The 57671-nt window shown below is 66.4% G+C and carries 41 protein-coding genes (1 of these 41 running past the window's edge); 12 read left to right on the top strand and 29 right to left on the bottom strand.

Annotation, left to right across the window (positions count from 1 at the left end):
• The 6 genes from VGR67_09305 to boxC all read right to left on the bottom strand — a co-directional run.
• Window positions 1–665 carry the 5' portion of an amidohydrolase family protein gene (locus VGR67_09305; GenBank protein ID HEV8336600.1) on the bottom strand. The gene continues 364 nt to the left of window position 1, outside the view, so the window shows 665 of its 1029 coding nt (coding positions 1–665); the start codon lies at window positions 663–665; its stop codon lies off the left edge, out of view.
• Window positions 666–687: 22 nt separating this feature from the next.
• Window positions 688–1209 carry a 3-hydroxyanthranilate 3,4-dioxygenase gene (locus tag VGR67_09300; GenBank protein HEV8336599.1) on the bottom strand — a complete coding sequence of 174 codons (522 nt, stop codon included), beginning with the start codon at window positions 1207–1209 and terminating at the stop codon, window positions 688–690.
• Window positions 1210–1330: 121 nt separating this feature from the next.
• On the bottom strand, window positions 1331–2146 hold the full coding sequence (locus tag VGR67_09295; protein HEV8336598.1) for a hypothetical protein: 816 nt from the start codon (window positions 2144–2146) through the stop codon (window positions 1331–1333).
• On the bottom strand, window positions 2143–3042 hold the full coding sequence (locus VGR67_09290) for a hypothetical protein (GenBank protein HEV8336597.1): 900 nt from the start codon (window positions 3040–3042) through the stop codon (window positions 2143–2145). The genes VGR67_09295 and VGR67_09290 overlap by 4 nt, the downstream gene beginning before the upstream one ends.
• A 30-nt stretch (window positions 3043–3072) precedes the next feature.
• The gene (gene boxB / locus VGR67_09285) at window positions 3073–4479 is read right to left on the bottom strand and encodes a benzoyl-CoA 2,3-epoxidase subunit BoxB (GenBank protein HEV8336596.1); all 1407 of its coding nucleotides are present in this window, start codon (window positions 4477–4479) and stop codon (window positions 3073–3075) included.
• Entirely contained in the window at window positions 4479–6134 is a 1656-nt protein-coding gene (gene boxC / locus VGR67_09280; protein ID HEV8336595.1) for a 2,3-epoxybenzoyl-CoA dihydrolase, read from the bottom strand. Before boxC ends, boxB begins: the two co-directional genes overlap by 1 nt.
• 486 nt (window positions 6135–6620) lie before the next feature.
• Between boxC and VGR67_09275 the strand changes: the two genes are divergently transcribed.
• Together VGR67_09275 and VGR67_09270 are read left to right on the top strand one after the other, a co-directional pair.
• Window positions 6621–8306 (top strand): trypsin-like peptidase domain-containing protein, encoded by a 1686-nt coding sequence (locus VGR67_09275; protein ID HEV8336594.1) that lies wholly within the window; start codon window positions 6621–6623, stop codon window positions 8304–8306.
• Window positions 8307–8313: 7 nt separating this feature from the next.
• Window positions 8314–9222, top strand: coding sequence for a DMT family transporter (locus VGR67_09270; GenBank protein HEV8336593.1), 909 nt, complete (start codon window positions 8314–8316; stop codon window positions 9220–9222).
• 65 nt (window positions 9223–9287) lie between these two features.
• Here VGR67_09270 and VGR67_09265 read toward each other — a convergent pair whose 3' ends face one another.
• The 9 genes from VGR67_09265 to VGR67_09225 all read right to left on the bottom strand — a co-directional run bounded on the left by VGR67_09265 (window position 9288) and on the right by VGR67_09225 (window position 22930).
• The gene (locus VGR67_09265; GenBank protein HEV8336592.1) at window positions 9288–11465 is read right to left on the bottom strand and encodes an EAL domain-containing protein; all 2178 of its coding nucleotides are present in this window, start codon (window positions 11463–11465) and stop codon (window positions 9288–9290) included.
• Window positions 11455–12615, bottom strand: a complete 1161-nt coding sequence (locus tag VGR67_09260) for a hypothetical protein (protein HEV8336591.1) — start codon at window positions 12613–12615, stop codon at window positions 11455–11457. Before VGR67_09260 ends, VGR67_09265 begins: the two co-directional genes overlap by 11 nt.
• Window positions 12599–13207: a hypothetical protein gene (locus VGR67_09255; protein ID HEV8336590.1), complete on the bottom strand. Its 609-nt coding sequence runs from the start codon at window positions 13205–13207 to the stop codon at window positions 12599–12601. Before VGR67_09255 ends, VGR67_09260 begins: the two co-directional genes overlap by 17 nt.
• A gap of 284 nt (window positions 13208–13491) precedes the next feature.
• Window positions 13492–16575, bottom strand: coding sequence for an efflux RND transporter permease subunit (locus VGR67_09250; protein HEV8336589.1), 3084 nt, complete (start codon window positions 16573–16575; stop codon window positions 13492–13494).
• Window positions 16575–17684, bottom strand: coding sequence for an efflux RND transporter periplasmic adaptor subunit (locus VGR67_09245; protein HEV8336588.1), 1110 nt, complete (start codon window positions 17682–17684; stop codon window positions 16575–16577). The genes VGR67_09250 and VGR67_09245 overlap by 1 nt, the downstream gene beginning before the upstream one ends.
• A 198-nt stretch (window positions 17685–17882) precedes the next feature.
• Window positions 17883–18383: a DUF2127 domain-containing protein gene (locus VGR67_09240; GenBank protein ID HEV8336587.1), complete on the bottom strand. Its 501-nt coding sequence runs from the start codon at window positions 18381–18383 to the stop codon at window positions 17883–17885.
• 168 nt (window positions 18384–18551) lie between these two features.
• Window positions 18552–21113, bottom strand: a complete 2562-nt coding sequence (locus tag VGR67_09235) for a TonB-dependent receptor (GenBank protein ID HEV8336586.1) — start codon at window positions 21111–21113, stop codon at window positions 18552–18554.
• 159 nt (window positions 21114–21272) lie between these two features.
• Window positions 21273–22304 carry a FecR family protein gene (locus VGR67_09230; protein HEV8336585.1) on the bottom strand — a complete coding sequence of 344 codons (1032 nt, stop codon included), beginning with the start codon at window positions 22302–22304 and terminating at the stop codon, window positions 21273–21275.
• A complete protein-coding gene (locus tag VGR67_09225) occupies window positions 22301–22930 on the bottom strand; it encodes a sigma-70 family RNA polymerase sigma factor (protein HEV8336584.1) in 630 nt (209 codons plus the stop codon). The genes VGR67_09230 and VGR67_09225 overlap by 4 nt, the downstream gene beginning before the upstream one ends.
• A gap of 117 nt (window positions 22931–23047) precedes the next feature.
• Between VGR67_09225 and VGR67_09220 the strand changes: the two genes are divergently transcribed.
• Window positions 23048–25762: a serine/threonine-protein kinase gene (locus tag VGR67_09220; GenBank protein ID HEV8336583.1), complete on the top strand. Its 2715-nt coding sequence runs from the start codon at window positions 23048–23050 to the stop codon at window positions 25760–25762.
• A gap of 37 nt (window positions 25763–25799) precedes the next feature.
• Window positions 25800–25964 carry a hypothetical protein gene (locus VGR67_09215; protein ID HEV8336582.1) on the top strand — a complete coding sequence of 55 codons (165 nt, stop codon included), beginning with the start codon at window positions 25800–25802 and terminating at the stop codon, window positions 25962–25964.
• Here VGR67_09215 and VGR67_09210 read toward each other — a convergent pair.
• Both VGR67_09210 and VGR67_09205 read right to left on the bottom strand, forming a co-directional pair.
• Window positions 25937–26671, bottom strand: coding sequence for a transporter (locus VGR67_09210; GenBank protein ID HEV8336581.1), 735 nt, complete (start codon window positions 26669–26671; stop codon window positions 25937–25939). The two genes, VGR67_09215 and VGR67_09210, sit on opposite strands and share 28 nt — an antisense overlap.
• A 123-nt stretch (window positions 26672–26794) precedes the next feature.
• Window positions 26795–27466, bottom strand: coding sequence for a hypothetical protein (locus VGR67_09205; GenBank protein HEV8336580.1), 672 nt, complete (start codon window positions 27464–27466; stop codon window positions 26795–26797).
• Between the two features lie 328 nt (window positions 27467–27794).
• Between VGR67_09205 and VGR67_09200 the strand changes: the two genes are divergently transcribed.
• Window positions 27795–28292 (top strand): hypothetical protein, encoded by a 498-nt coding sequence (locus tag VGR67_09200; protein ID HEV8336579.1) that lies wholly within the window; start codon window positions 27795–27797, stop codon window positions 28290–28292.
• Between the two features lie 275 nt (window positions 28293–28567).
• On the opposite strand, the gene VGR67_09195 is transcribed toward VGR67_09200, so the two are convergent.
• The 6 genes from VGR67_09195 to VGR67_09170 all read right to left on the bottom strand — a co-directional run bounded on the left by VGR67_09195 (window position 28568) and on the right by VGR67_09170 (window position 37079).
• Window positions 28568–28822, bottom strand: coding sequence for a peroxidase (locus VGR67_09195; GenBank protein ID HEV8336578.1), 255 nt, complete (start codon window positions 28820–28822; stop codon window positions 28568–28570).
• A 30-nt stretch (window positions 28823–28852) separates the two neighbouring features.
• Window positions 28853–29134, bottom strand: a complete 282-nt coding sequence (locus VGR67_09190; GenBank protein HEV8336577.1) for a hypothetical protein — start codon at window positions 29132–29134, stop codon at window positions 28853–28855.
• Between the two features lie 156 nt (window positions 29135–29290).
• Window positions 29291–33388, bottom strand: a complete 4098-nt coding sequence (locus VGR67_09185) for a hypothetical protein (protein HEV8336576.1) — start codon at window positions 33386–33388, stop codon at window positions 29291–29293.
• A 311-nt stretch (window positions 33389–33699) separates the two neighbouring features.
• Complete coding sequence (locus VGR67_09180) at window positions 33700–35529, bottom strand: S8 family peptidase (GenBank protein HEV8336575.1); 1830 nt, start codon at window positions 35527–35529, stop codon at window positions 33700–33702.
• 339 nt (window positions 35530–35868) lie between these two features.
• Entirely contained in the window at window positions 35869–36744 is an 876-nt protein-coding gene (locus tag VGR67_09175; GenBank protein ID HEV8336574.1) for a hypothetical protein, read from the bottom strand.
• Between the two features lie 11 nt (window positions 36745–36755).
• On the bottom strand, window positions 36756–37079 hold the full coding sequence (locus tag VGR67_09170) for a hypothetical protein (GenBank protein HEV8336573.1): 324 nt from the start codon (window positions 37077–37079) through the stop codon (window positions 36756–36758).
• Between the two features lie 252 nt (window positions 37080–37331).
• On the opposite strand from VGR67_09170, the gene VGR67_09165 reads away from it, so the two are divergent.
• Window positions 37332–38579: a glycosyltransferase 87 family protein gene (locus VGR67_09165; protein HEV8336572.1), complete on the top strand. Its 1248-nt coding sequence runs from the start codon at window positions 37332–37334 to the stop codon at window positions 38577–38579.
• Between the two features lie 51 nt (window positions 38580–38630).
• On the opposite strand, the gene VGR67_09160 is transcribed toward VGR67_09165, so the two are convergent.
• The 4 genes from VGR67_09160 to VGR67_09145 all read right to left on the bottom strand — a co-directional run bounded on the left by VGR67_09160 (window position 38631) and on the right by VGR67_09145 (window position 44591).
• Complete coding sequence (locus VGR67_09160; GenBank protein ID HEV8336571.1) at window positions 38631–39488, bottom strand: neutral zinc metallopeptidase; 858 nt, start codon at window positions 39486–39488, stop codon at window positions 38631–38633.
• Between the two features lie 350 nt (window positions 39489–39838).
• Window positions 39839–42262, bottom strand: a complete 2424-nt coding sequence (locus VGR67_09155) for an ABC transporter permease (GenBank protein HEV8336570.1) — start codon at window positions 42260–42262, stop codon at window positions 39839–39841.
• Between the two features lie 266 nt (window positions 42263–42528).
• Window positions 42529–43593, bottom strand: a complete 1065-nt coding sequence (locus VGR67_09150) for a saccharopine dehydrogenase NADP-binding domain-containing protein (protein ID HEV8336569.1) — start codon at window positions 43591–43593, stop codon at window positions 42529–42531.
• Entirely contained in the window at window positions 43590–44591 is a 1002-nt protein-coding gene (locus VGR67_09145; GenBank protein HEV8336568.1) for a hypothetical protein, read from the bottom strand. The genes VGR67_09150 and VGR67_09145 overlap by 4 nt, the downstream gene beginning before the upstream one ends.
• A 597-nt stretch (window positions 44592–45188) precedes the next feature.
• Here VGR67_09145 and kdpA point away from each other — a divergent pair.
• From kdpA to VGR67_09115, 6 genes are all read left to right on the top strand, one after another.
• Entirely contained in the window at window positions 45189–46934 is a 1746-nt protein-coding gene (kdpA, locus tag VGR67_09140; GenBank protein ID HEV8336567.1) for a potassium-transporting ATPase subunit KdpA, read from the top strand.
• Window positions 46935–46949: 15 nt separating this feature from the next.
• Window positions 46950–49028 (top strand): potassium-transporting ATPase subunit KdpB, encoded by a 2079-nt coding sequence (kdpB, locus tag VGR67_09135; protein HEV8336566.1) that lies wholly within the window; start codon window positions 46950–46952, stop codon window positions 49026–49028.
• A 2-nt stretch (window positions 49029–49030) separates the two neighbouring features.
• Window positions 49031–49642, top strand: a complete 612-nt coding sequence (gene kdpC / locus VGR67_09130) for a potassium-transporting ATPase subunit KdpC (GenBank protein ID HEV8336565.1) — start codon at window positions 49031–49033, stop codon at window positions 49640–49642.
• Window positions 49643–49747: 105 nt separating this feature from the next.
• A complete protein-coding gene (locus VGR67_09125) occupies window positions 49748–50485 on the top strand; it encodes a hypothetical protein (GenBank protein HEV8336564.1) in 738 nt (245 codons plus the stop codon).
• Window positions 50486–50607: 122 nt separating this feature from the next.
• Window positions 50608–53334 (top strand): sensor histidine kinase KdpD, encoded by a 2727-nt coding sequence (locus VGR67_09120; GenBank protein ID HEV8336563.1) that lies wholly within the window; start codon window positions 50608–50610, stop codon window positions 53332–53334.
• Window positions 53331–54032, top strand: a complete 702-nt coding sequence (locus tag VGR67_09115; GenBank protein ID HEV8336562.1) for a response regulator — start codon at window positions 53331–53333, stop codon at window positions 54030–54032. The genes VGR67_09120 and VGR67_09115 overlap by 4 nt, the downstream gene beginning before the upstream one ends.
• A gap of 90 nt (window positions 54033–54122) precedes the next feature.
• Here the strand turns inward: VGR67_09115 and VGR67_09110 are convergent, their stop codons facing one another.
• Both VGR67_09110 and VGR67_09105 read right to left on the bottom strand, forming a co-directional pair.
• Window positions 54123–55133 (bottom strand): hypothetical protein, encoded by a 1011-nt coding sequence (locus tag VGR67_09110; GenBank protein HEV8336561.1) that lies wholly within the window; start codon window positions 55131–55133, stop codon window positions 54123–54125.
• Window positions 55134–55417: 284 nt separating this feature from the next.
• On the bottom strand, window positions 55418–56779 hold the full coding sequence (locus VGR67_09105; protein HEV8336560.1) for a hypothetical protein: 1362 nt from the start codon (window positions 56777–56779) through the stop codon (window positions 55418–55420).
• Window positions 56780–57671: the final 892 nt, after the last annotated feature.

The raw sequence follows: 57671 nt of genomic DNA, 5'->3' as shown, positions 1-57671 counted from the left end.
TTCGGCAGGCGCTCCAGGACGCCGCCGAAGATCATCGAGCAGATGGCGAGCGAAACCTCCGCCGGCATCCCGACCAGCCAGGGAAGCCAGTAGCGAGGCATCCGCTCCTTCCCCATCATGTCCCAGGGGTGGACGAAGATCGCAGCGCCGAGCTCCTCCGCCCGGCGGAAGAACGGAAACAGCTCGGGCTGATCCAGATTCCAGTCGTTGACGTGGCTGCCGATCTCCACCCCGCACAGCCCCAGGTCGCGCACGCACCGCTCCATCTCCTCGGCGGCGAGATCGGGCGACTGCAGCGGGACGGTGCCGAGGCCGGCAAAGCGGCGCGGGTGTGCGGCCACGACCGAGGCGATGTGATCGTTCAACAAGCGGCTGACGTCCCGGGCGTCCTCCGCCTTGGCCCAGTAGGAGAACATCACCGGCACGGTGGAAAGGACCTGCACCGCCACCCCGTGGGCGTCGCAATCGGCGAGGCGCTCGGCGGGATCCCAGGCGTTCCGGCCGATCTCCCGGAAGCAGCGATCGCCGATCATCATCCGGGCACGGCCCGCATCCAGCCGCTCCAGGCGCGCGAAGCCCGAATAGCCGTAGCGGGCCGCGAAGTCCGGAAGACTCGCCGGCAGGATGTGGGTGTGAAGATCGATCTTCGGCGGAAGTTCCTTCACCGGGTCCGGTCCGTTCCGGCCGTCAGGCCGGGGCCGGCGGCATCATGATCGTCCCGCACTTGCGGCAGGTCCGGAGCTTCTCGTCGGCCCAGAAGCTCTCGATGACCGGCTTGAGCTGCGTCCCGAGGTCCACCAGCTGGAAGGAGGAGTCGTAGAGGATCTCGCCGCATTCCTCGCAATACCATCGCAGCGAGTCCTTCTCTCCTTCGGCACGATGGCGCTCGATGACCATGCCGACGGTGTTCGCGCCGCGCTGGGGCGAGTGGGGGACGTAAGGGGGCAGAAGAAAGATGTCGCCCTGATGGATCACGATGTCCTTGGGCGCGCCGTCTTCAATGATCCGGAGCGTCATGTCGCCTTCGATCTGGTAGAAGAATTCCTCGCCGGGGTCGACGTGGTAGTCCTTGCGGCGGTTCGGGCCGCCGACGATCATCACCTGGATCTCGGAATCCCGCCAAACCATCTTGTTTCCGACCGGCGGCTTGAGCAGATGGCGGTTCTCCTCGATCCAAGCCTTCAGGTTGTAGGGGGCGAGAGGGGGCATGGCGATTCCTCCATGGGGCCGAAAGCACCGGCTTGCTGCGAGTTTCCGCTGATTCCTACCATGACTGGCCCTCCGGGATCAACCCATCGCCCGAACGTCGCGCCGGGCGCGCCCGGGCGGGTCACCGGCCGCCGCGCAGCGCGTAGAGCCCCTTCTCCGCTTCTTCGATCCATTCCGGCGCGTCGGGATCCCCCGCGGCCCTCCCGGCCAGCTCCGCCGCCTTCGCGTATTCCTCCCGGGCGCCTTTCGCGTCCCCTGCCTTGGACAGGGCTTCCGCCAGGACGAGATGATTCGGAGGATATCCGGGCCGGAGGGCGGCGGCCCGGTGGGCCCGGTCCAGGCCCCGCTCCGGATCGCCCGGTCCGGAGGGCCAGGCAGGGGCCCGGAGGTAGAGGAGCGCCAGGGCGCGATCGGGTCCGGCTTCCTCCAGGCCCGGATCCTTGCCGGCGGCGGCAAGGAACGCTTGCTCGATCCGCGGGAGGGCGTCGAGCGCCGTGCTCCGCTTCTCGCGGGCCTGCACTCCCAGCGCCGCGCCGAGCCAGTAGTGACACGCGGCGCTCTCGGGGGAGAGCTCGAGGCACCATTGCGCCGAGCGCACGGCGGCCGTGGCGGCGTTCTCGCGCCCCGCCGGGTCGGGCTCGTGGCCGGCCAGCCATATCTGCGACCGCGCGGAGCCCTCCAGCGCCTCGAGCCGGGAAGCGCCGCTGCGTGCGGCGGCGAGGAAGAGAGCTGCCGCCTCGCGGACGCTCTCGAGATTGCGGCGGGCGTCGAGGGCGCGGGCGCGCTCCAGGAGACTTCGCGTCTCCTCCGGCGACGGTGAGGGCCCGCCGGCTCCCGGCAGGGTCCCGGGCGGCTTCAGGGCGCTCGCGCAATCGCACAGGAGGACGGCGCACCCCAGGAGAAGCGGGACCGCGAAGGCTCTCCATCCGGAGATCAAGGCTTCGCCGCCGCCTTCTTCTTGTTCTTGTCCGGCAGGTCGAGGCGCCCCGGCATCAACTCGCGCTTCACGGGAGCAAAGCGCGACAGCCGGAGCGACTTGAGGACCTCCGAGCCCTCGCGGCTCTCGCCCAGGCGCGCCAGCCCCTTGACGAGCGCGTCGGCTGGCGCCGGGGACGGATGCTTTCCGACGGTGCACAGGATTGCCGGAGGCAGTGGAGCGGAGCGGGCGGCGATCACCAGATCGTCCCGGAAGGGGAGCGTGGCCAGCGAGGCGGTTCCAGCCGTGTCGAGGAGAACGGCCACCGGCTCGCCGACGGCGGCGCGGCGCAGGGCGGAAAGCACGCGCGAGGTGAACGTGATCCGCGCCTGGCCCGGCAGCGTCCCCCATCCCTTGAACAGGACGGCGCGCACGAACTCGGGGGCGAACCCCGGCGCGCCGGTCACCTCCCAACCCGCCAGGGCGGCGGGCGAATCGAGGCGTCCCTTGTGCGCGACGAGGCTCCAGACTTCCGGCTGGCCCGTCTCGGAGACGGCCTCGAGCCGCGGCTCGAGCTTCAGCTCCTCCCCGAAGCGCGCCAGGAAAGCGGGCGGAACGAGCGCGAACGCGGCGTCGGGCTGGGAGAGTCGCTCGAAGCCTCCCTCGGCGGTCTCGTGATAGACCGCCTCGAGGGATCCCTCCTGCAGGCCGGAGATCCGGGAAGCGGCCCGGGCGAAAGCGTCCATCGTCGGCTGGGCGTCGCCGGTGGTGCCGGGGGAGCCCGGCGAGCAGACGACCAGGACCCGGGCGGAAGGGGAGGCGGCCGCGCCGGCCGCGAGGAGTCCGGCGAGGAGGGCGAGCGGGACGATAGCTCGCGACTTCGGGATCCGCCGCGGCGGGCGGCGCCGGCTGGTCATGCGGCCTCCGCGGGCGGCACGGTGCCGCCGTCAGGCTTTGCGGATGTACTCGAAATCAACCGGTTTTCCGTTGATCCCCGCGGCGGGCGGCGCGATCCAATGAGCCATCTTGCCGCGCTCCAGCACCGGCTGCATCAGGTTGCGGACGTGGGTGCGGTCGCTTTCGGTCGGCAGCCATTCGAACCGGCGGGCATTAAACTCCACGTCGGTGATCGGCTTGCCCTCCGGATCGAAGTCGTGTCCGGCGTAGATCCCCATCTTGCGGTTGAAGCGGCGGCTGGGCAGCCGCAGGGTGAAATCGATCCCCGCTTCCCGGATGATCCGGTTCCAGCGATCCACGCCGCGCTGGTTGTCCTCCACGTAAGCGTCCCGGACCACCTCGTTCATGGCATTGCGCATCGGCACGAGCTTGTGGCCCAGCGCGCCCTCCTCCAGGATCTCCAGATCGTAATGGCCCGACAGAGCGACGTGGTCGTCGTAACGCTCCTCCTTGGCCCGGCCCTTGAGGCCCGAGGCGAAATAGTCGGCCGCGTTCGAGGAGATCTCGCCGCCGAAGAGGTCGAGGCTCGCCGAATACCAGAAGTTGATGTACTTCTGGAGCATCGGCAGATCGATCCCCCCCTGCGCCCGCGCGTCCTCGTTCGGATCCTGCTTCATCAGCTCGCAGGCGCGGCGGACCACCCGGCCGATCCCCGTCTCCCCGACGAACATGTGATGGGCCTCTTCGGTGAGCATGAAGCGCGTCGTGCGGGACAGCGGATCGAAGCCGCTTTCGGCCAGGGCGAGGAGCTGGTACTTGCCGTCGCGGTCGGTGAACATGGTGAACATGAAAAAGGAGAGCCAGTCGTCGATCGGCTCGTTGAAGGTGGTGAGGATCCGCGGCTTGTCGAAGTCGCCGGAGCGTCGCTCCAGGAGCTCCTCGGCCTCCTCGCGCCCGTCCCGCCCGAAATGGGCGTGCAGGAGGTACACCATGGCCCACAGGTGCCGGCCCTCCTCCACGTTGACCTGGAAGAGGTTCCGGCAATCGTACATGCTCGGCGCGGAGCTGCTGAGCCGGCGCTGCTGCTCGACGCTGGCCGGCTCCGTGTCGCCCTGGGTCACGATGATGCGACGCAGCGAGTTCCGGAACTCCCCCGGCACTTCCTGCCACACCGGATTTCCGAGAAAATCGCCGAAGGGGATCCGCCGATCCTTTCCCGGGAGCGCCAGGAAGATGCCCCAGCGGTAGTCGGGCATCTTGACGTATTCGAAATGGGCCCATCCCTCCGATCCGACCGACACCGCCGTGCGGAGGTAGATGTCGTCGGCCTGGAACCCGGCGGGACCGGCCTCCTGCCACCACTTCATATAGTTGGGCTGCCACTTCTCCAGGGCGCGGAGGAGCTTGCGATCTTCGTGAAGGTTGACGTTGTTGGGGATTTTCTCGTGCAGGTGCATCACGTCCTCCTGGGATCGAAGCTGGGCCGCCCGGGCTTGCCGTAGAGCGTGAGCGCCCCCTTCTCGCCGACGGCGTTCGGGCGCTGGAAGATCCAGTTCTGCCACGCCGAGAGCCGGCTGAATATCTTGCTGTCGCAGTTGTCGAGCCCGGGGAATCGAAGGTTCGCCTCCATCCCGGTCAAGGCGTCGGCGGAAAGGCTGCCGCGCTCCTCCACCGCCAGCCGCACTTCCTCTTCGTAGTCGATGTCGTCCGCCACGACGGTGACGAGTCCGGCTTGCAGCGCCTCCTCGGGAGCGTAGCTCCGCGACTCCCGCAGGAGGGGGCCGAGGCGCTCCGGCTCTCCGAGGAACCGCGTCTGCAGGCGCGACGGGCCGTGGGACATCGGGAAGGCGCCGCCGTTCACCGGTGTCAGGGCCACGGCGCCGGGACGCTTCGGATCGTCGAGCATATAGGAGCGATCGGCGGCGAGGGCGAGCTCGAACAGGGAGCCGGCGAAGCACGACCCCGGCTCGATCAGCGCGAAGAACGATCGGGCCGTCAGGTCGAGACGCCGGAGGGTCCGGGCCATCAGGAGGAGGACTTCGCCGACGAACCAGTCCTCCTTCAGGCGGAACATGATCTCGTCTTGCGCGATCATCCGCTGCAAGTCTCCCTCGGTCTTGAGGAGAACCAGGCCGAGCGCCGGCTCGTTCACCCGGAGGTGGCACAGGGCGTCGTCCAGCTGCCGGAAGGCCGCCAGCGGCCACCAGGCCGACCCGAGCGCCCGCAGGGAGCGCGCGTCGGAGGGGAGATCCCCGGCGGGGCCGCGGACGGTGAGCGTCGCCCGCCTCCCCTCGCGGTCCAGCTCGAGAAGGAGGTGCTCGTAGGCGATTCGATCCTCGCCGATTTCGCGCGCCAGGGGATGGAGCGGGATCCCCTCCGAGGCGCGGGCGGGAGAGGACTTGGCGAGCTCCTGGGCGCGCTTCGCGATGAACTCGTCGAACCGGCTGCGCGGGACGACCTCGTCCACCAGGCGCCATTCCTTCGCCCTCTTCCCTTTCACCCCCTCGGCCACCGTGCAGAAAAGATCGGCGAGATCCCGGCGCACCTTCCTCTTGTCGACGAGCCGCGTCAGGCCGCCGGTTCCCGGCAGAACGCCCAGGAGCGGCGTCTCCGGGAGGCTGACGGCGGAGTTGCCGTCGTCCACCAGGACGATCTCGTCGCACGCCAGGGCCAGCTCGTAGCCCCCCCCGGCGCAGGTCCCGTTCAGCGCCGCGAGATAGCGCTGCCCGCTGTGCCGCGAGGCATCCTCCATCGCCAGCCGGGTCTCGTTCGTGAGCTTGCAGAAGTTGACCTTGAACCCGTGGTCGGACGAGGCGAGCATGTGGATGTTCGCCCCGGCACAGAAGATCTTCTCCCGATCGCTGCTCACGACGACGCAGCGCACCTCGGGATGCTCGAAGCGCAGCCGCTGGATCGCGTCGGCGAGCTCGATGTCGACCCCCAGATCGTAGGAGTTGAGCTTCAGCTCGTAGCCCGGGCGGAGCGCTTCCTTCTCCTGGACGGCCATGATCAGCCGGGCGACGGGGCCCTCGAAGGAGAGCTTCCAATGCCGGTAGCGCGACGGGTCGGTTTCGAACGAGACAGGAGTTTGGTCGGACACTTCGTGGCCCACGCGGCTCTCCTTCGTGAGGATTCCCGAATACTCTAGCAGATTTTCAGCCGGGTCCCCCGAAGCGGGCGCCTTCCGGGGAGCTGAAATGCTGATGACTCATCGATAGGCCGGCGCGGCCCTGAAAAAATGCCGGGGCAGCATGGCTGGCGCGCCCGGGAAAGTCTTCCCCGGCCTCTTTTTCTGGGGGCCCGTTGATTTCTGTTGACTGCCAAGTGGTTCCGTCGTAGATAGTAGCCGCTTCCCGATGCCCACTGCCCTTTAGGGGGGGCAGAACCATAGTTCTGGGGTGAGGTGGGGTTTGTCGATCGACTGCTCCTGTCGGAGCCAGGAAGATTTCCTTTCCTTCCGCGCGCGCCTGGCGCCAGTCGACCTCCTAAGCTTCCCCTCCCTCGATTCCCCGTCCGCTCTCACAACGTCCGTCGCTCCGCGTCTGACCCACGTATTGTCCTCCCGTTTTCAACCCAACCCTTTTCACAGGAGGCATTGATGTTGCGTCGTCTCGCTAGGAAATCCAGCGCCTGGAGATTTCTTGGGGTCGCGGCCGTCGCAGCGATGGCGCTCGTCGGAACGGGTCCTGCCAGCGGCGCCGCAGGGAATTCCTACAAGAGCGTTCCCCCCGAGACTCTGGTCGGAGGGATCACAGCCGAGCAGTACGCCGCCCAGATGTCGACTCTTCACGGCTGGCTGATGAAGGAAATGCCCGCCGGTGTCCTGGATCGCGCCGTGCTGGTGAGTCTGACTCCTCAGGAGCGCAGCGAGCTCCAGCGGCGGCAGGAAGAGAAGAACGGGCCGGCCGTCGTCGGCCGGACCAAGCCGATCTTGGAAAACGTCCGCTTCTCCAGCGTCGACGCGGCGCTTCTTTCCGCCACCCCCAGGCAAGTCGGCCGCGGCCTGCTCCAGGCGACCTCGGACGGCGGGTTCGTCTGGGCGATGGCCATCGAGTCGGCGGGAGCGGGGGCCGTGCGGGCGCACCTCGAGCACGTCAACCTTCCCCCGAATGCCGACCTCTATTTCTTCAACGCCGAGGGCCAGGCTTTCGGTCCCTACTCCGACCGAGGTCCGAAAGGTGACGGAGAGTTCTGGACCAACAGCGTCTTCGGGTCCAAAGGGGTGGTCCTCCTGCGTCACGAGGGGCCGAACGGCGCCGCCGATCTCAAGGGGATCTCCTTCAGCATCTCCGAAGTCGGGCACGTCGGACCGAAGTTCACAGAAGGATTGGTCGCCGCCACCGAGTCGTTCTGCAGCTTCAACGTTTCCTGCATCGAGAACGCCTCCTGCCACAACGGCACTCCGGCCGAACCCGCCAAGAGCGCCGTGGCCCTCATGCAGTGGATCCAGGGCGCGTTCATCTACACCTGCACCGGCGGACTGATCGCCGACTCCGACTCGGGCTCCCAGATTCCCTACTTCCTGACAGCGAACCATTGCCTGAGCTCCAACTCGGTCGCCGGGAACCTCGAGGAATACTTCCAGTTCAGCATCGCCTGCGGCAGCACGAACTGTCCGAGCCAGACCAACCCCGGCGGGATCCAGCGGCTGGGCGCGACCGTCAAGGCCACCGGCAGTGCGGGCGACTTCACGCTGTTGCAGTTGAACCAGACTCCTCCCGCGGGTTCCGTGTTCCTGGGGTGGAACAGCACTCCGGTGGCGAATACCAACAACGCGTCGCTCTACCGCATCAGCCATCCGGCATGGGCGCCTCAGGCCTATTCGGACGGCCACGTGGACACCTCCGCTCCCACCTGCACCGGCTGGCCCCGCGGCGAGAGGATCTACAGCCGGACGACGACGGCCGGGACGGAAGGCGGCAGCAGCGGCTCGCCGGTGGTGAACGGCTCCGGCCAGATCGTCGGCCAGCTCTCCGGAGCGTGCGGCACGAACGTCAACAACGCCTGCGACAACGTGAACAACGCCACGGTCGACGGCGCGTTCGCCTTCTACTTCTCGTCGGTCCAGCCCTTCCTCGGGACGTCGTGCACGCCGACGACCGAGGTCTGCAACGACGGAATCGACAACGACTGCGACGGCGCGACCGACTGCGCCGACTCGAACTGCTCCGGCGCCCCGAATTGCTCGGGCGGCTGCAGCCCCGCTGGCGCCTCCTGCACCAGCAACTCGCAGTGCTGCTCGAACCGGTGCAAGGGCCCGAACGGCGGGAAGACCTGCAAGTAAGCACTGTATGATCACTCCGGGATTGCCCGGGGAAAAGGGGCGGGAGCGAACGGCTCCCGCCCCTTTTTTTGCTCCCGGGCCGGCGGCCCGCACCGCCGTCCTGACGGTCTTGGCCCTGACGGCGTTCGCGGCGAACTCCGTCCTCTGCCGGCTGGCGTTGCGCGGCTCCGCGATCGACGCCGGGAGCTTCACGGCGCTGCGCCTCGCTTCGGGAGCGGCGGCGCTCGGCCTCCTGACCGCGCTGCGAGGCCATCACGGCCCCGGCGGATCCTGGAACGAGGCCCTCCTCCTCTTTCTCTACGCCGCGGCGTTCTCCTTCGCCTATCTGAGGCTGAGCGCCGGGACGGGAGCCCTCGTCCTCTTCGCCTCCGTCCAGATCACGATGATCGCCGCGGGTCATCGTCTGGGAGAGCGCCCCGGCCGGTTCGAATGGGCGGGCCTGGCGCTCGCCTTCGGGGGCCTCGTCGGTCTCCTCCTTCCCGGATGGACGGCGCCCTCCTGGGCCGGACTCGGTCTGATGGGCGCCGCGGGAATCGCGTGGGGGGGCTATTCGCTGAGGGGCCGCGGGCAAAAGGAGGTCCTGATCGCCACCCGCGGCAATTTCACCCGCGCCGTGGTTCCGGCGCTTGGCGTGGGACTCCTCGTCTGGCCGTCGTCGCGGTGGTCGGTCCGGGGCGCCCTGCTCGCCGTCGTCTCCGGCGCGCTCACCTCCGGCCTGGGCTACGTCCTCTGGTACGCCGCGCTGCAGGGGCTCACGGCGACGCGGGCCGCCATCGTCCAGCTGGCGGTCCCGGTGCTCGTGGCGATGGCGGGGGTCCTGTTTCTCTCCGAGGGGATCACCCTGCGTCTCGCGCTCTCCTCGGGCCTCATCCTCGCGGGGATCGGCTTGGCCATCCTGGGACGAAGAGGAGCCTGATCGAGCCGCGAGGAAAAGGGTCTTTTCAGCATGGGACCGCACGTCGAAAACGGGATGAAAAGGCCTCAGCCCGCCGATCGTCGCCGGCGTGCGACCGGGGCAACGATCGGGACGTCCGAGAGGATGAGCGGCTCCAGGATCTCGCTCTTCACGGGGGGGGAGAAGAGGTGTCCCTGGCCGAGGGGGCAATCGATGTCTTGCAGATTCTCGAGCTGCTCCTTGGTTTCGATCCCCTCGGCGACGGTCTGAAGGCCCAGCGCCTCGCTCAGGCGGAGAATCGCCTCGATGATGTGCCGCGCTTCCTTCCTTTGCCCCAGCTGGGTCACGAACGTGCGGTCGATCTTCAGCGAGTCGACCGGGAGCTTGTGAAGCATCGCCAGCGAGGAATGGCCCGTTCCGAAGTCGTCGATGGAGACCTTGAATCCTCGCTTTCTGAGGCGCGCCATCGCGCGGGCCACGACCTTGGGGTGCTGCATGAAGAGGCTCTCGGTGATCTCGAGATGGATACTCCGGAAATCGAGTCTCGTGTCCGCCGCCGCGGCGATCGCTTCCGCTTCGAGCTCGGGGCCGTAGAGCTGGCGGAGCGACAGGTTGATGCTCATCTCCAGATCCCGCGCCTGGGGCGACATTTCCGTCCAACGCCGGAGCTGGCGGCAGGCTTCCCGAAGGATCCAGCGTCCCAATTGCAGGATCAGGCCCGTCTCCTCCGCGATGGGGATGAACTTCTCCGGATGGATCAAGCCCCGCTCCGGATGATTCCATCGCGCCAGGGCCTCCACCCCCACGAGCCGGCCGCTGCGCAGGTCCACGATCGGCTGATAGGCGAGATAGAGCTGGTTCCGCTCCAGGGCCCGGTACAAATCGGTCTCGAGCCGAAGCTGCTCCCGGACGATGGTCAGCATCTTCTGGTCGAAGACCTCACAACGTCCGCGTCCGCCGGCTTTCGCGCGATACATCGCGGTGTCCGCATCCCGCAGCAGGTCCTCCGCGTGTTCGTATCCCGCGGGACCGATCACGATCCCGGTGCTGAGGGTGACGAAGTGCTCCCGGCCCTCGACGAGGATCGGCTCGATGAAAGCGGATTCGATGTGCTTCACGGCTTCCGTGGCGTCGCGCAGGGAATCGATTTCCTCGATCAGCACGGTGAATTCGTCTCCCCCCATCCGGGCCAGGGTCCAGCTCGATCGCTTGCGCCCGAGACCTCGGGCGCCCGGCTTCGCTTTCCGCTGTCCCAATTCCGTCAGGCACTCGGCGAGGCGCTGCGCGATCTCCCTAAGGACGCTGTCGCCCAGGTAGTGGCCCAAGGAGTCGTTGATGTTCTTGAAACGGTCCACGTCCAGGAAGATGATCGCCAGGCTGTCCTGTCTCCGCTTCTTCGCCCGCTCAAACGCGTGCCGCAGGCGATCCAGGAGAAGAGCGCGATTCGGGAGACCCGTCATGGGGTCGTGAAGCGCGAGGTGCATCAGCTGCTCTTCGAGCTTCTTGCGCTCGTCGATGTCGGTCTGCGAGCCGGCCATCCGGAGCGGCGTGCCCGACTTCCCGTCGCGCACCGCCATTCCGCGAGCGAGCATCCACCGGTAGGAGCCGTCCGCGTGACGCATGCGATATTCGGCGGTCAACGTGGCGGTGCCTCCCGCCAGATAGCCTTGGATGCGGGCTCGGACGTTGTCCACGTCTTCCGGATGCAGCCGGCCGAGCCACTCCTCCGGGTCGGCTCCCACTTCCTGGTCCTTCAGGCCGAGACGGAGCTTCCAGCGGGGCGAATAGTAGACCTCTCCCGTGACGAGATCCCAGTCCCACAGGCCGTCGTTCGCGCCGCGCGCCGCGAGCGCATAGCGCTCCTCGCTCCGCCGGAGATCTTCGGTTCGCGCGGAGACCAGCTCCTCGAGATGGTTGGAGTAGAACCGCAGCCTGTCATGGAGCCGCCCGACGATCCCGCCGGCGATCCCGAGGAGGAGGGCGAATCCGTCGGTGAAGTAGTGGACCGGGGTGACCTCGTGCAATCCCTCGACGATGGCGAGACCGAAATTCCGCGGCAGGGAATGGTAAAGGGCGTAGAAATCCACCAGATAGCCGCCGAGTGTCAGGCTCAACCCGAATAGGAAGCCGCACGCCGCGTACAGCGCGGTCCGGGACCCAAGCGCCGGGCGGGCGTGCGACAGAGTCCCGGCGGCCCCGGCAACCATCTGATGGCCGAGTTTCTCGAGGTGACGCCTCCAGGGCGGGAGGCGATCAGGCTGCATCCGCGCCGTCCTTGTCCCGCCCGGCGCCGTTGAATTCGGAGGAAGGCTTCCGGAGCAGCGGCTTACCCATGCCTCGCCGCCGGTGTCTCGCGATCATCCACGTGAGGGCGAGGGCGGCGGCCACGAGGAATCCGGCGACGGGCCCGGCCGGGAAGGAAGCCGAGAGCCATTTTCGTCCCGCGGGGGCTTCGATCGCCGCCGCGAGGCGGTCGAGGCGCTCCGTCTGATCGTCGATCAATCCCGCGTCGGCAAGGACGCGGTTGAAGAGCCGGTAGCGCTCGAGATTCTTCCGGCGATCGACCGATTCCTGGCGATTCCGGGGGGCCTGGGAGCGCGTCCTTTCGATCTCCCGATCGAGGAGTTCGCCGAAAAACGGCGCGATGCCTCCGGAATCCGCGCTCGCCGGGCTCGAAGCGGGCACGCCGCCGTCCAACAGGAGACCGAGGAGGGCGCCCTCATAGGTTTTCAGCTTGTCGCGGAGGCCCTTCATCTCTACGCCGACGCGGTCCCGCTCGACGGCGGAGGCGATCACCCCCTTCTTGATCTGATCGAGCCGATCGTGCATCGTCTGCAGCCGTCGATCCTGGGGGCGTCGCTCGATCTCCTTTTCCACCGCTTGGCGCATTCGGCGGAGAATCTCGGCGTCAAGGAGTTGCTGGCTGCGCCCGTAGCTTTCCGTTCTGGCCAGGAGAGCCCGATCGTCGGCGGCGGGAAGAGCGCTCCCTATCAGGGCGGCGCGCTCGGCGCGCAGTTGGTCGATCGTCGAGGCGGCCCAGTCGCCGTAGGCGCGCGCCGGATCGAGGCCGTCGCTGATCGGGGGAGGGATCTCAGCCTCCAAGGCGCGCCGGGTGAACTTGTCGAGCTCCGCCGCCGCGCGGCGGAGATGGCCGAGCCGGGCCGCCAGCGGCGGAAGGAGCTCCTCGGCGAAAACGCGGTCGGGGTCCCATTCCGGATGGCGGGTGATCAGGTCGCGCAGCTTCGCGGCGTTCCTCGCCGCGCCCTCCAGGTCCCCTCGTTGCAGGTCCTGACGGACCCTCTGATAGATCGGATTCGGATCGGGCGCTCCCGCGCCAGCGCCCGCCGAGAGGACGCTCCCCAAGATCCAAGCCGTGACGCCGCCGGCGACGGCCCCCCTAATGGCAATGGTCATCAGCTTGCCCGAGGGAGGTAATGTAGACGGTGGGTCCATTCTCGCGGTCGATCCGGAGGCACGACAATCCCGCCGAGCCGTAACGCGACAGGCGCACGCCTCGTGCCGGAACCCCAGCGCGATCGCCGAGCGAGGCGGCCGGACGGAAGGACGCCTCTCCCGTGCCGGGCTTCGGAGTAATCTCCCAGACCGCCTTGAAGCCTTCGGCGACCACGTAAAAGCGCCCGTAATGCACCAAGAGTTGCACGCTGATCTTCTTTTTCCCGACTCTCGGCCACATCTTCTCGGCTTCCAGGATTTGCCGGAGTCCGATGCGGCCGGTGAGCGGCTCATAGGCGGAGAGCGCCGCAAAGCCGTCGCGATCGACGTCAAGGTGAATGCGAAGCGTATGCTGCTCGAAGGGGAGGGACGGCGACTGGACAACAGGGTGCGCGCAGCTCGACACGACTGCCATCAAGGGAAGAAGCAGCCCGGCGCGAAATCGCGAGCCTCGCCGCCGCGCCGTCCCGACCGGTCGCCCGCCGGCCGGGGTGAGGTTCGCTCGGACGGGATTGCGGGAGTGATGGGCCGCCGGGCGCGAGAAGATGCTCATCCAGGTCATCCTTCAGAGCCGACACGGAATGGCGCGTCTTCAGAAACATAGATTCCGTGGAGTTCTTGTCAACCCGGTCCGGGGAATACAGAAACGTAATCGGCGCGTGGGAAGGGCGCCGGACCTGCCTTTTAGAAGGCTAGTTAACACCGAGGTCGCCGAGGCGCCCGGATCGCAAGGCGCGACAGAGCGTCGCGTACCCAAGGCGGTACGCAAGCGAGGCGCAACGCGGCGAGCCGGGATGGATCGGGGGCCGAATGTAACATGATTTTTGAGACGCGACACTAGGGGGAGACGGGTTGCGGCTCGGCGAAAGGAGGTTCCGGCGGGGGCTCGGCCGTTTCCCCGGCCGCGTGCCGGCGGGCGACGAGGACGTAGATGGAGGGGACGATGAACAGGGTGAAGAAGGTCCCGATGATCATTCCGGAGACCAGCATGATGCCGATGCTGTTGCGGGCGCCGGCGCCGGGTCCCTTCGCGAAGACCAGCGGCAGGTGGCCGACGACGGTCGCGGCGGTGGTCATCAGGATCGGGCGAAGCCGCGTTCCGGCCGCCTCGATGACGGCGCGCAGCTTGTCCAGCCCGGTCTCCTGCAGATGGTTGGCGAACTGGACGATCAGGATGCCGTTCTTGGAGACCAGCCCGACGAGTGTGATTAGACCGACCTGGCTGTAGATGTTCAGCGTGGTGAAGCCGAGAAACGAGAACAGCAGCGCGCCGGAGAGGGCCAGGGGGACCGAGCCGGCGAGGATGATGAAGGGATCCCGGAAGCTCTCGAATTGCGCGGCGAGGACGAGGTAGATGAGAATCGCCGAGAGGATGAACGTCCCGAGGAACTTGCTGCCCTCGGTCCGGAGCTGCCGCGATTCTCCCGCGTAGTCGACCGTGAAATCCTGCGGCAGGAGATGCCGCGATTCCTCCTCGAGGAACCCGAGCGCCTGATCGAGGGAGGTGCCGGGGGGAATCACCCCCTGGACCCGCACCGCGTTGAGCTGTTGGAAGCGCTTCAGCTCGCGCGGCTCGACCGTCGTCTTCAGCGTGGCGAAGGTGGAAAGCGGAACCAGCCGTCCGTCGGGCCCCGACACGTAGACGCTCTGGAGCTGATCGGGGTTGAGGCGCTCGGCGCGCTTCACCTGGGGGATGACTTTGTAGCTGCGCCCTTGGCTGCTGAACCGGTTGACGAAGTTCCCACCCAGCATCGCCGAGAGATCGCCCCCCGCGTCGCTCAGATTCACGTTCAGGGAGCGGACCAGATCGCGATCCAGGACCACCTCGGCCTGGGGCTGATCGAACTTCACGTCGGTGTCGGCGAACATGAACAAGCCGCTCGCGAAGGCTTTCTGGACGAGCTGATCCGCGAACTCGGCCACCTGGGCCGGCTCCGCCGTGGAGGCGACGGCGAAATCGACCGGGAATCCCCCGCCGCCCGGGAGCGGGGGAGGCGTCAGCGGAATGAACCGCACTCCCGGGATCTTGGCGAGCGCGGCGGAGGCCTCCAGCCGAAGCTGCTCAGAGGTTTTCGTCCGCTCGCTCCAGGGTTTCGTGACCATGCCGCCGAAACCGCCGGTCGGCGACATGATCTGGAACGTGCCGGCCGATTCCGGGAAAGACTGAAAGACCTGGTTCATCTTGGAGGCGAAGAGCCTCGTCTGATCCAGCGTCGAGTTGGCCGAGGACTGCACGATCGCGAAGACGACTCCCTGGTCTTCGCCCGGGGCGAGCTCCTTCTGGGAGAAGAGATAGAACGGCGCCATTAGCAGGACGATGAGGACCCAAAGGACCAGGACCACCGGTCTCGATTCCAGCGTTCCCGCCAGGATGCGCGCATAGAGGCGCCGAAACGCTTCGAACCGGCGGTTGATGAAGCCGGCGAAGCCCCGCTCCGTGTCGCCCGCCTTGAGCAGCCTCGACCCCATCATGGGGGAGAGGGTCAGCGCCACGATCCCGGACACGATGACCGCCCCGGCCAACGTGAAGGCGAACTCCCGGAACAGCGCCCCGGTCAGTCCTCCCTGGATACCGATCGGGGCGTAGACCGCGGCGAGGGTGATCGTCATGGCGATGATCGGACCGACCAGCTCGCGGGCCGCCTGGAGCGCGGCCTGGAGCGGGGGCCGGCCGAGGTGGAGGTGCCTCTCGACGTTCTCCACCATCACGATCGCGTCGTCGACCACCAGCCCGACCGACAGGACGATGGCGAGCAGCGTCAGGAGGTTGATCGTGAATCCCGCGATCAGCATGAGGAAGATCGCGCCGATCAACGAGATGGGAATGGCGACCACCGGGATGAGCACCGCGCGGAACGATCCGAGGAACAGGAAGATGACGATGATGACGATGAGCAGCGTCTCGGAGAGGGTCTTCAGGACCTCGTCGATGGCATGCTCGATGTACAGCGTCGAGTCATAGGGGACTCCGAGCTTGATTCCCGCGGGGAGCTGCGCCCGAATCCCGGGCAGCGCCCCGCGGACCGCTCGGATCACGTCGAGCGAATTGGCCGAGGGGAGAACCCAGATTCCCATGAAAGTCGCGGTCTGGCCGTCGAAACGGACGTCCTCATCGTAGTTTTCCGCGCCGAGGACGACATCCGCGATCTCGCCGAGCCGTACCAGCGCGCCGTTCTGCTCCTTGACCACCAGCTGCCGAAATTCCTCGGGAGTCTCCAGATCGGTGTTGGCGACGAGGTTGACCGACACCATCGACCCCTTGGTCCTTCCGAGGGCCGAGAGATAGTTGTTCTTCGCGAGCGCGTCCCGCACGTCGGAGGGGGAGATTCCGAGCGCCGCCATGCGCTCCGGCTTGAGCCAGATCCGCATGGCGAAGGTCCGGCCGCCCAGGATGTCCGCCCGCTGCACGCCGCTGATGGCGCTGAGCTTCGGCTGCACGACCCGCGTGAGGTAATCGGTGATCTGATTCTGGTCCAGCTTCGCGGAGGAGAAGCCGATGTACATCCCCGCGAACTCCGTGTCCGCGGTCTGGACCTCGATGACCGGGGCCTGCGCCTCCGGCGGGAGATCGTTGCGGACCTGCGCCACCTTCGTCTGGATCTGGGTGAGGGCGGCGTTCGTGTCGTAGTTCAGCTTCAAGTGGACGGTGATGCTGCTGATTCCCTGCGCGCTCGACGATTCGATGTAGTCGATGCCGTCGGCGCTCGCGATCACCCGCTCGAGCGGCGTGGTGATGAAGCCGCGGACGAGATCGGCGTTCGCCCCCACGTACGCCGTGGAAACCTGGATCACCGCGATGTCGCTGCGGGGGTATTGACGGACGGTGAGGGTGCGGATCGACTGCAGGCCGGCGATCAGGATGACGAGGTTGACGACGACGGCCAGGACGGGCCGCCGGATGAACAGATCGGTGATCGACATCAGCTGTCCTCGGGCTTGGGAGCGGGGTTGTTGGCGGGCCGGACCTCGTTGTTCACGAGGACCGCGGCGCCGTTCCGCAGCTTGAAGACCCCCGACGTGACCACTTCCTCCCCGGGCTTGACGCCGGAAAGCACCACGATCTGATCGCCGCGGCCGCCGCCGAGCTTGACGAACTCCTGGCGGACCCCGCGGTAGGACTCTCCCTTGGGACCCTTCATGTCCTGCACGATGAAGACCGAATTCCCGTAAGGCGCGTAGCGGACCGCCGAGGCGGGAAGCGCGACGACCGATTCGCGCTCCGGCAGGACCACTTCGACCCGCACGAACATCCCCGGCTGCAGCCGCGCTTCGGGATTGGGAAGGCTCGCCTGGACGTGGATGTTCCGGGTGGCCGGGTCGATGACCGAGTCCACGGCCGTGATCTTGCCCGTCGTGTCTCCCGGCTGGCCTTCGACGGCGACGCGCACTTCCCGGCCGGCGCGCGCCTGGCCGATGCTCTCCTGCGGCACCGAGAAGTCGACGTGGATCGGGTCGATGGCCTGGAGGGGAACGACCGGGTCGCCGCCTTTCAAGTACTGTCCGAGGTTCACCTGGCGGATTCCGAGGATTCCTGTGAACGGCGCGCGGATTACTTTCCGATCGATCAGCGCCCGAATCTCCCCGACCCGCGCCTCCGCCTGCTTCGTTTCGGCCGTAATGCGATCGTAGTCGGCCTGCGACGTGATCCCCTGCTCCCTCAACCCGCGCGCCCGATCGAGATTGAGAAGATCGAGGTCGCGCTGCGCCTCGGCCGCCGTGAGCTGCGCCTTTTCCTGCCGGGCGTCGAGCCTCACGAGCGCTGCGCCGCGCTTGACCGCCCTTCCCGATTCGAAGGTGATCGCCTCGACGATCCCCGGAAGGTCGGCGCTGACGGTGACCCCCTGGACCGCCGCCGCCGTCCCGATCGCGGTCAGCGTCAGTTCCCAGGGCTGCTCGCGGGCGACCAGGGTCGTGACCGCCTCGGGAGGAGGCTGGAACCCTGCCCCCGAGCTGGCGGCCTGAATCTGCCGGAACTTGAACAAGCCGACCGTCGCGATGAAGCCGGCCATCACGAGCAGCATGACTGCCATTCGTCTCGCCATTTCAGGACCTCGAGTAATGGCCCATTCTACAACGCCCCACGCCGCGCCGCGCGGGGCGATACAGCTTTTTACGTCCGGGCGGGGCCATAGACCGCGGAGCGCACCCCTCCATGGCGGGGGGTCCGGCTCGGCGGTTCAGATGCCCTTTCCCGCGAGATCGATTCGATGATCCGGTGGAAATCGGCTTCAGCCGTGATAGAACAGCCGCCGGCGGTTTCGGGTCAGATACCAGACGATCACGACGTTCACCACGAGGAGGAACGAGACGATCCAGGAGGATCGGCGCACCAGCTCGTGGATCTCAAGCGGTATGAAGAAGGCCGTCTCGCCGATCGCCAGCCAGCCGGCCCACGAGGCGCGGAACATCAGGCCGGCGCTTTCCACGAAGAGGAGAAGGGCGTAAAGCAGGGTCCCCGAGGCGATCCAGCTAAGGTGCGAGGGAGTGATCGTCTCGAACCGGTCGCCGAGCGCGGCGAAGAACTTGTGCTCGGGGTCGAGCTTCACCCAGCGCAGGAACCTCTCGAACTCCGCGCCGAGATCGTCGCCCATCAGGCTGTAGACCCCCAGGGCGATCCCGAACAGCAGCAGGCTCTTGAGGAGCTTGACCGCGATGATCGTATACAGCCCCGCGGCGGGTTTGTCTCTGCGGCTCTTGGTTGGGGGGATCTTTCTTTTTCTGGTCGGCATTCTGCCCGGCTCGCCTCCGCGACCGGGGAGATTACCCAAGACGAAGGCCCGTGTCCATCTTCCTTCGCAGAGAATGTGCAGCGGGCGAGCGGCTCTTGCCGATTCGTGATGCCGGTGGCCGTCCGTCATCTTGACAGAGGCGGGAGAGCAAGGAGCGGCAGCGCCAGGCTAGCGGCCGAATTCCCAGATCAGGCCGGCGACCGGAAGCTGTCTGAGCCAGAAGCCTTCCCGGCGGTCGACCTGAACGGTTCCATCGGCTTGCGGGGTGAATCCAAAGCTCTCGACGCAGCAGACGTTGTCGCGCCCGGTGAGATTGGTCACCTCGACGAAGGCGGTGAGCGTCGAGCGATCCAGGTGGAATTTCTTGCCGGCTTTCAGGTCCAGACGTTGATAAGCGGGGAACCGCGCCGCGTTGCGGCGGCCCAGAACCGGCACGATCGTGACCGAGCCGTCCGGCGCCGTCGCGCTTGTGGCGGCGACTGAAGTGGTGGGCCAGCCGGAGTGATAGGCTCCTCCCAGGTCGAGGCTCCAGGAATCGCCGCGGCGATAGCTCAGGCTGAAATTGAAGGCCTGCCGCTGATCCCAGCTGCGGGGAACCCAGCGGCCGTCGATCTCGTCCTCGGCCGAGGCCAGCGCGTAACTCGCCGACCAGGAGAAAGATCGGCCCCGCTCCGCGGCGAGCAGCAGCTCGACCCCTTGGGCGCGGGCGCGGCTCGGCGCCAGCCGGATCCGATCGGGCTGGACTTCCGGGAAGATCTGAATCGGATTGAGCAGGTTCTCATAGCGCGGGCGCACGTCCCGCATCGCCTTCGAATAGGCCTGCACGCTCAAGGCCAGGCCGTTTCGGAAGAAATGGTCGAACCCCACCAGGCGGTGCTCGCCATGCTCCGCCCCGCGGAATTCGCTCTCGCCTTCCTCGACCGGCAGCTGGCTCACCGTTTGCGATTGCGAGTACCGTCCCCAGGCGGCGCGCACGGCGTTCCGCTCGCCCGGCGCGAACAGGAGGTTCAGGCGCGGACTGATCTGATGCTCTCCCTGCAGAGTCTGCGCGTCCCAGCGGACGCCCGTCTCGACGGTGAGGGCGGGAGTCCATTGCACTCGATGGGTGAGGAACGCGTCGTAGCTCGCTCCGGAAGGAGAGAGGATCATCGAGCGATCGGCCGCCGGCGAGGCGCCTCCGAACAGGGAAGCGATCCCTTCGGAATGGCTGGAGTATTCGTAATCCGCGCTCATCCACTTCGCGCCCGTCCCCCATTTCAGGGAGCTTCGCGGGGAGGTCTGGAGGATCCATTCCTGGCGGAGGCCTTGGGACGAGAACAGGCGTTCGTCTCGGACCTGCGCCATTCCCGTTTCGGCCACGGTCGTCCGGCCCGCTCGGCTTCGTCCGACCCGGCCATAGAAGATGAGGGTGCTGGAGTAGAGTCGATCCGTCCAGGGCGAGTCGAAGTGGAGCCAGGCGTACTGGCTGGCGTTCCGGGAGGTGACCCTGTCATCGCCCGGATCGCTCGCGAAATCGACGCTCTCAAGCGTTGCCAGGACGTCGCCGCCGAGCTGCGAGCCGCCCTTGCCGTGAAGATCGAACTTGGCGAGCACGTCTTGATAGGTGGGGCTGATGTCCTCCCCGCCCGGATCGACGATGTCGAGGACGGAGTCGGGGTACCAGGTCCGGCCGGAGACGAGCCACCCTCCCTCGGCGTCGCGGAAGGGGCCGCCGGTCAGGAGGGCGGAATCGATCAGGCTTGTGCTCGCCAGCGTCCGATCGGCGTTGTCGCGATCGACGGTGGTGAGATCGACGATTCCGCTGAAGTGATCGCCGTACTCCGCCGTGAAGCCCCCGGCCAGAAAGTCCGCCCTGGCGACGGCCCGGGCGTCGATGATGCTCGAAAAGCCCAGGAAGTCCCGGAGGTGGACCGGCTCGTCGATCTCCAGCCCATCCAGCAGCACCAGGGTCTCGCTCGGATCGCCGCCCCGCACTCCGAGCGCGGCCGATTTGTCGGCTGTCACCATCCCGGGGGAGCCGGCGAGGGCGCGCTGGACGTCGTCCCCCAGACGGGACTTGCGCTGAAGATCCTCATGGTTCAGGGAGCGGCGCGTCTCGGGCTGATCCCCGCCGGGTGGCGCCGGCCCCGACTCGACCTGGATGCGCTCACGCAGCGTGGCGAGCAGGGCCAGGTCGAGGCGGATCTCGGTGACTTTCCCCGGCAGGACCGCAATGTCCGGGAAGCGCTGCCTCGGCAATCCCGGCGCCTTCACTTCCAGCGTGTACCGGCCCGGAGGAACTTGCAGAAGCCCGAAGGCGCCGTCCTCGCCCGAGGCGCCGCGCACCTCCGTTCCGGCCACGAGAATCTGCGCTTCCCGGACGGGCCGTCCATCGCCTTGCGCCCGGACGATCCCGGAGACGCCGCTTGGAGGTGGGGCCGGATCTCCGGCCGGCACGATGAGGACCGTCCCGCCGGGACCGTCGGCCGAGGCAAGCCCGAAGGGCGCCAAAAGACGCTCGAGAATGACGCGCGGCTCTCCCGCCTCCGGCTCCGATCGGACGATCATCTCCGGCCGAACGAGATCGCTGCTGTAGATGAGGTGAAGGCCCCGGGTTCGCAGGTCTTCAAGCACTTCCGAGAGCGGGCGTTGCGCGTACCTCGGCGCCTCCGTGGGAGCGGCCCGCGGGAAGGAGCTGCTTCCGGCGAGCACGGCGATCCCGATCGACAGGAGCAGCCGCCTGGGGGTCAAGGCACCATCCGCATCGTGGACCCTTGATGTGAGCGAGCTCTAGAGGGGAGTTTACGGTGAATCCGAGGTGAGTCAAGTGGAGAGTCTCATCCAGAGTCCCGGGCATTGTGCACCGCGGGCCGCAATGCCAAAAAACCGACGCTCGCCTCCCGGCAGTGCTCATTTTCCGGTCTCTGCCGCCGAATCGATGAACAGCGTGTTGCCGTCGAGGCGGGAACGGAGGCCGCACGTCGGCAGCACCGTCGCCGGCATCTCATCCGGCCGCAACCCCTCGACCGACCCGTGAAGCACGATTCCCGATTTGCTCGCAGCCGCCGAAGGATCGGTGAACCTCACTTCCCATCGGGTCTCCCGGGCGACCCACTCCAGGAACTCTCCGAGCGTCCGCCCCTCGAGCCGGAAGGAGGGAGCGATCGCCAGCACCCAATCCCATTCCTGGCCGTGCAGCGGAATCGGTTCGGTCCGCAGGGCTCCGAGAGGGTCGAGCGTGATGCGGAACCCTTCCGGCGCCTCGTACGATCGGCCCGCATGGCTCAGTGTCGCGACGCCCTCACGCACGCTGACGCGGAGCCGCGCCTCGGCGAGGCGCACTTCGAACTGAGTCCCCCGATCCCGCACGCGGCCCCATCGCGTGACGATCTCGAGAGGATCCTCCCCCCCTCTCCGTCCCTCGGTGTCGACGTAGAGAGCCCCTTCGAGCAATTCCAGGGCGGACCCCGAGATCCACTTCAGACGGGTGTTCACGTCGACGCGCAGGGAAGCGCCCGTGGCGAGGCGCAGAGCCGCCCGCCCCTCGCCGTCGGTCTCGAGCGGCGCTCCGGCGAAGACTGAGTCGCCGGCCGTCAAGAGACGCCGATCCGGCCCGCGGACCGATCCCTCCACCCTCTCGACTTTGGCCGGCGCGCTCGCCAAGGTATCCGGAGGGAGGGGATGCGGTCCCCTCAGACCGATCGCCACGGCGAGGAGTCCCGCGGCGGCAAGCGCGCCGGCGAGCCAGGGCAAGCTTCTCCGCCGTCCCCTGGACTTCACGGTGCGCCGCCACTGCGCGTGGGCGGCTTCCCGAACGCGCTCGGCCCTGGCCTGGGGAACGGCGGGGCGCGGTCCCGACAGGCGGAGGAGGCGGGCGAGCGTCTCCTCGCCCGGAGTCGGGGAATCGTCCGGCGGGTCGGGTGTGTGTCGGTCGTCGATCATCGCGCGCCTCGCTCTTTCGGGGATAGAAGCCTCGAAGATGCCTGCGGGTTTCCCAGCAGGACCGTGAACGTCTCGCGAAACGCCTCCCGGGCCCGCGTCAGCAGCGATTCCGCGGCCTTCAGGCCGATTTCCATGCGCTCCGCGACCTGCCGTACCGACATTCCCTGGATGTACTTCCATTCCAGCACGTCGCCGTAGGAGGCGGGCAGCGAGTCGAGAGCGACCTGCACCAGACGGGCGATCTGCTCCCGCTGGATCTCGCCTTCGGCGCTCCGATCCGCCGCGGCGGCGAGCGACTCCAGCGCCGAACGGATCTCGGGGGAGTCCTCGATCAGGCTCTCGGGGCGGAGCCGACCCTGCCGCCGGTAATAGGCGCTGATTTCGTGCCGGCAGAAGGTGCAAAGCCAGGTGAACAGGGCCGCCTCGCCCCGGTAGGTGGCCAGCTCCTTGATGGCTTTGCAGAGCGTGGATTGCACGATGTCTTCCGCCGCGTCGTCGTCGCGGCCGAGGCGGGCCAGGGCGAACCGGTAGAGGCGGGCGAAATGGCCCTCGAAGAAGACGCTGAAGGCCTCTTCCTCGCCGGCGAGCATCCGTCGGACCAGCTCGCGATCCTCAGTCGCCGCCATGACGCCTCCGGGAGCTCATCATCTGTTAGAGCGATGGATCACGGCCGATCCTTCGATTCCCCTCACGATGGTTCGCGGTGACTATAAATCAACCGCCGTTTCTGGCATGCTGAGGCCATGATCCGCTGCCCCTCGTGCGCCGGCGAGGTCCCCGCAGGCCACCGCTTCTGCGGCACGTGCGGGAGCTCTCTGCCTTCCGACGTCCAGGACGAGACCCGAACCGTCGTCCGCCGGGCCGAGTCGGGCGCGGGCTCGCCGGCGAAGTCCTCGCCGGGCGAGCCGCTCGAGGCCCGTTTCCCGCCCGGCACCATACTCGCCAGCCGCTATCGAGTGGTCGGCCTTCTGGGCCGGGGGGGCATGGGGGAAGTCTATCGCGCCGACGATCTTAAGCTCGGGCAGCGAGTTGCGCTGAAGTTCCTGCCGCAGGCGGTGGAGGGAGATCCGCGGCGTCTCGGGAGGTTCCTGAACGAAGTCCGGATGGCGCTGCGCGTCAGCCATCCTCACGTGTGCCGCGTCCATGACGTGGGCGAGGCGGAGGGGCATCACTTCATCTCCATGGAATACGTCGACGGAGAGGACCTGGCGTCGCTGCTGCGCCGGATCGGGCGGCTCCCGCAGGACAAGGCGATCCAGGCCGCCCGTCAGATCTGCGCCGGTCTGGCGGCAGCGCACGATCGAGGGATCCTCCATCGCGACCTGAAGCCTGCCAACGTCATGCTGGACGGCAGGGGACAAGTCAAGATCACCGATTTTGGCCTCGCGTCGGCGGCCGACGCGCCGGGGACCGAACTCGGAGCCGGCACTCCGGCGTACATGGCTCCCGAGCAGCTCGACGGGAAGGCAGCCACCCTGCGCAGCGACCTCTACGCCCTCGGCCTCGTCCTTTACGAGATGTTCACGGGGAAGCCGGCGTTCGCGGGCAAGAGCCGCGCCGAAATCGGACACCGCCGCGCGACCCCTCCTTCGAGCCCCTCGAGCCATTTGCACGACATCGATCCCGCCGTCGAGCGCGTCATCCTCCGATGTCTCGAGGTGGATCCCAAGAACCGCCCCGGCTCCGCTTTGAGCGTGGCCGCCGCCCTGCCCGGCGGCGATCCCCTGGCCGCCGCTATCGCTGCCGGCGAGACTCCTTCCCCGTTGCTCGTCGCCGAGGCGGGGCCGTCGGAGGGTCTCGAGCCCGGCGCGGCCGTCGCCTGTCTCGCCGTGGTTCTCATTGCGTTGGCGCTCGCCGTCGCGCTTTCCGGCCGGCTGGTCCTCGTCCGCAGATCGATCCTGAGCAAGCCTCCGGAAGCTCTCACCGACAAGGCCAGAGAAGCCATCCAATTGGCGGGATGGAAGGAGGTGCCGGCGGACAGCCTCTTCGAGTTCCACGCCGATGACGACTATCTGGCCTACCTGCGAAGACATCCCGCTTTGCCCGACCCATGGGAGATCCTGAAGAGCGACCGTCCTCCCGGCCTGCTCTTCTGTTATCGACAGAGCCCGCGTCCCCTGCTAAGACTGGGGGCCGGGATCATCGGTAATTGGAATGTCGATCCACCTTCGACCCTTCCCGGGATGGTCCAGGTGGAGCTCACCCCCGCCGGAAAACTGATGTCCTTCGCGGCGGTGCCGCCCGAAAGGAGCGACTCGACCGAACCGCCGGGGGATGCGAATTGGACTCCCTTGTTCGCGGCGGCCTCACTGGATCCAAGAGCGTTCACCGAAGTGCAGCCCATCTGGACGCCGCGATCCTTCGCCGATCGGCGCATCGCCTGGAAGGGAGTCTATCCCGAGGCCCCGGAGACGAAGATTCGGATCGAAGCCGCCTCGTACCGCGGGCGCCCGATCGCCTTTCGGATCATCTCGCCGTGGAGTGCTCCGGAAGAGTCCAGGTCGCCGGAATTGAGCTTCTGGGCCCGCGCCCGCGGCCTGGTGAGCAGCGTCTGGTTTGCCGTGACCCTGATGGGGGCCGCGCTCGTCGCTTCCCGAAACGTCCGCCTCGGCCGGGGCGATCACCGAACCGCGCTGCGCCTGGCCTCCTGCATGGGTGGGGCGCGCCTGCTCTGGCTCGCCGGTGCCCAGCACGTGCCCGGCAACGCCGAGGTGTTCGTCTTCATGAGCCACCTCGCCTGGGCACTCTACTACGCCGGCCTGACCTATCTTTTTTACCTCGCCCTGGAGCCCTACGCTCGAAAACTCTGGCCCCGCATGCTGGTTTCCTGGATACGCCTGCTCGGCGGTGCCTTCAGGGATCCGCTGGTGGGCAGGGATCTTCTCATCGCGGCGGTCTTCGGGACGGTGTCTTCGCTCATTCGGCGGGGCTCCGAATGGAGCCATCTGGCTTTCGGCATCCCGGGAGCGCCCCTGGAGACCGGCTTCTTTTCGCTCGAATCCCTCCGCGGCCTGCGCCAAGCTTTCACGGCGGTAGTAGCCGTTCCCACTCGGACCGTGCAGGTGACGTTCTTCGGGATCACGATGTTCCTCGTCCTGCGCCTGCTTCTCCGGAAGACCCCTCTCGCGATCATCGCGATGAGCGCCCTCGCCCTCGTTCTTTTCAATCCGGGTGCCGACAACCCCTGGCCCTTCCTCATCGGCTTCACGACCGGGATCGCCCTGTTCTGGATCGTGTTCTTCCGATGGGGACTCCTCGCGGTGGTGCTGGGAGGCTGCGTGGAGGATCTTCTCACCCAGCTGCCTTTGACCGTCGATCCGACGGCATGGTATTCCGAGGTCACGCTCTTGGTCCTGCTGATCGTCCTGGGAATCGCCGTGTGGGGCTTCCGCGTCGCCGTAGGCCGACGGACGTTGTTCAGCGACGAAATCGCCGAGCCCGGCGCGGCGTTGGGATAGGCGCGAGAGAAGGTCCGCGACGGGAGGGGCGCTGACGGTGAGGCCGGGCACCTCGATTTACAGCCCACGCGTCGGCGTCTTCGTCGTTGCAATCGCCCTCGCAGGTCGACACGCCATCGCCGTCCTGGTCGAAGCCCTCGTCCACGGCCGCCAATCGCTGGGCTCGCGGGATCTTCAGGAAGAAGAAGGCGATTCGGTGTGAGAACGGGGCGCGGAGCGGAAGGAGAAACCGACGGAAAGCCCGTAGTCTTCGGCGGTTTCGGAAAGACCCGCGAAGAAAGCCGTCCGGAGCCGGGTGACCGGTGAGAGCTGACGGTCGTAGCCCAGGCTCACATCCTCAAGGGCGGCGCGCCCCTCGATCACCGACTCCCCCCGATCGTAGAAGAGGTTGAGCCAGGAAGATTCGCCCATCCGCCACTGGGTGCCGGCGCTGAGCCAGAGGGTGTTCCGATAATCGACTGCCGGCGGATCGCCGCGAACCACGTAGCGGATCTCTCCCAGCAAGCTCCACCGGCTTCCCAGGGGCTGGATGATCCCGCCTCCGGGACCGTAGTCGGTCTTCCCCGTCCCTAGTCCGGTTTCCTCGCTCCCGGTCGGCAGCTTGATCCGCAGCCCGGCAAAGAGCCAGGGAGAACGGCCGCCTCCTTCCTTGAAGTAGAAGTCGTCCTGGATCACGACGTCCCCCAGGCCGGTTTCGGTCTGCCGGCCCCCTCCTCCCGAGGGGATGACTTCGCCGCCGGCGAAGGTGACCGGCTGATCGGTCTGGATGGACAGGAACGGCACGGTGACCTTGAGCTCATTGCGCCGGGATTGGGTCGTCAGGATCAGGGGCAGGTAGGAGATGCGGGTCTCGATGCCGCTGCCGAAGTCTCCGGAGAAATAGGCGGGAAGAACCCGGAAGTCGGCCACCACCTCCGCCCGCGCCGGGGGAGCGAACCATAGAAATGGGAGAAGGAGGACAAGCCTCCTTCTCCCGGTCGTTCTGAGCAACGAAGCGCGGCTCGCGAGGACTCGAACGAGGGTCCTCCGACTCTACGGCTTTCCCGTAGGATGATCCGGCTTTTCCGCCCGTTCGGGCAGCTGCGGGCGATCCGGGACTTCGGGTCGCTCGGCCTTCTCGGGTCGCTCCGGCTTTTGCGGCCGGTCGGGGTGATCGGGCCGGTTTATGGTCTCGTGACCCGGCTTGGCTCCAGCGATCAGCCCGTCGAGCTTTTGAAGGGCCAGCGCCCGCTGCGCCTGCATCTTGGTGATCGCCGACTCGACGTGAGTCATCGCCTGTTCCGGGACCTTGCCGAGCAGATCCTGAAGGGTCGCGACGCTCTTCTCGAAAGACGCCGCCAGGGTCTCGCGGGCGTGGGTCAGGCCGGTCGTCGGACTCGGGGGGGCATCCTCTAGTTGAGCCTTTCCGTTGCCGGCTTTCTGGGAAGCGGACTCCGCACCGTCATTGTCACTCTTGGCAATCGCCGCCAGAGCGGTCTCGCGCCCGTGCTGCGAAGCGAGGATGGCGTCCTGCACGGCGGGAAGGGACTGGGCGGGCAGCTTGGAAAGCAGATCGGTCAAGATTTGAGTTTGCGCCGCCGTGGCTTCGGCGATGCGCGCCGCGGCGTTCTCCTTGCCGGTTTGCTCCGGCGCCGCCGCGAACAGGGGCGTCGCCAGCAACACCAGGACAAGGGCCGCGGGTACGAGAAGTGCACGATGTTTCATAGGACCTCCATAAAGAATGCCGGGCTGATGACCTTATACAATGACAATTCCATCCAGGCAAAAGATCGATCCCTCTTTCCTGACATTGAAAGAGAAAGTGTACCCGCGAGGCTTTTTCCCGAGAGCAGGGAACTCATTAAGCGCCAGCGGTTCGCGGTATGTGTCAAATGGTTGACTGGCCGGAACGCGGCTGATTCTTTTCGGAGCAATCCGTGCGTTTTTAGCTCGCTCGACGCTTGATCCAAGGGAACCCAGGGACGACATTGGGTGCGGCCGGCGAAGTCATGAGCCGTCGTCATTCCCGACGACCATGCGGGGAGGAGCCACGATGGAGCGGTTGCTGAAGAAGAGCGTGATGACCGTGCTCGGAGTCGTCGTGATGCTGGGATGGTGGACGGTCCGCGGCTGGTTCGAGGGCAAGGCTTCCGCCGAGTCGCTGTCGCACATTCCAACCAAAGTCTGGGACGGAGGCGGGGGAACCGTCGTCTTGGAAGCGGAAGCCAGCGAGCCGGCGAGAGTGTCGGCCAGCTTCGAGACCGATCTTCAAGTGAACGATCCCAACCACAAGTTTCTGGAGTCCTGGGAAAGGATCGATGCCGGAACGCGCACCTTCGCCATCGAGGTACCGCAGCACGTCGGCGGCACCGTGGAAGTGAGCATTGAGAATCCCAAAGTAGGATCCAAGGTTCGCGTCGCCATTCGCGTGAACGGTCGGGTCGTCGCCGAGGACTCCCTGACGCTCGATGAGCCGCTCAAGCCCGGATACGGCTTCTTCGCCCAGCTCGAGCTGGGAGACTATTCGACCGGAAAGCTGGCGGAGGACTGAGCCGATTCGTCGCCAGGATCGCGCCTCCATGTGGTGGCCGTGCTTCGGAAAAGCATTGCGTGAGGCGATCACCCGAAGTATCCCCCGCGATGACTCTCCGAGGGCACGGGGGAACCGAAGCCGCCCACCTCGCTCCGGCGCAAACCCATGGTCGCCAGCGCGGCATACCAGACGCGGCGGACGGTCGGGCCACTACCGAAACCCAGGTCGGGAAAGCTCTGAGTCCGAGACGAGGCGGGGAAACGACGTCGCGAAATCGGTTCTCGGAAGGCCGCTCAGCTCCGGCCGACTCCCAACGCGTCGGCCACCCGATTGATGTAGTTGAACCAGGAGGCGATGAGGGTGATCTGCAGGATCGCCCGATCGTCGAATCCGTGATCGCGAAGCCGCTCGTGGTCCGCCGGGCCGATGGTCGTGGCATCCGTGGTCAGCTTGCCGACGTAGTCCAGCATCGCTCGATCCGCTGCGCTGATGGGCGCGTGCTCGTAGTCGAACTGAAGAGCCTGGACGAGCGCGTCATCCAAGGTCACGCGACGCAGGAACTCTGCGTGGGAGGTGATTCAATAGTGGCAGCGGTTCAGGATCGACACGCGCGTCGTGATCATCTCGTGCCGCCGGCGGCTCAGCGGCAGGTCCGGAGACATCAGGACCCCGAAGGTCGCGAAGGCATGGTAAAGCGCCTCGGGGATCAGGCTGTGGGACGCCACGATTCCCGAGACTCCGTCGTCCGTCGGCTGGACGGGCTCGGCGTACTCCAATGGGTAAAGCTCGCGCTGCGCGTCCAGGGCGCGGCGCAGAGTCTCCGACGCCTCGGAGAGCGGCACGGTCTTGATCCAAGTCATCTTAGAGTCCTCCCTGAGAATCCCGGGCTCGATGGTCCCCGCTCCTGACCGCGCCGTCCAGCCCCGCCGCCGGCGCGCGGCACCCCGAAATCGCCGGGCCGTTTGCCGGCGCGCTGCCGAAGAGCTTTCGACCCTGCGATCGACTTCCGCAGGTGGCTAGGCGGAAGGGGGGCTGTTCATGAGGGGCGGCGAAGCGCGTTTCACCGGGCGAATCCGCTTCCAAACGCCTCCTTCGCTGTAGCATTCCCAGCCCCACCTCAGCCACCCGAGCAGCGCGACCGAGAGCCACAGCGACCACAGCAGCATCGCCAATCGATACAAGAGGAGCGGCACGGAGAAGACCCACGGGCGCGCCAGAAGACCGGCGGAATGATCCTGGTACCAGCGGAGTACCGTGCCGGTCGATCCATTCCCGGTGATTTGCATCTCCGGCGCCCCGAGAAGCCCCCGCTGGATCGACCAGAAGAGGCCCGCCAGGGCGACGAGGGTGAGTCCGGCCAGAGCAACCTGGATGAGGTCGAACCATTCGGCGCGCGCCGCCCCGCCGCGCATCTTCCGGAGGCCGAGAGCGAACAGCCAGATGGCCACCAGCAGGGAGACCGGCAAGGGCGCCTGGGTCAGGCCGAGGCTCAGCAGGAACCAATGATGCCAACGAAGAGGGGTGAGGCGCGATCGCCCCAGCAGGAGCGAGACGATCAGGCTGACCGCGAGAAATCCCCAAAAGATCACCGCCGGCCCCAGACGAGGCCCGCCCACGAAGAGCGTCCACCGATTCGCGGGCATTTCGACCTGGATGCCGCTGTTGACGCTCGCTTCTCCCAGGTCGACGGTCGAGGTCCGGAAAAACGCCCGGATGCCGTGCGGCTCGCGCCACACGACCGTCGCCTTTTGGGCGCCGGGGGCGATCGGCACCGTGAGCCGGCGTCCCTCGAGCCGGAGCGGCTGGGCGGCGCCGTCGAGGCTTACCGACTGGAGCTCCGATCCTTGCGGAAGAGTGATGGCGTGCTGACCGCCGCGGCTGCTGCGAAAGGAGAAGTCCAAGGTCGCGTCGGTGGCCCTCAGGCCGGGAGAAAGCCGCAGGTCGGTCCGATCGATCGTGAGAGTCCTTCCCGGCACGCCGGCAGGGCGGGAGATATGCAAGGTGACCGTTTCTCCGGGCCAAGGATGCCATTCGCGAATCCGCGCCGGAGCAGCCTGGAACCGGTGCACGATCGGGATCCCTTCCGCCTCGGCATGCCAGGTGGCGCCGACCGCCACCCGCCAGACCTCGGCCCAAGCGTCCGTCAGGGGCGCGCGCAACGCGATCACCGGTTCCTCGGCCAGAGAGGATTCCCAGGCCACCTCCGCGGTGTTGGGCGACAGGCTCACGAGCGCCGAGGCGTCCTTCACCCGGACGTCGGCCGTGGTCACCGATTCGCCCGGAAGAAGCGGGATCTCGAGAACGATCGCCGAGCCGCCCGGGCCGAGGCGAGCCACCCGTGTCCGAGCCTGCCACCGGAGCCCCAGCTCCAGCTCGCGCTCGACCCGGACGAAGGGAGGGAGAGACTTCGATTCCAAGGCGCGCGCGGCGCGCTCCGTGGTCCGCTGGCGCACCAGCTGCAGGGTGCCCTCGGAGCGGCCTCCGCCTTGCAAGCCGACGAGGCGCCAGCCCTCCGTGCGCGCCGTCACCTGGTGCGGCCGGAGCGGCAGGGGGATCTCGAAGGTGTCGCGATCCGGGAGGGGGCCCTCCAGGACGACTTGATGCGCGCCGGGTCCGACCGGCATCCAGAGACGCCCCTCGGCGTCTCGCAGCAGTCCCGGCGCCGCCGCTCCATCGAGGAGAACCCGCTCCGGCCACTCGGCGCTGTCGCCGGGGAGAGGAACCGCGGTCTCGGCGGCCGAAAGGATTTCGAGCCGCAGGCGCAGATCGGACCCTACGGCCTCCAGCCGGAGGCGGGGGCTGGAGGCGCACTCCGGGTAGCAATCGGGCTTCGCCAGCAGGCGGCCGCGAAGCGACTCGAGGATCTCCCCCGAAGGGATCTCGGCGCGGGCCGCACCGGAGCCGAGGCAGAGAACGAGCAGCCCGATCGCGGCGCGGGCCGCGCCGGGGCGGAGGAGAAAAGACCACCCTCCTTCCCGGGAGCCGAGCATCATCAGCCCCAAAAAGAAAATGAAACCGACCCGGAGAAAGGCCAGGACTCTGCCGACCGCCGGCGGAAGAAGGAACAGGCGCAGGCGCTGGGCCCGCTCGACGGGACCGCGCCATCGCAGATGGACCTCGCGCCACGACCAGGCGGGAAGTCCAGGGCCGGTCTGCACCGTGGTTCTCGGGTCGTGATAGAGAAGATTCGAATAGCCCTCTTTCCCGACGCGTCCCTCCCGGTCGCGCTGCCCATAGGAGGACGCGCTTCCGAGCATACCGCTCGCCACGCCGCCGGCTTCTTCGGCTTCGTCAACTTCCTTCTTGGATTCCTCTTCCACGTTCCCGCGCGTCGGCGCGGGAGCGACTTGCGGAGCCTCCGGCAAACCCGCGCGTTGGTAGCTTGCCATCCAGGCGTACGGCTCCTCCAAAGCCGGATAGATCGCCCCGCGCACCTGACCGATCGTGAAGGGAATCGCCACCAGGATCAGGCAGACCACGGCGATCCCCAGAAGCACGCGAAGCGCGCTGCGGAACTTCCCCTCGGGGAAAATCCGGACCAGTGCGACCGATGCGAGAACTGCGACCCAAGTCCAACGCGGCGCGCCGGGCTCGATCCAGGTCAGCCCCAGGGCGATGAGGGTGAGGCCGGCCGCGGGCACGCCCCATAGCCGGCCCGCCGAGACCACCAGGATCAGGACGAGGAAGATGTCGAGAAGCGTCCAGGATGAGATCCAGGTTGGAGAGACGTCGTCCACGCCCGAGGCGTGAAACAGCCGCCAACCCGGCCCGAGGTGCAGCACGCCGGAGACTTCACGGAAGTCCTGGGCCCAGCCGACCGCCGGCAGCACCGTCATCTTCGTGGGGTAGCGGGCGTCGGCTTCGAGGTGGAGATTTCCCTGGCGCACTTCCACCCCGGCGGGCGCGCGATCGCCCAGGCGGGTGATGAATTGATCCTGGCCGTCGATCGCCACCCGCCCGAGCACCGCGGGAGCCTGCATCTCCAGCCGCCAGGCGCGCGACAGCGACCCCTCCATCGTGTCGTGCACCGTGCCGCCGCGCCCGTCGAAATCGAGCCACCAGATCCGCTGCAGCGCCAGCTGATCGGGGGCCGGGTCGGGGTCGCCGCGGCGTTTCTCGACGAGAGAGAGCCGGTCTCCCGCTTTCACCAGGAAAGCCGGGAGCTGCTTCCATTCGTCGGGTAGCGCCGTCTGCTGCGGATCGATTCCCGGGACCCCTTCCACCGTGGCGACGCGCAGATCCGGCCGCGCGGCGAAGACCCAAACCTCCTGATCGTCCCAGGGCCCGCCCGGCTCGGGCCGCGTCACCGTGTCGGCCCGGCCGGCGCGTCGCGCCACGATCTGGAGGACGAACCGGCCGGGACGCACCTGCACGCGAAGCCGGCCGTCCCCTTCGAGCCGCGCGGGGAGCGGCCCGCTGATCGACAGCGGGACGAACCCCTCCGGCAGGGCGCGGCCGAGGAGCTCCTCGCGACTCTGTCCGGACACGGCGAGCTCCACCCGCGTCGTCAGCATGAGCGGCACGTCATCGAGCAGATGCCGCAGGACGACGATCTCCAGCCGGCTTTCGGCTTCGGCGCCGCCGGCCTTCTTTTCGAGCCAGACGCGCCCCTGCTCGTCGCGGGCCGGGAATCGCACCGGCCGGCCGCGCAGCATCAGGCGCAGCAATCCCGTCCCGGCGGGCACCGGCAGCAGCGGGGGAGGAGCGTCCCACTCGAACGCGCCGCTCACCGTGTGCCTCCCTTTCGGCAGCCGGATGCTGGGAACCCCGTCTCGGCCGACGACCGGCGCGCCTCTTCCGTCGAGACGCACGTCGAGCGGCCAGGTGTCGCCATCTCCGGGCAGGCCCACCCACCCTTCGGCTTGCGCCAGCCATTCCTGATTGAACCGTCCCGATCGCTCTCCCAGATCAAGAGTCAATCGCGCCGGCCAGACGCATTGCCGGGAGTCCTTTTTCCCTTGAAAGAAGGGGCAGCGCTCCGCCTCGTGGCCGTAGAGCGTCCAATCGATCCAGGGGCGTAGCGGCTCGGGGGTCGTGTCGCGGGACGAGGGGCGACCCAGGGCGGCGTCGCAGGAGCAGAGGACGAGAAGGATGGAGAGCGCAAGTCGCTTCATGATCCTCCCGGTGAAAGGGGCGCAGGAATGGATCGGACTTCGGTCGCTGCCGATGCGTCGAATCAGGAACGGAAGCACGCGCGTGGCGAATTGTTCATCAGAAGAAAGATGGATTCAAGCGGGCGAGAGGCGGAGGCGCGGGGACGAAGCGTCGCGGGACGGAGGGGCCGCGGGGCGAAAGCCGGGGAATGCTCGACGCTCCGGCGCAAGCGGCGCCTCCCGGCTCGAGCGGTGATGAGGCACGACAGCGAATTGGGGTTTTTCGGAGCGCCGAGGCCGATTCCGGCGCGCGCCGGCGCGCGTGAGGCCCGCTACTTGCAGTAGCTCCCTCCACCGCCCCATACCGCTCCTTCGCCGCCGACGGTGCCGGTCGTGGAAGTCAGAGCGCTCCGGCTTCCTCCCCAGACGGCGCCCGAGCCGGTGACTTCGGGGTTTTCGGTGAGGGACTTCGCGCCGCTGCAGCCGCCCCAGACGGCGCCGCTGCCGGAGGTGATGTAAGAAGGCACCGCGGTCAGCGAAGCCACTCCGGCGGTGCTTCCCTTGGCGCCACCCCAGATGGCTCCCTGCGACCAGGTCGAGCCCCAGAGCAGCGCCGTGTTCTGGATGTACACGAAGCCGTCGCTCCCCACCATGGCGAGCGGGGAGGGGGCGTTCTGTGCCGAGCCGGTCGTGGTGACGGCCCCGTACACGTCGAGCGCCCCGGCGCCGGTCTCGAAGACGAGCCGCGTGTCCTTGACGGCCGACTTCATCAACCGCGCCTTGACCGTCGCGGGATTGAGCGCCGGCTCCTTTTGGAGCATCAGCGCCGCCGCGCCCGCGACCATCGGCGCCGCCATCGAGGTTCCCGAAAGCGTGTAGTAGGCTCCGTCCTGCGAGGCGTGCGCCGGATCGTTCTTGTAATTCAGGATCTGCAGCGTCAGCTCGTGGTGCTGCGTGTCGAGCCACGAGGAGACCGCGCGCGTCGAGACGATCCAGGTTCCCGGGGCCACCAGGTCGGGCTTGACGGCGAAATCGACGAGCGTCGGCCCTTTGCTCGAGTACCACCCCAGGACGTCATCGGACGTGGCCAGAGTGTTCTTGTCATCCAGCGCCCCGACGGTGATCGCCGAGGGCGAGTTGCCGGGGCTGGTGATCGTTCCGAACCCGGTGCCGACCCCGCCGTCGTTGCCGGCGGCGGCGACCACGACGATTCCTCGGCGCACCGCCTCCGCCACCGCCCGGCACAACGGATCGGTGCGGTACGATTCGTAGACCGGGTGTCCGAGGGAGAGGTTGAGGACGCGAATGTTGTAGGTTCGGGCGTTCTTCACCACCCAGTCGATGCCGGCGAGGACGTCGGCCGTGTAGCCCGTGCCGTCCGGCGACAAGGCGCGCACCGAGATCAGCTGGGCGCCGGGAGCGATCCCCTTGAAGGTGCGGAAGGAGAGGCTGTCGCTCGACGCGAAGCCGTTGCCGTACAGGATTCCGGCGACATGCGTCCCGTGGCCGTAGTAATCGGCGAGACCGGTCTCATGGCCGACGATCTCGACCTCGACGATCGGCTTCGAGCCGATGGGACGCTTGAAATCGGGATGCAGCTGGACGCCGGTGTCGATCAGGGCGATGCCGATTCCCTTGCCCGTCAGTCCGGTCCCCCAGGCGCCCGACAGCGACGCCGCCTGGCCGGCCCGGATCACGCGATAGGCCAGGTCCAGGTGCGCCTTCACCGGTGAGTCCGCGGAAATCCGCTCGACGTTCGATCCGGCCGCCAGTTGCAGCAAGGATCCCAACGGGACGGTCGCGGAATAGCCGGGAATGGTCGAATAGGTCTTCCCCAGCAGGCCCCCCAGGAGCTGCAGCAGGCTCAGCTCGCTGGTAGTCGGCGCCGTGTAGGTCTGCACGATGACGCGCACCGGAAGATCCGCCGGCCCGCTCAGAACGGCCTGCAGGTCGCCCGACAGCTTGCCGACGAGGCCGGTCACCAGGCCGCCGGAGCCAAGCAGAGGATCGGTCAGAGTATCCACCACCTCGCCGGTCGCCCCAAGCAGCGGGTCGAGCAGCGAGAGCTCGGCGTGCGCGGGCTGGCCGATCAGCAGCGTGGCGACCAGCGCGAAGATGGTCAGGCGGGTCGACGTCCTGGGTTTTTGCAGAGTGTTCATCATGACCGCCTTGCTAGAGCAAGTTCCCGGCCAGCGCCGGACCCCGCCGGGGCGAATGCGCGAACTCCCTGGCGTCAAAGAGGTTGAATGACGAGTCGCGGGAGTCTCGCTTTCGGCCCGTGTCAACGGGCCCGACACTCCCTCGCCCTCTAGGTCGCGTAATCCTCGCTCAAGCCTCGATTCGAAAGGGGTTAGGGCCTGAGACCAAAGGTCTGACGCGGCGTGTGTGAGATTTGGTCAGTCTGGGGCCGGCATCCCGCTAACAGGCACGCCGCGGGCCTTTGGCGGCTTGCTGGGCGGACCAACGTCCCGACAGCAGGAGGTGAGCTTGAACGGCGCTCCTCATCGCTCCGTGCCCGAGGCGCGGGCCCGCAGCTGGTCGACGACCTCGTCGTAATAGGGGCGGTCCTTCAGGCTGGCGTATTCCCCGGGGAAACAGACGGTGGTCAGCTCCGCGGTCTCCTGGCCGAAGGCGCTCAAGAGCACGGCGCATCGCTGGCCGTTGGCGAGGTGGGTGCTGTCGATCATCGGGAAGTCGAAGAAGCCGACCTCGAACTCGGCGCGCGTCACCTCGGGGGTCTTGCTGGGATCCACCGCGCCGGGCCGCACCTCCAGGCGGACCTGAATGGTCTGCAGCAACGGGTCGGCGCGCAGGACGCGCAGGTTGATATCACTGTTGACCTTCTCGACGCTCACCGTGGCGGGATCGAGCGCCAGGCCCGCCTTCCCCTGCGCGGCCAGCTCCTGGAGGTCGACGGTGCGGCGGAAGGAGTCGCCGCGCAGCTCCAGGGCGAAGCGCTGGCGGTCGGCGATCTCTCTCGCGATCCGCTTCAGCCTCCGGTGCTGCTCCTCGCGGCCCGGGCCGGGATGTATGCTGAGTTGCTGGGACAAGTCCACGAAGAGCGGCTTGAGGTTCAGGGAGTCATGGAAGTTGTAGGCGAGCAGCTCCAGCTGCAGGAGATGGGCGTCGATGGAGCCTTCCTTCGGCGCCAGATACGACTGGATCACCGAGACCAGCATGTCCTTGCGCAGCGTGCTCTCCGCCAGCTCCCGCTGGCTCATCAGCTCCGAGTAGAGGCGCGCGTCGGTGCTCTTGGCTTGCTGGCGATCGATGACCTGCGAGCCGGCGAGGCCCACGACCGCGACGCTGATGGCGGTGAGCAGGCCTCCCAGCGGATGCAAGAAGATGCCGAGCTTGTCCCACCCGTCCTTCGGCATGGTCCCGCCCGCTACTTGCGCCGCAGGGTGTAGGACCCGTCCTTGCTCTCCAGGACGAGATCCACCTGGACCCCTTCATCGTAGGACGCGACGTCGAGGGCGGGAGACTGGCTCTTGTACCGCACGGTGAGGTGGCACTTGCCTTTCTCCTGCACGGCCAGGTGGTAGGCGCCCGACTTGTCGGTCTTCACGGCAGGGTAGGACTTCTCCCCGCAGCGCGCCTCCACGGCCACTCCCTCGCCGATCGGTTTTCCCGCCTCCGTGATCGTGCCGTACATCTCGCCGGCCAGGGCCGACGATGAGAACAGCAGCAGGCCGGCCATCAGTTTGCGCATGGGATCCTCCTGTCTTTTTTCAAACTGCGTGCATTCTGGTCCACCGCGGCAAGGAATTCAAGGCGTCGGGAGGCGCCGTCCCGCTTCGCCCTTGATCCGTGAGTCCCCCGGCTGACCGGGGAAGTCGCCGCGAGTTGGCGGGAAGGAACTCGCAGGTCCGCTCGCCGAATTGACCGGGGCCCAGCGGTGGCCTCATGATTCCCCGTTTCCATGCTGAGGGATCGGGGGCAGCTCGTCTCAGTTGGAGGTCGCGTGAAGCAGGAGTTGTCGGGCACCCGGTCCCGGTATCTGCTCGTTTCCCTCCTCTGGTGCCTGACGTCGCTAGCCGTCAAGCCCTTCTTTCCCTACCTCGACTTCGGCGTCTTTTACTCCAGGGCCATCGAAAGAATCCTGGACGGTTTTCCGCTGGACATCTACTCCTTCGCGGCGTATCCGCCGGGAAGCAGCCTGGCTCTGCCGGTGACTCAGCCGCCGCTATATTTTTTTCTGCTCGTCCCCTGGTATGCCTTGGGGCGTCTGGCGGGGATCTCGGACTTTCACAACTCGAGCGGCTTCAGTCTGGGGCAGGCCTGGATGCTGGTGGTGACGCTCCCATTCGACCTCCTGCTGTGCCGCGAGACGCTGCGCTGCGTTGAGGAGCATCGGGGCAAGCTCCCCGAGCCTCGAAGGTGGATTTTCTATCTCTGCCTGCTGTTCACGCCTCTTCTCTGGCTGTCGAGCGTCCGCTTCGGGCATAACGAGGCGATGATGATCCTGATGGTGCTGATGGCCTTGCGCCAGGGAGACTGCGGGCATCCAGGGCGCGCGGGGCTCCTGTGGGGACTGGCGCTTTCCCTGAAGACGACGGCGGCAGTTCCGGCGCTGGTGTATTTCGGTTGGGGGATTGGACGGGGTCGTCGCCGCGCCACGGGAATCGCCGCGGGAGTTGCCGGGCTCACCTTTCTCCTTCCGCTGCTCCCCTACCTCCTGCTGCGTCGAGAGCAAATCCTGTACGCCCTGGTGGGCTTCGAAAGACTCCGCCCGGTGGGCGGCTATGTCTTGTGGAAGATTGGTGCCTTCCCCGATTCACTCATTCAGGCCTCGGGGGCGCTCATTCTGACGGGCGCCGCGTGCGTCGGCCTGCTCCTGGCCCGCCGCAGCGCCCCGGGGTTCTTCGCGGCGGGAGGTGCCCACGCCCTCGTCCTCTGCCAGGTTCTTCTTCTACTTCTGGGCAAGGCTTTGTTTGTCTGGTATGGCCTGGCGCTCGCGTTCTTCGGCTATCTGGCCTTCCCGCATGGGAGGGGACGGCACGGATCCTTTCCCATTTACGCTCTGGTCGCCGGCACCTTGCTCTGGCTCCTGCAGACCGGACCGTGGATCGGAGCGGAGGTGGATCGCTGGATTCGAATCCGCTCGATGCTTTGGGTGTGCCTCATGCTGACGCTCGGGTTCGGGGCGGTGACGGGACTCCTGAGAACGAGGAACGCCGAGCGCAGTGCGACCCGGGTGCGGCACGCCTGAGTAGAAGGGTACGGCAGAACGTCCGACGGCAGTCCTGCGAGCCATGCGGCCTTACTCCGCGAAGGTGTCGCAGCTTTCCGGGCGCCCCGATTCGAATCCGCGGCGGAACCAGGAGACGCGCTGCCTCGAAGAGCCGTGCGTGAAAGCGTCGGGGTTGACCCTCCCGCCCCCCAGGCGCTGCAGCCGATCGTCGCCGATGGCGGCGGCCGCGTTCAGGCCCTCCTCCACGTCGCCCTGCTCGAGAAGGTCGCGCTGCTCCGTCGAGTGTGCCCAGACGCCGGCGTAGCAATCGGCCTGCAGCTCCAGCCGCACCGATAGATCGTTGGCCTGGTCCGGCCGCGAGCGCTGCGCGCGCCGCGCCTCGGAGCCGTTGCCGAGAAGGTTCTGGACGTGGTGCCCGATTTCGTGGGCGATGACGTAGGCCTGGGCGAAATCGCCCGGAGCCCCGAAGCGCTCGCGCAGCTCCCGGTAGAAGCCGAGGTCGATGTACACCTTGCGGTCGCCCGGGCAATAGAACGGCCCCGTGGCCGACTCCGCGAAGCCGCACGCCGACTCCGCCGCGTCCCGGAACAGGACGAGCCGGGCATCCTCGTACTGCCGCCCTGATTCGGGCAGCAGATTTCTCCAAACGGACTGGACGTCGTCGAGCACGAAGGAGACGAACTCGACCATCGGCTCCTCCCGGGGATCGTTCACCGGCGCCGCTTCTTCCGATGCAGGACCTGGTTCGCCGTCTCCGGTAGACAGAAGGCCGAGAAAATCGGTCTTGAAGATCGCGCTCAGGACGAGAAGCACGAGGAAACCGCCCAGCCCGAGCCCCCCAAGACCGCGGATCGGCAGCCGCGACCCGATGCTCTGTCCGCGTCGATCCTCGAGATTCTCGCTGCGGCGGCCGGGAATCCAGCGCATCAGCTCCTCGCTTCACGAAGCGGACTGCGTCGCCGATCGACCATGGATCGTTTTCCAACCTCAACGCGCCAACCGTCCCGAGTCGTCACGAAGACTCGCCTCCCAAAACGGGCTCCCTCAGCCATTGGCATTCTCGCCTCACGAGGAGGCGGATTCAAGCAGTGAGGATAAGAGCTGGTGCGACAGATCAGCTCGGTGGGGAAGCTGCCTTGAGGCGTGGGAAAGCGGTTCCGTAAAGCGCTGATCGTTTCGAAGACCGGCCAACCTCACCCGAAAAAGGGCGACCATCCGGTCGCCCTTTCATTCCGGCGCTCGCGCGAGATTCATGCCGGGGCCGTTCCGCGCTTGGGCTACTCGTCGCGCAGGGCGACCATCGGCTCGACGCGGGCGGCGTGCCGGGCGGGGAGGTAGGCGGCCAGGACCGCGACCAGGAGGAGCAAGACCGGGACGAGAGAGAAAGTGGGAGGATCCGTGGCGCTGACCTGGAAGAGCATCGTCGCGATCAGGCGGGTGAGGCCGAAGGCGACCCCCAGACCGATCACCACGCCCAGCAGCGCCATCATCGTTCCCTGACCCAGGACCATCTTCAGGATTTCCCGCCTCTCGGCGCCGAGCGCCATCCGGATGCCGATTTCCTGGGTCCTCTGGGACACGTTGTAGGAGATCACGCCGTAGATCCCCACCGCCGCCAGGAGCAGGGCCAGCCCCGCGAACACCCCCAAGAGCGTGACTGCAAGCCGCCGTTGCGCGGTGCCCTCGTTGACCAGGCTGACCAGCGTCTGCGTCGCGAAGACCGGCACGTTCGGATCGACGTCACTGACCGCTTTCCGCATCGCGGTGGTCAGGCTCGCCGGAGCCAGACCGGTCTTGACCACAAGGCCGAACGACGAGATGGGGTCCTGGGTGTACGGGACGTAGATTTCGATGCGCGAGGGCTGATCCACGCCGTAGTTCTTCACGTGGCCCACCACGCCGACCACGTCCAACGCCACCGAGTCCTTGTCCTGTGGTCGCCCCCCGATGCGGACTTTCCGGCCCAGCGGATCCTCGCCCGGCCAGTAGGTCCGCGCCAGGGTCTCGTCCACGATGCAGACGCGCGGCGCGCCGGCGTCGTCCTGGTGGGTGAACGCGCGCCCCTTCAAGAGCCTCACTCCCATCGCCCGGAAATAGGCGGGGCTCACGCGGGTGATGTCGACCGAAGGCCGCTGCCCGCGGGGAGGCTCAGGTCGGCCTTCGATCATGAAGGAGGTCTGATAGCCTCCCAGCAGGGGAAGGGTCGAGGCGGCGAACTGCACGCCGGGAATCGCCTCCACGTTTCGCAGCACCTGATCGGTGAAGCGACGGATTCGATCCTTGTCGGTGTAGTTGGCCTCCGGGAGGGAGACCTGCGACACGATCACCCCCTCGGGCTCGATTCCGGCGTCGGCGTGGAGGACGTGGTAGAAGCTGCGCAGCATCAATCCGGCGCCCACCAGCAGAATGAGCGCCAGCGAGATTTCGGCCACCACCAGCGCGCTGCGCAATCGGCGATGCCCCAGGCCGAGGTTTCCCGTCCGTCCGCCCGCCTTCAGGATCTCGTGAGGGCTGGTGCGCGAGGCGTTCCAGGCCGGGAGCAGGCCGAAGAAGAGACCCGTCAGAACGGAAATCGCGGCCGTGAAGAGGAGCACGCGGCCGTCGACGCCGACCTCCTCCAGGCGCGGGATGCTCGACGGGATCCAGGCCACGATCCCGGCCACGCCCCAGTAGGCGAGAAGCAGGCCGAGCCCGCCGCCAAAGAGAGAAAGGACGACGCTCTCGGTCAGCAACTGGCGGATCATCCGCCCTCGGCCGGCCCCCAGCGCGGCCCGGACCGCCAGCTCCCGCTGGCGCGCGGCGGCTCTCCCCAGGAGGAGATTGGCGACGTTGACGCAGGCGATCAGCAGGACGAAGGCCACGGCGCCCAGGAGCACGATCAACGCCGGTCGAAAGTCGCCCACGATCGCCTCGTGCAGCGAATTCACGGTCATGCTTTGTCGCGCGTTAGTGTCCGGGTACTTCTCGGACAGTCCCCGCGCGATCGCGACGATCTCCCCCCGTCCCTGCTCGAGGGTGACGCCGGGCTTGAGGCGGCCGATGAGATAGATCCCAAAATGGTTCCCCCGATTCTCGACGCCTCCGATGCGGTCCTCGAGACGAAGCAGCGGCGTGAACAGATCGGTGCGCTGCCAGGATCCGTGCATCTTACCGGTGAGCACGCCGATGACGGTATAGCTCTCGTCGTTCAGCGTCAGATGCTTGCCGATCACGTCCATCCGGCGGCCATAGCGGCGGGTCCAAAACCCTTCGCCCAGCATCACCACCCGCTCGGCTCCCGGCTTGTCCTCCTCCGGCCGGAAGGCGCGCCCCAGGATCGGCCGCACCCGCAGAGTCTGAAAGATTCCGGACGAGACGTTTCGGCCGTTGACCCGTTCCGCCTCCCCGTCGCCCGTCAGGGTGAAGTTCGCAGCGTTGAAGGCGACGAAGCTCTCGAACGTCTTGCTCTGTTCCTGCACGTCCTTGAAGTTCGCCACCGAGAAGCTCATGTCGGGGACCTGCTCCGACCACTCGGTCAGGAACATCAGGCGATCCGGCCGCTCGTACGGGAGCGGGTGCAGGAGGATCCCATTGATCACGCTGAAGACGGCCGTGTTGGCCCCTATCCCGAGAGCCAGCGTCAGCACCGCCACCGCGCTGAATCCGGTATTGCGGGTGAGCAAACGGATCCCATAGCGCGCGTCCTGCCAGAACGTCCTCATCAGACTCGTCTCCTGCCGAATAGGGGAAGGACCGTCAGCCTCACTTGGGCAAAGCGGGTGCCAACATGCCGGCGAATAACTTGAGCGGATTGAAGGCAGTTAGGCCATCGTCCCGGCCGGACTCTTCCGGCTACTGTCCGCTCTTGGGAGCCGGCGTGCCGATTCCGAACAGTCGGAGCACGTGCCGCCATCGGAAAAGCCACCACTTCTTGCCCCAGCTCCTGACCCCGGCCGCGCGAGCCGTCGAAGCTTCTGCCGTCTCACCGTCATGGATATCCCGCGAGCTGCGGTTCTGAGAAGGCGCACTCAATCCCCAGCTGCCGGAGGTAGCCGAAAAGCTCGTCCGGTCCGACGTGGCGGTCATGGGGAACGAGGCCGCGCGCAGGAAAGCGGCCGGAGGCGATGGCATGGACGGCCAGGACGGCGGGCGCCACCGCGGCAAGGTAGCTGCGCCGGGGCGCGAAGACGCGTGCCTGAGTGACGACGCCTGAGGTCTCTTCGATCTCCGCCAGCATTCCCCCGGCCACCGAGCCGAGCGTGCGCGCCACCAGGGTCGACCGGCGCAAAGCTCGACCCACGCGCGCGGCCAGCGCCGGCGCGAGAGCCATGAGGCGCAAGACGGAGTTCAGCCCCGGCACCCGACTGTCCACCCAGAAGTCGGCATCGCGAAGCGTCGGGAAAAGGCGCGGCAGCGTCGCGGCGTGGGCACTCTCCAGGAGATAGCCCCGCGCCGAACCGATCGGCGGCGGCATCAAGAATGATCGCGACTCGCGCCAGCCCCGGGCCGGCACGAGCCTGCCTCCCCGCAGGATGCGGATCGGCCGCCCCAGGGAATGGCGGAGCGCGCCCCCGGTGCCAGCCGTGGCCGTGACCTTCGAGGCGGGCGCGAGATAGACGCTGACGCGCGCCGGAGCCTGCGCACCACTCGCGCGCACCAGGACCGCGAGCAAGGTCGTGACGGACGAGCAGCTGGTGAGCACGCGAATGCCCTGCGCCTCGATCCGCGGCCGCAAGGCGTCGATCTTCAGGAAGTGGCCGAGGTTTTCGGAGAGATCGACGACGTCGAAGTCGATTTCCAGCGCCGCTTCAACGAGGGCGGCGCTGCGCTCCTGGAACGGCCCCGCGGCGTCGAGCACGACGTCGCCGGGACGGAGGGCGGAGCGCAAGGCGTCCGGATCTTCGGCGTCGAGGCGCAGGTCGAGGGCGCCGCCGCCGTCGCGGGCGGCTCCCCGGGCGGCGATCAGCGGCGCCGCTCCTTGCGCGCGCAGCAGCTCGACCGCCGCCCCGCCGAAGAGTCCGGTGCCGCCGAGGACCACGATTCTCCGGCTCACGCCGGTTTCCTTCGAGCCAGGCATCCGATCCAGGCGACCCAGGGACAGAAGAGGATGAAGAGCAGCGCCGTCGACACCGACATCCCGGTGACGTTCCCCGCCAAGGAGAAGGCGCCGAGAGCCAGGCCGACCGCCCAGATCAGCCAGGCGCAGGCGCGCGCCGGGCCGCGCAGCCACGGGCTGCCAAGCGTGAGGAGGATCCCGGAAAGCGTGTACAGCGTGTTGCCCCAGGCGCCGGTGAGAAGACGCGCCGCCGGCGCGATCCGATCGTAGTCGGCCGGCAGCCAGCCGATGTACAGCGACTCCGCCAGGAGATCGCCGGCGATCCCGGCGATGGCCAGGACCAGCGCCGCGGTTCCGAGAGAGCGGGGGCGCGCCCGGGCGGCCCACCAGCCGTAGAACCCGAGGAGGCTCAGGGCCGCGACGATCCAGAGACTCCAGCCGGCGCGCCAGAGTGCCGCATGCGCGCCGATGTAATCGACCCGCGCCGCGCGGTCGCGCACCGTCTCCATACCGGGGGAAAGCGCCAGCGGAATCGCCAATGCCGCCATGAGGTTCAGGGTCGCGCAGGCGTACGGCGCCGAGGCGCGCAGTCGCGCCCCGGCGCGCGTCCCTTCGAGCAGGAAGAGCCCGAACGGCAGCCACCAGACGAGGTCGTTGAAGAGAATCAGCGTGAACGTCCGGATCGGCCACTCCCCGGCGCGCACCGTCGCGACCCAGCCGATCGGGCCCAGCGTCTTGCCGAGGAGGCCGAGAGTGATGAATGGCAAGGCGCGATCGAGCCGCCAGGCGGCATAGGCGTAGCCGAGGCCGCACACGCCCACCACCATTCCCAGGCACTGCCAGACGGCGGGATAGCGGGGCGGGTCCATCGCACAGAGCTTGAAGAAGGACCCGGGCCACAGGATCGCCCAAGCGGCGAACGCGGCGTTGTAGGCCGCCGCCAGAGCGAAGAGCAGCCGGTAGAAGCGCGCCCGGGGATGCTCGAGCGCGGTCATGGCGGGACCCGCACCGCGAACCCTCTTGCCTCGCCCCACGCTTCAGTCCTCGCAACCACTGCCGGACGTCCCGACCACACACGCATCATCAATGGGATCGAACAACCGCGCAGCCGACGCCGGCGCGGATCAAGACAAACCAAGTCACCAACGTTGAGGGAACATGCCCTCCGAGAGACGGCTGAGAGCGCCACGCACGCGCGCTTCAGGGGAGGTTCGTTTCCCTGAGCAGGATCTACAAGAGATCCTCAAATCATCAACCTTCTCTATCACGTGGAATGCCGAGGATTCAACCAAGATGGATCGTCGTCCCCCACCGTGGCAGGGGTGAATCTTGACCCTATCTTGGTGCAGCCGAGTCGATTCTTTACACCATCTTGATCCGGAAGACCGTACCGTAGAGGTCGATTGGGGGATGTTATGGACACTCTCTTCCTGGGCATTATCGGTGTCTTCTTCTTGCTGACCTGGGGCTTCGTGCGGCTTTGCGAGAAGATCTGAGAGGTTCTCCGTGACCCCATTTCTTTGGATCGGTGCCTTCTTGGCGATGCTCCTCATCGTCTATCTCATCGTCGCGCTTCTCTGGCCCGAAAAGCTATGAGCTTCGGGGCCTTCGTCCAGCTCGCCCTCTATTTCGTCACGCTGACGGCGCTGGCGGTGCCTCTCGGAGAGTACATGGCGAGAGTGTACCTGGGACGATCGCGAGTCGCGCACTATCTCCTCGGCCCGTTCGAAAGGCTCTTCTACCGCCTCTCGGGGGTGGATCCGGACGAGTCGATGACCTGGAAGGTGTATGCGGCCTCGGCCCTGTTGTTCAACCTGCTGGGTATGGTGGTGCTCTATGCCCTTCAGCGACTCCAGGGACATCTACCCCTGAATCCAGGTGGGCTCGGCTCCGTCCCACCCGAAATCGCTTTCAACACGGCCGTCAGCTTCGTGTCCAACACGAACTGGCAGGCCTATGCGGGGGAGACGACTCTGAGCCACCTGACTCAGATGGCCGGGCTCACGGTGCAGAACTTCCTGTCGGCTGCGACGGGTATGGCCGTCCTGGCCGCGCTCATCCGCGGGTTTGAGCGGCGCGCCTCGCCCGACGTCGGGAATTTCTGGGTCGACCTCGTCCGAAGCGTGGTTTATGTCCTGGGTCCGTTCTCCACGGTCCTAGCTATCTTCCTGGTTTCGCAGGGAGTCGTGCAGACGTTCGCTGCGCGCAGCACCGTGCCTCTTCTCCAATCCCTGCAGACCGGTGACGGGTCGACGCTCGACACCCAGACCCTGGCCCTAGGCCCCGTCGCGTCCCAGGTCGCGATCAAGCAATTGGGAACGAATGGCGGCGGGTTCTTCAACGCCAACTCGGCTCACCCGTTCGAGAATCCGAACCCCCTCACCGGTTTCGTCGAGACGCTGGCCATTCTGCTGCTCCCCGCGGCCTTGTGCTTCACTTTCGGGGCGATGGTCAGGGACCGGCGCAAGGGGACAGCCCTCTTCGCCGCCATGATGGTTCTCCTTGTCCCGATGCTTGTGGGGTGTCTGGCAGCCGAGCAAGCCGGCAACCCTCGGCTAAGTGAACTTGGCGTGGATCAGGACGCGAACGACTTCCAGGCAGGCGGGAACATGGAGGGAAAAGAAGTCCGATTCGGAATCGTGGGCTCCGCCTTATGGGCGACGACGACCACGGCTGCCTCCAACGGCTCGGTGAACTCCATGCACGACAGCTTCACACCGCTGGGCGGTCTCGTGCCGATCGTCCTCATGCAGCTCGGCGAAGTGGTGTTTGGCGGCGTGGGATCCGGTCTGTACGGAATGATCCTCTTCGTGATTGTGACGGTGTTCATCGCAGGCCTGATGGTCGGCCGGACGCCCGAATATCTCGGCCACAAGCTGGAGGCGTTCGAGATGAAAATGGCGGCGCTGGGAATCCTCATTCCCGCCGCGGCAGTGCTCATCGGCACGGCCATCGCCTGTTTGATGCCGGCAGGTCGTAGCGCGGTCGCGAACCCTGGGCCGCACGGTTTCGGCGAGATCCTGTACGCCTTTTCTTCGGGCGCCAACAACAATGGGTCGGCGTTTGGGGGATTGAACGCCGGCTCCTTCTTCTACGCGACCGCCATCGGCGTCTGCATGCTCATCGGCCGGTATTGGGTCATTGTGCCGGTGCTGGCCATCGCCGACTCCCTGGCCCGGAAGAAGGCGGTGCCGGTCTCCTCCGGCACCCTTCCGACACACACGCCCCTGTTCGTGCTGCTCCTCGCGGGCACGGTCCTGCTCGTCGGGGCACTCACGTTCATCCCAGCCCTGGCGCTCGGGCCTCTGGCCGAGCACTTCCAGTTCTTCGCCCGCTGAGAAGGGATCCCGAGAATGTCCACGACCGTCGCGCCGCCCCGACCGCTTTTGGAGACGGGTCTGGTCCGCCAGGCAATCGTTGATGCCTTCCTGAAGCTCGATCCGCGCCGATCCCTGCGAAACCCCGTGATGTTCGTGGTTGAGGTCGGCAGCCTCTTCACCACGCTCCTTTTTATGCATGCCTGGCTCACCGGCCGCGGAGAGGAGCCGGCCGGGTTCATCGTGGCGATCGCCTTTTGGCTTTGGTTCACGGTGCTGTTCGCCAACTTCGCGGAAGCGCTGGCCGAAGGGAAGGGGAAGGCGCAGGCCGAGTCGCTCCGCCGGACGCGGCGGGACATCGTGGCGAAGCGTCTCGCCGAGCCCCGCCGGGAGGCCGCCCGCGATGCGGTGCCAGCCTCAGGGCTGCGCGCCGGAGACGTCGTCTTGGTGGAGGCGGGAGATCTGATTCCGGGCGACGGAGAAGTGATTCAGGGAATCGCATCGGTGGACGAAAGCGCCATCACGGGAGAGAGCGCGCCGGTGATTCGCGAAAGCGGTGGGGACCGGAGCGCGGTCACTGGCGGCACCCGGGTCCTGTCGGACTGGATCGTCGTCAGGATAACGGCGAATCCGGGCGAGACGTTTTTCGACCGGATCATCGCCATGGTGGAGGGGGCGCGCCGCCAGAAAACGCCGAACGAGATCGCCCTGGACGTCCTGCTGGCCGGATTGACACTGGTGTTCCTTCTTGCCACCGCCACCCTGCTGCCCTTTTCGGTTTATTCAATCACCTCAGCGGGCCGGGGAGCGCCCGTCAGTCTCACGGTGCTCGTCTCGCTCCTGGTCTGCCTCATTCCGACGACTATTGGCGGACTGCTCTCCGCCATCGGGATCGCCGGAATCAACCGCATGGTGGCCGCGAACGTGATCGCCACGTCCGGCCGGGCCGTCGAGGCGGCAGGCGACGTCGACATCCTCTTGCTCGACAAGACCGGCACGATCACCCTCGGCAACCGGCAGGCAACGGCCCTGATTCCGGCGCCGGCGGTATCGGAGTCGGATCTGGCCGACGCCGCCCAGCTCGCTTCCCTGGCCGATGAGACTCCCGAAGGCCGGAGCATCGTCGTCCTCGCCAAGCTGAAGTTTGGAATCCGCGCGCGGGAAGTCATGCCTCTCGGGGCGGTGTTCATTCCCTTCACCGCCCAGACGCGGATGAGCGGCGTCGACCTGGAAGGCCGGCGCATTCGCAAAGGTGCTCCCGACGCCGTCGAGAAGTTCGTGCGGGATCAGGGGGGCGCCTTTCCGCCCGAGGTGGTCCGGGCCGTCGAGGATGTGGCCAAGCGCGGCGAAACTCCGCTGCTGGTCGCCGAAGGACCGCGCATCCTCGGAGTCGTGGACCTCAAGGACATTGTGAAGGGGGGAATCCGGGAGCGGTTCGCGGAGATGCGCCGACTAGGAATCCGGACAGTGATGATCACCGGCGATTCGCCGCTCACGGCCGCCGCGATCGCGGCCGAGGCCGGGGTGGATGACTTCCTGGCCGAAGCGACCCCGGAAGCCAAGCTGGCCCTCATTCGCGACTACCAGAGGAAAGGCCATCTGGTGGCGATGACCGGTGACGGCACGAACGACGCGCCCGCCCTGGCCCAGGCCGACGTCGGAGTGGCCATGAACACCGGAACGCAGGCGGCGCGGGAGGCCGGCAATTTGGTCGATCTCGACTCCAATCCCACCAAGCTCCTTCGGATCGTCGAAATCGGCAAGCAGATGCTAATCACCCGCGGGGCGCTTACGACTTTCAGCATCGCCAACGACGTCTCGAAGTACTTCGCGATCATTCCGGCCGCGTTCGCCTCTATCTATCCGGCGCTCGGAGTCCTCAACGTGATGGGCCTTCACTCGCCGCGCAGCGCGGTCCTCTCGGCAGTCATCTTCAATGCTCTTGTCATCGTGGCGCTCATCCCGCTGGCGCTTCGGGGGGTGCGGTACCGGCCCGCTTCGGCTCCGAAGCTGCTGCGCCGGAACATCCTGGTCTATGGATTGGGCGGCGTACTGATCCCCTTTCCCTGTATCAAAGCGATCGATTTGATGCTCACTCTGCTGCGAGCGGCCTAGCTGTGAAGGAAATCGTCCGGCCCGCCATCTCGGTATTCTTCCTCCTGACCCTCCTCACCGGAGTGGCGTATCCGGTTGCATTCACCGGACTGGCGCAGCTCCTTTTCCCGCGCCAGGCGAACGGCAGCCTCCTGAGAGACGGCGATAAGATCCTTGGATCGGATCTGATTGGTCAGCCTTTCTCGGAGGCGCGCTACTTCTGGAGCCGGCCTTCCGCCACGGCTCCCGTTCCTTATGACGCCGCTTCCTCCGCCGGTTCGAACCTGGGTCCGACCAATCCGGCGTGGAGAGATGCCGTCCGCGGCCGGATCCAGGTACTGCGGGCCGCCGATCCAGAGCTCAAGGGTCTCATTCCGGTCGATCTGGTCACCGCGTCGGCGAGCGGCCTGGACTCGCACATCTCCCCGGCGGCTGCCCTCTGTCAGGTCGGCCGAGTGGCCCGCGCACGCCGCCTTCCGGAGGACCGGCTACGCGCGCTGGTCCACGAATTGGTGGAGGACCGGACGCTGGGCCTCTTGGGCGAGCAGCGGGTCAACGTCCTTCGCCTCAATCTGGCCCTGGACAGCCTCTTTGGAAGAGCGGTGGACAAGGACCGCCGGCTGAAGGGACGATAGCGCCTCGGCAGGAAATGGTGGCCGACGCCTCAGCCGACAAGGAGCGGAAAAGCGAACCGAAGGTACACCCCGATCCGATCGGCATCACGCGTCCCGGGAGCCTGCTTGGCCAGAACAAGCCGACGCTGGAGTTCGCTTCTCATCCCCCTCGCGGTGGCCGTGTTGCCCGCCGTCTTCCCACACGAGGCCCAGGCCCAGCAGACGATTTTCAACATCCCCTCGCCAGACGTGCTCGAGCCGGGAGCCCATTATTTCGAGACCGATCATTATTTCAGGACCAGGAGGTCAGGGAGCGACAGCCCCGGCTTCTTTTTCGTCCGCGGCGTCTTCGGCATAGGCTCCAACGCGGAAGCGGGCTTTAACGTGGGCCCCCAGGAGTTTCACCACGCTAGCCAGCCGTTCATCGATGCGACGATCAAGTGGCGGCCTTTTCGTCGGGAGTTCGGAAAGAGCGCTGCCAGAGGCGCCTTAGGCCTCTTGCTCGGCGACAACGCCGGCATTGGATTGCGAAACGAGACGGCAGGCCAGGCGCGAAATTTTGCTTATATGGCCGGCTTCGTTGAAGCGCCGCTGGCTGGGACCCGGGTTTCGGCCGGGACGTATTTCGCGACCCGCGAGGTCTTTACGGACCGCCGGCGCTTCGGAGCCCAGGCAACCTTCGAGCAGCCGATCCCGGGCGTGAAGGGGCTCGTGTTCGCGACCGACTGGTTCTCCGGCGATGGGGCGTACGCGACGTCAGGGCTCATCTGGACCGCCGGCCGGTTCATTACCTATGCGGGATACGGTTTCGCGAACAAGGGCAAGAACGATCTTGTCACACTCGAGATCGGGATCAAGTTTTAGTAGGTGTCTTGTCGAATCCTGTTGCCTGCCCGGTCAACACAGGAGGTACCTTTGGTGGAGACATTGTTGGCTCGCTGAGTTTGTTCATCCTGTTAGGATAGTGTTGAAATGAGTCACCATCCATGACTTCGCCCGCAGGACGGCCCGATCCCGACGCTCTCCTCCGCCGCGTGAAAGCAGAGGAGACGAGACAGTCGCGCACCCGCCTCAAGATCTTCTTCGGGTTCGCCCCCGGGGTGGGCAAAACCTACAAGATGCTGGAGTCGGCCCAGGAGCTTCAGGCGGCGGGGGAGGAAGTCGTCGTCGGATATGTCGATACCCACGGAAGGTGCGAGACGGCTGCCCTCCTGGAGGGGCTGGAAATCCTTCCCCGCCGGAGAGTGTCCTATCGGGGCGCCGAGATCGAGGAGTTCGACCTGGATGAGGCCCTGAAACGAAAGCCCGGCATCCTGCTCCTGGACGAGCTGGCCCACACCAATGCCGAGGGCCTGCGGCACGCCAAGCGGTGGCAGGACGCCTTGGAGCTGCTCGACGCCGGGATCGAAGTCCACACAACGCTCAACGTCCAACACATCGAGAGCCTCAACGACATCGTCGCCCAGATCACGTCCATCCGGGTCCGCGAGACGGTCCCCGACGCGGTGATCGATCGGGCCGACGACATCGAGCTCATCGACCTGACGCCCGAGGAATTGCTGGAGCGCCTGCACGAAGGAAAGGTCTATCTTCCCGAGCAGGCCGCGCGAGCGGCGGAGCATTTCTTCCAGCGCGGCAATTTGCTGACGCTGCGCGAGCTGGCGTTGCGACGCACGGCTGAGCGCGTCGATGCCGACGTCCAGGCCTACCGCCAGGAGCACGACATCCGACAGACCTGGCCGGCTGCCGAACGGATCCTGGTGTGCGTCGGGCCCAGCGCGTCCTCCTCGCGACTGGTCCGCAAGGGCCGCCTCATGGCGGCGGGGCTGCGGGCTCCATGGACCGTGGCCCATGTCGAAACGACCGCCGCCGGCCCCCTCGCTTCCGCCGACCGGGAGCGCTTGGAGAGCCACCTCCGGCTCGCCGAGACCCTGGGCGGGGAGGTGATCCGACTCTCCGGAGGGAGCGTGAGCGAAGTTCTCCTCGAATACGCGCGTCGAAACAACGTCACCCGCATCCTTATCGGGAAACCCACGCACTCCCGGCTTCGGGACGTCCTCTTCGGCTCGGTTCTCGACGAGGTGGTGCGGGGAAGCGGCGAGATCGACGTTCACGTGATCGCCGGAGAAGAGAAAACGGCGGAGGAACGCCCCGCCGGGGGGACCGAGACGGTCTTTCGGGCCGGCTGGCCCGCCTACGCCTGGGCCACGGTTCTGGTCGCTCTGGCGACCGGAGCCGCGGGCTTAGTCCGGACGTTTCTGGCGCTGCCCGACCTAGTAATGCTCTACCTCCTGGTAATCATGATCGCGGCGATCCGCTTCGGTCGCGGCCCATCGGTCCTCGCCGCCGCCCTTTCGGTCGGGCTCTTCGATTTCTTCTTCGTTCCCCCTTATCTGACGTTCGACGTGGGCGACACGCGACATATCTTGACGTTCGGCATGATGTTCGCCGTAGGTTTGGTGATCAGCGAGCTGACGCTGCGCGTCCGCCGCCAGGAGCAAGAAGCCCGCTTGCGCGAGGAGCGCACCCGGGTGCTCTACAACGTCAGCCGCGACCTCGGGTCGGCCCTGGACGATAAGCAGGTGGCGGAGGCGGCGGCGCGGCATGCGGCCGAGATCTTCGGGGGCGGCGCCGCCATCCTGCTGCCGGGCAATGCCGGGAACCTCGAGTTGAAGGCGAAGGCAGGCTCCCCGCTTCCCCTGGACGTGCCGGAGCTGGGTGTGGCCCGATGGGTTCTGGAACACGGTCGCCCGGCAGGTCCCGGCACGGATACCCTGCCGGGCGCCCGCCTCACCTGTATTCCGATCCAGGCTTCGGCCAGCGCCTTGGGTGTTCTCGCTGTCGCCTCCGATCAGCCGGCGCTCCAACAAGCGGAGCAGCGACACTTCCTCGAGGCTCTGGTCCGCCAGATCGCCTTGGCCCTGGAACGGGCCCGCCTCGCCGAGGAAGCCAAGAGTGTGGCGCTTCGGGCCCGGACCGAAGAGATGCGCAGCTCGCTCTTGAGCGCCGTCTCGCACGACCTCCGCACGCCCCTCGGGGCCATCACCGGCGCGGCGACGACGCTACGCGACGAGTCGGAGGGACTCGACGCGACCGAGCGCGCCGAGCTGCTGGATACCCTTTGCGAAGAAGCGGAGCGGCTCGAGCGTCTCGTCGGGAACCTGCTCGACATGACCCGGCTCGAGTCGGGCACTCTGGAGCCCAAGCGCGAGTGGGTGCCTCTCGAGGAGATAGTCGGCTCCGCGCTCACGCGTCTGGATCGGAAGCTCGAGGGCCGGGAGGTGTCCACCGAGGTGCCCGACGGCCTCCCGCTTCTATCCGCCGATCCCGTCCTCCTCGAGCAGGCGTTCGTGAACCTATTGGAAAACGCGGTGAAGCACACGCCGGCCGGCAGCCCGATCGAGATCCGAGCCCGGAACAGCGACGACGCCGTAGAGGTGGATGTGTCGGATCGGGGCCCAGGCCTTCCGCCCGGAAGCGAATCTCAGATCTTCGAGAAGTTCCACCGCGGACCGCAGACCGGGGCAAGGGGCACGGGACTCGGGCTCGCCATTGCCAGAGGCATCGTCCAGGCGCACGGTGGAACCCTGACCGCCGAGAACCGGGCCGGCGGCGGAGCCGTGTTCCGGATGACGTTACCCCAAACGGGCACCGCGCCCTCCATGCCGGAGGCTGCCGTACTCGCGCCGCCCGGTGAGGCGAGTGGGCCTTGAACGAGACGAAGCCTCTTCTCCTGGTTGTCGAAGATGAGCCTCAGATGCGGCGATTCCTCCGCGCCTCCCTCGGCTCCAACGGGTTCAGGGTCCTGGAGGCTGGAACTGCCCGGGAAGGCGTGGCGCTGACCACCAGCCATCATCCAGAGCTGATCTTGCTCGACCTGGGATTGCCTGACGGCGACGGCATCCAGCTCACCCGTGAGATCCGAGAGTGGGCCCGCACCCCGATCATCGTCATCTCCGCCCGGGGTCGCGAGGCGGACAAAGTCGAGGCCTTGGACGCGGGTGCCGACGACTACCTGACGAAGCCGTTCGGCGTCGGGGAGCTCTTGGCACGGATCCGGGTGGCCTTGCGGCACGCTCTCCAGACCGGCGTTCCGGCCGCCGAGCCGGTTGTCGATGCGGGTCCCTTACGAATCGACGTCACGCGCCGCCGCGTCCTGCTCGACGAGACCGAGCTCCATCTGACGCCCATCGAATATCGCCTTCTGGTCCTGCTGGCCCGGAATGTCGACCGGGTCCTTACTCACCGACAGATCTTGAAGGACGTTTGGGGGCCGGCCTACACCGGCCAAGCGCACTACCTTCGAGTCTACATGGCCCAGCTCCGCCGGAAGATCGAGTCCAACCCGGCGCGCCCGAAGCTCCTTCTCACCGAGCCCGGCGTCGGTTACCGCCTGCGCGGACCGAAGTAGGACTGCGACACCTCTCCCTCATGCGCTGCCGAGGAAATCATGGCCATACCCGACCGCCCGAACAAGCGATCCTGAGTCGCCTCTCCAGGTTCAGTAGCGAGGCTCGGTGGTCAAAGAGGGCGACGCCGGGGAGAGCTTCGCCGGCTTGGCGTGCAGCTCGATGACCGTCGAGACGCAGCTGTTCGCTTCGTTGGCGATCTGGATGTCGATCCGCGGGAAGTTGCTCCCTCCGGAAACCAGGCCACTGTCGAAAAACGCGGAAGCCTCCGTGCCGACCGTCAGATCGAGCCCCATCTGGTGCTGGACGGCGACTTCCCCTCCCACTCGGTAGGTGCCGAAGCCCCTTACCGGAATACCCGAGGATGTCACGTCGGCGGGAAGCGGACCAACCAGCCATTTCACCTGCACGACGGAATACTCGGTGAAGAGCGGGTTCTGGTCGACGGGCACCAGGGAGAAGCTGCCCCGCAAGCCCTGTTCGGTCACCGGGCAGTCGCACATTCCGAAACAGCCGCGTTGGAATGAGCTTTCCGGCAGGACGCGGTAGGCCTGAATCTCCGCCTGGGGCACCGGAGAGGCATCGACGTGGATGACCGTGTCAAAGCAAACTTGCCCGTGAACGGAAATGGTGATGTCGATTCTGGGAAAGCCTCCGCCGCCGGCCACTAAGCCGCTGTCGAAATGCTCCACCGGATTGTCACCCACCTTGAGGTCCAGCTCGAGCTGGTGCTGGACCGCGAACTCGCCTCCGACCCGATAGGTCCCGGAGCCGGTGACGCGCACCTCACCGCCGGGAAGCGAAACCGTCCAGTTCACTTCGCTGACACGGTACGTGTTGAAGAGGCCGTCCGACCCGCTGAACGTCAGGGCGAAGGTCCCCCTTTCGGAGCCGCTCTCCATGACCGGACACAAGCAGGGAGGGAAGCACCCTCGCTGGAAAGTGCCGGTCTTCCCTAGACGGTAAATCGTGGTTGATAAGGCATCGGTTTGAGCCGCCGCCTCGGAGACGGCCCCCATCAGGGCGAAGGCGAGAGAGACGATGAAGAAGATGGAAGGCGAGGATCGAGGGGAGAAGAGACTGAAGGAACGGGAGGCTTTCATGGAACGTCTCCTGTGAAATCGGAGCGTGCGGGATGGCATGGAATATAGCACCGGCCGTTTGAGGCAACAACGGTTTGACATCGAGCCGCAGTCCATTTCGATAGACGGGTAAATTTTCTATCTCCGAAGCAGAAACAGCCTTGCAATCGACAAGATGATACCGAGGAACCGGCTCCAGGAGAACGTCTCAGGGACCGAAGGTTTCCTGCGCATCACACCTCCAAGCTCCTCTCAACATCTCTGAGTGCTGGCTCGAGATGACTGCCTTAGAATCTGCTCTTCCTTCACATCTTCATTGCATGCCTCTTCATTGCAGTGGGATGGATTTGGAGAAATACCATGTACCCGGAAGGGTTTCTGGTTCCGTAGAATGGTTCGAGGTCGCTTCCAATAAAACTGACGGAAGCCCGTGCACCAAGCCCCAGAACGAGGGTCGGTGTGTTCGTGACTCGGAAGACGTAACCGGCAACCAGACTCTTGATCTTGAAGACCTCCGGCTCGAATGCAGTCGAAAGCACGAGGTCTTCGCCCGTCTTCTCGACGTATTCAGCGCGTCCGAAGAGAACGCTGCGGCCATTGGTTTCGTAATTGGCTTCCAGCAGCCAGGACGATGTTTCCGGTCCTTTCGAAGGATGGTTCCTGCCCATTACAGCGGTGGTCGCCAGAACTCCCGAGGGACCCACGGGCAGGTTGTAAGCCGCTGATGTGGTGAAACGGTGCAGGCTCTCGTCGGGCTGAAGCTCTTCGGGGCTGGCGAGGTAACCATAAGAAACCTGTAGGCTCCAGGCTTCGGAGGGATTGAACCAGAGGCGCCCGGAATAGGAATCGGGCCGACGGAGATCGAAATCGTAGCGATGTTCGTCGGGTTCCCTCCCGTTGAACCAGGAGCTTTCGAGTTTGAGCTTTCGAGTCATGAGGCCCGCTGTGAGGACACCAAAGCTGATATGGCTGGAGTCCTGCCAGTGGTGGCTGAGCGAGGCGAGCGGGTCGGAGGCAGCCGAGAGGCGATGAGGAAAGGCGACCGGTCCGAGAGCGGGCTCTCCGGCCGGCGCGAGATAGAGCTGGAAAGCCATCGATTCAGACAGCGGATGGGTATAGACCGCCGCGATTTCCATGAAAAGATCGTGCGGATGCTGCCGGTCGTGCAGCGGTAACCCTCGCAGGCTTTCGCCCGTCTGCAGTAGCAGAGGATAGCCGTTCGACCCCATGGTCACCGGATCGAGGCTGAGCATCTGACGGAACATCAGTTCGCCTCTCCCGACGGACCGCTTCTCCATGAGCATTCCCCAGTTTGGAGCCGTCCACTCCGAATCCCCTCGATCGCTGCCTTGATAGTCATAACCCGCAAAAAAATTCTCGTGGGCCATGATCGACCAGGAGCCGCGAGTAAAGTGCACCCCGTGCATCGGCGTGGAATCCGGCTGCCAGGCGGTTCCGGAAGCGTTCCGTGTTTCCGGAATGCCCAGGGGTCCGGACGTCATCGCCATAGCGTGTTCATCGTGGACATCGCTTGGTGTGTGTTGATGCGCCCCTTGCTTCTTGGGGGGCTCAGGCTTCTTTCCATGGCGATGTTCCTGGGCTGTAGCTTCGCAGAACGAAAGAATCAGCAGCGAGTTGGCCACAATAGTCCGAGTTGTCTTCCACACGCTCTCTCTCCTCTCGACCCGCTTGATCACGCGGGCCGGATCGACGCAATGAAAATGAAAAAGATGGAAGAGACTGGCTGGAGAAGCCAGAGGCGAGGAAAGGGTTTCAGCGAATTAGAGAGCTGTTCCGGAGGAAGATCGGGACGGAAGCTGCGGGCGGTGAGAAAAGAAGAGACGAGGAGTCTTCGAAGACCTCTTCAACCTGGGCCGAGGTCCACGTGGCGATGGCCAGGAGAGCAGGCTTCCCATGATCTCGCGAATCCTTCGCGGTGAAGAGGGTCGCCGGGCCGGCGGGCTGGCTTCCGGGCAGATTCGGCACAAACCTGCAGCAATCTGCCATCTTCATGCCCTGCGCACATGGCTGAACTGTCTTGCAGCACGGCATGGCGCCGTGCCCGGCGGGTGTACAGAGCATCGACACCCCCGCCGCCATCAGTAGACCAACGGCGGTCAGAACGGCGATGAAAGCCTTTCTCAGTCGCATGACGATAATCTACCGTTTCCCCGCTCATTCTGCAAGGCGCTCTCCCCCCGACCTAGTTGTCCCAAGGCATGGCGAACGCCATCTGCTGCGGCGCCAATTGGCATCATGCCATTCCTATCAGCTTCAAGAGACTCTGAGCCTTGTGGCACCAGTCACCTGATTCGGTCTCCGGGCGAGCCTTTGCATCCGAATCTTGACCCTCTCTTGATACGACCGAGTCCATTCTTAACACCATCTTGATCCGCAAGACCGTACCGTAGAGGCTGATTAGCAGGCTGCGGAACAATAGCGATTTGAGAGAGTTCCTCTTCTCTCCAGCATGATCTCGGAGTCCCGATGAGTCCTATCCGTCAAGATCGTGTTGATGATCTCGCTTCGAGCCAAGCGGGCGAGGCGTGGCGAACGACT

The sequence above is a fragment of the Candidatus Polarisedimenticolia bacterium genome, from assembly GCA_036004685.1.
GTDB lineage: Bacteria > Acidobacteriota > Polarisedimenticolia > Gp22-AA2 > AA152 > DASYRE01.
The sequence above is the reverse complement of the archived record's forward strand: the minus strand, read 5'-3'. Positions and strand labels throughout refer to the sequence as shown.

Bases quoted from the DNA above. Each gene is read 5' to 3' on its own strand.
- VGR67_09110 (HEV8336561.1), bottom strand. From the start codon at position 55,133: ATGAAAGCCTCCCGTTCCTTCAGTCTCTTCTCCCCTCGATCCTCGCCT.
- VGR67_09120 (HEV8336563.1), top strand. From the start codon at position 50,608: ATGACTTCGCCCGCAGGACGGCCCGATCCCGACGCTCTCCTCCGCCGC.
- VGR67_09220 (HEV8336583.1), top strand. From the start codon at position 23,048: ATGATCCGCTGCCCCTCGTGCGCCGGCGAGGTCCCCGCAGGCCACCGC.
- boxB (HEV8336596.1), bottom strand. From the start codon at position 4,479: ATGCACCTGCACGAGAAAATCCCCAACAACGTCAACCTTCACGAAGAT.
- VGR67_09230 (HEV8336585.1), bottom strand. From the start codon at position 22,304: ATGATCGACGACCGACACACACCCGACCCGCCGGACGATTCCCCGACT.
- VGR67_09245 (HEV8336588.1), bottom strand. From the start codon at position 17,684: ATGGCAGTCATGCTGCTCGTGATGGCCGGCTTCATCGCGACGGTCGGC.
- VGR67_09180 (HEV8336575.1), bottom strand. From the start codon at position 35,529: ATGATGAACACTCTGCAAAAACCCAGGACGTCGACCCGCCTGACCATC.
- kdpB (HEV8336566.1), top strand. From the start codon at position 46,950: ATGTCCACGACCGTCGCGCCGCCCCGACCGCTTTTGGAGACGGGTCTG.
- VGR67_09190 (HEV8336577.1), bottom strand. From the start codon at position 29,134: ATGACTTGGATCAAGACCGTGCCGCTCTCCGAGGCGTCGGAGACTCTG.
- VGR67_09145 (HEV8336568.1), bottom strand. From the start codon at position 44,591: ATGACCGCGCTCGAGCATCCCCGGGCGCGCTTCTACCGGCTGCTCTTC.
- VGR67_09160 (HEV8336571.1), bottom strand. From the start codon at position 39,488: ATGCGCTGGATTCCCGGCCGCCGCAGCGAGAATCTCGAGGATCGACGC.
- VGR67_09290 (HEV8336597.1), bottom strand. From the start codon at position 3,042: ATGACCAGCCGGCGCCGCCCGCCGCGGCGGATCCCGAAGTCGCGAGCT.
- VGR67_09170 (HEV8336573.1), bottom strand. From the start codon at position 37,079: ATGCGCAAACTGATGGCCGGCCTGCTGCTGTTCTCATCGTCGGCCCTG.
- VGR67_09300 (HEV8336599.1), bottom strand. From the start codon at position 1,209: ATGCCCCCTCTCGCCCCCTACAACCTGAAGGCTTGGATCGAGGAGAAC.
- VGR67_09265 (HEV8336592.1), bottom strand. From the start codon at position 11,465: ATGCAGCCTGATCGCCTCCCGCCCTGGAGGCGTCACCTCGAGAAACTC.
- VGR67_09250 (HEV8336589.1), bottom strand. From the start codon at position 16,575: ATGTCGATCACCGATCTGTTCATCCGGCGGCCCGTCCTGGCCGTCGTC.
- kdpA (HEV8336567.1), top strand. From the start codon at position 45,189: ATGAGCTTCGGGGCCTTCGTCCAGCTCGCCCTCTATTTCGTCACGCTG.
- VGR67_09200 (HEV8336579.1), top strand. From the start codon at position 27,795: ATGGAGCGGTTGCTGAAGAAGAGCGTGATGACCGTGCTCGGAGTCGTC.
- VGR67_09270 (HEV8336593.1), top strand. From the start codon at position 8,314: ATGATCACTCCGGGATTGCCCGGGGAAAAGGGGCGGGAGCGAACGGCT.
- VGR67_09155 (HEV8336570.1), bottom strand. From the start codon at position 42,262: ATGAGGACGTTCTGGCAGGACGCGCGCTATGGGATCCGTTTGCTCACC.
- VGR67_09275 (HEV8336594.1), top strand. From the start codon at position 6,621: ATGTTGCGTCGTCTCGCTAGGAAATCCAGCGCCTGGAGATTTCTTGGG.
- VGR67_09225 (HEV8336584.1), bottom strand. From the start codon at position 22,930: ATGGCGGCGACTGAGGATCGCGAGCTGGTCCGACGGATGCTCGCCGGC.
- VGR67_09175 (HEV8336574.1), bottom strand. From the start codon at position 36,744: ATGCCGAAGGACGGGTGGGACAAGCTCGGCATCTTCTTGCATCCGCTG.
- VGR67_09255 (HEV8336590.1), bottom strand. From the start codon at position 13,207: ATGAGCATCTTCTCGCGCCCGGCGGCCCATCACTCCCGCAATCCCGTC.
- VGR67_09240 (HEV8336587.1), bottom strand. From the start codon at position 18,383: ATGCCGACCAGAAAAAGAAAGATCCCCCCAACCAAGAGCCGCAGAGAC.
- VGR67_09185 (HEV8336576.1), bottom strand. From the start codon at position 33,388: ATGAAGCGACTTGCGCTCTCCATCCTTCTCGTCCTCTGCTCCTGCGAC.
- VGR67_09205 (HEV8336580.1), bottom strand. From the start codon at position 27,466: ATGAAACATCGTGCACTTCTCGTACCCGCGGCCCTTGTCCTGGTGTTG.
- VGR67_09260 (HEV8336591.1), bottom strand. From the start codon at position 12,615: ATGACCATTGCCATTAGGGGGGCCGTCGCCGGCGGCGTCACGGCTTGG.